General features: G+C 43.0%; 59 protein-coding genes and 1 riboswitch (2 of these 60 only partly in view). Of the genes, 30 read left to right on the top strand and 29 right to left on the bottom strand.

Annotated features, from left to right (window positions below; genetic code table 11):
* The 3 genes from APB76_RS07315 to APB76_RS07320 form a co-directional block, all read left to right on the top strand.
* Positions 1-1155, top strand: partial view of an anthrax toxin-like adenylyl cyclase domain-containing protein gene (locus APB76_RS07315; protein WP_049844867.1) — the 3' portion only. Its footprint begins 9 nt before the window's first position; the window shows 1155 of its 1164 coding nt (coding positions 10-1164); its start codon lies beyond the left edge, outside the window; its stop codon occupies positions 1153-1155.
* Positions 1156-1314: 159 nt separating this feature from the next.
* A complete protein-coding gene (locus APB76_RS23380) occupies positions 1315-1440 on the top strand; it encodes a hypothetical protein (RefSeq protein WP_268808182.1) in 126 nt (41 codons plus the stop codon).
* A gap of 42 nt (positions 1441-1482) precedes the next feature.
* Positions 1483-2406: a LysR family transcriptional regulator gene (locus APB76_RS07320; RefSeq protein ID WP_054962074.1), complete on the top strand. Its 924-nt coding sequence runs from the start codon at positions 1483-1485 to the stop codon at positions 2404-2406.
* A 53-nt stretch (positions 2407-2459) separates the two neighbouring features.
* On the opposite strand, the gene APB76_RS07325 is transcribed toward APB76_RS07320, so the two are convergent.
* Positions 2460-2774 (bottom strand): hypothetical protein, encoded by a 315-nt coding sequence (locus tag APB76_RS07325; RefSeq protein WP_054962075.1) that lies wholly within the window; start codon positions 2772-2774, stop codon positions 2460-2462.
* Between the two features lie 505 nt (positions 2775-3279).
* On the opposite strand from APB76_RS07325, the gene APB76_RS07330 reads away from it, so the two are divergent.
* Both APB76_RS07330 and APB76_RS07335 read left to right on the top strand, forming a co-directional pair.
* Positions 3280-4257 (top strand): DUF1852 domain-containing protein, encoded by a 978-nt coding sequence (locus APB76_RS07330; RefSeq protein WP_054962076.1) that lies wholly within the window; start codon positions 3280-3282, stop codon positions 4255-4257.
* 23 nt (positions 4258-4280) lie between these two features.
* Positions 4281-5309 carry a methionine synthase gene (locus APB76_RS07335; protein WP_054962077.1) on the top strand — a complete coding sequence of 343 codons (1029 nt, stop codon included), beginning with the start codon at positions 4281-4283 and terminating at the stop codon, positions 5307-5309.
* A gap of 82 nt (positions 5310-5391) precedes the next feature.
* On the opposite strand, the gene APB76_RS07340 is transcribed toward APB76_RS07335, so the two are convergent.
* Both APB76_RS07340 and pyrC read right to left on the bottom strand, forming a co-directional pair.
* Entirely contained in the window at positions 5392-6555 is a 1164-nt protein-coding gene (locus tag APB76_RS07340; protein ID WP_054962078.1) for a GGDEF domain-containing protein, read from the bottom strand.
* A gap of 118 nt (positions 6556-6673) precedes the next feature.
* Positions 6674-7702, bottom strand: coding sequence for a dihydroorotase (gene pyrC / locus APB76_RS07345; RefSeq protein WP_054962079.1), 1029 nt, complete (start codon positions 7700-7702; stop codon positions 6674-6676).
* Between the two features lie 240 nt (positions 7703-7942).
* Between pyrC and APB76_RS07350 the strand changes: the two genes are divergently transcribed.
* On the top strand, positions 7943-9760 hold the full coding sequence (locus APB76_RS07350) for a hybrid-cluster NAD(P)-dependent oxidoreductase (RefSeq protein WP_054962080.1): 1818 nt from the start codon (positions 7943-7945) through the stop codon (positions 9758-9760).
* Positions 9761-9805: 45 nt separating this feature from the next.
* On the opposite strand, the gene APB76_RS07355 is transcribed toward APB76_RS07350, so the two are convergent.
* Entirely contained in the window at positions 9806-10717 is a 912-nt protein-coding gene (locus APB76_RS07355; RefSeq protein WP_054962081.1) for a sensor domain-containing diguanylate cyclase, read from the bottom strand.
* 134 nt (positions 10718-10851) lie between these two features.
* Entirely contained in the window at positions 10852-11751 is a 900-nt protein-coding gene (locus tag APB76_RS07360; RefSeq protein WP_054962082.1) for a DMT family transporter, read from the bottom strand.
* 99 nt (positions 11752-11850) lie between these two features.
* On the opposite strand from APB76_RS07360, the gene APB76_RS07365 reads away from it, so the two are divergent.
* On the top strand, positions 11851-12639 hold the full coding sequence (locus APB76_RS07365) for an AraC family transcriptional regulator (protein WP_054962083.1): 789 nt from the start codon (positions 11851-11853) through the stop codon (positions 12637-12639).
* Here APB76_RS07365 and APB76_RS07370 read toward each other — a convergent pair.
* Both APB76_RS07370 and APB76_RS07375 read right to left on the bottom strand, forming a co-directional pair.
* The gene (locus APB76_RS07370) at positions 12631-13554 is read right to left on the bottom strand and encodes a M14 family metallopeptidase (RefSeq protein ID WP_054962084.1); all 924 of its coding nucleotides are present in this window, start codon (positions 13552-13554) and stop codon (positions 12631-12633) included. The two genes, APB76_RS07365 and APB76_RS07370, sit on opposite strands and share 9 nt — an antisense overlap.
* A gap of 144 nt (positions 13555-13698) precedes the next feature.
* Complete coding sequence (locus APB76_RS07375; RefSeq protein WP_054962085.1) at positions 13699-14346, bottom strand: DsbA family oxidoreductase; 648 nt, start codon at positions 14344-14346, stop codon at positions 13699-13701.
* A 277-nt stretch (positions 14347-14623) separates the two neighbouring features.
* Here APB76_RS07375 and APB76_RS07380 point away from each other — a divergent pair, with 277 nt between their 5' ends.
* Positions 14624-15976 (top strand): alpha-amylase family protein, encoded by a 1353-nt coding sequence (locus APB76_RS07380; protein WP_054962086.1) that lies wholly within the window; start codon positions 14624-14626, stop codon positions 15974-15976.
* Positions 15977-16027: 51 nt separating this feature from the next.
* Here APB76_RS07380 and APB76_RS07385 read toward each other — a convergent pair whose 3' ends face one another.
* Positions 16028-17896: a methyl-accepting chemotaxis protein gene (locus tag APB76_RS07385; RefSeq protein WP_049844880.1), complete on the bottom strand. Its 1869-nt coding sequence runs from the start codon at positions 17894-17896 to the stop codon at positions 16028-16030.
* 94 nt (positions 17897-17990) lie between these two features.
* A complete protein-coding gene (locus APB76_RS07390) occupies positions 17991-18593 on the bottom strand; it encodes a hypothetical protein (protein WP_049844881.1) in 603 nt (200 codons plus the stop codon).
* 188 nt (positions 18594-18781) lie between these two features.
* Between APB76_RS07390 and APB76_RS07395 the strand changes: the two genes are divergently transcribed.
* On the top strand, positions 18782-19882 hold the full coding sequence (locus APB76_RS07395; protein ID WP_054962087.1) for a 1-acyl-sn-glycerol-3-phosphate acyltransferase: 1101 nt from the start codon (positions 18782-18784) through the stop codon (positions 19880-19882).
* 45 nt (positions 19883-19927) lie between these two features.
* Here APB76_RS07395 and nadE read toward each other — a convergent pair whose 3' ends face one another.
* Entirely contained in the window at positions 19928-20755 is an 828-nt protein-coding gene (gene nadE, locus APB76_RS07400) for an ammonia-dependent NAD(+) synthetase (RefSeq protein ID WP_054962088.1), read from the bottom strand.
* 188 nt (positions 20756-20943) lie between these two features.
* Between nadE and APB76_RS07405 the strand changes: the two genes are divergently transcribed.
* Positions 20944-21456: a nicotinate-nicotinamide nucleotide adenylyltransferase gene (locus APB76_RS07405; protein WP_054962089.1), complete on the top strand. Its 513-nt coding sequence runs from the start codon at positions 20944-20946 to the stop codon at positions 21454-21456.
* Positions 21457-21515: 59 nt separating this feature from the next.
* Positions 21516-21980 (top strand): hypothetical protein, encoded by a 465-nt coding sequence (locus APB76_RS07410; RefSeq protein ID WP_049844885.1) that lies wholly within the window; start codon positions 21516-21518, stop codon positions 21978-21980.
* A 36-nt stretch (positions 21981-22016) separates the two neighbouring features.
* Here the strand turns inward: APB76_RS07410 and APB76_RS07415 are convergent, their stop codons facing one another.
* Entirely contained in the window at positions 22017-23870 is a 1854-nt protein-coding gene (locus tag APB76_RS07415) for a putative bifunctional diguanylate cyclase/phosphodiesterase (protein ID WP_054962090.1), read from the bottom strand.
* 123 nt (positions 23871-23993) lie between these two features.
* A complete protein-coding gene (locus APB76_RS07420; RefSeq protein WP_049844887.1) occupies positions 23994-24875 on the bottom strand; it encodes a LysR family transcriptional regulator in 882 nt (293 codons plus the stop codon).
* 109 nt (positions 24876-24984) lie between these two features.
* Here APB76_RS07420 and APB76_RS07425 point away from each other — a divergent pair, with 109 nt between their 5' ends.
* The 3 genes from APB76_RS07425 to APB76_RS23085 all read left to right on the top strand — a co-directional run bounded on the left by APB76_RS07425 (position 24985) and on the right by APB76_RS23085 (position 26783).
* The gene (locus APB76_RS07425; protein ID WP_054962091.1) at positions 24985-26163 is read left to right on the top strand and encodes a multidrug effflux MFS transporter; all 1179 of its coding nucleotides are present in this window, start codon (positions 24985-24987) and stop codon (positions 26161-26163) included.
* 51 nt (positions 26164-26214) lie between these two features.
* The gene (locus APB76_RS07430; protein ID WP_049844889.1) at positions 26215-26565 is read left to right on the top strand and encodes a hypothetical protein; all 351 of its coding nucleotides are present in this window, start codon (positions 26215-26217) and stop codon (positions 26563-26565) included.
* An 80-nt stretch (positions 26566-26645) separates the two neighbouring features.
* A complete protein-coding gene (locus tag APB76_RS23085) occupies positions 26646-26783 on the top strand; it encodes a hypothetical protein (RefSeq protein WP_167350313.1) in 138 nt (45 codons plus the stop codon).
* A gap of 105 nt (positions 26784-26888) precedes the next feature.
* Here the strand turns inward: APB76_RS23085 and APB76_RS07435 are convergent, their stop codons facing one another.
* The 11 genes from APB76_RS07435 to norR all read right to left on the bottom strand — a co-directional run bounded on the left by APB76_RS07435 (position 26889) and on the right by norR (position 37318).
* Entirely contained in the window at positions 26889-27488 is a 600-nt protein-coding gene (locus tag APB76_RS07435) for a glutaredoxin domain-containing protein (RefSeq protein WP_049844890.1), read from the bottom strand.
* A gap of 39 nt (positions 27489-27527) precedes the next feature.
* A complete protein-coding gene (locus tag APB76_RS07440) occupies positions 27528-28430 on the bottom strand; it encodes a DMT family transporter (protein WP_054962092.1) in 903 nt (300 codons plus the stop codon).
* Between the two features lie 162 nt (positions 28431-28592).
* Positions 28593-29840 carry a hypothetical protein gene (locus APB76_RS07445; RefSeq protein ID WP_054962093.1) on the bottom strand — a complete coding sequence of 416 codons (1248 nt, stop codon included), beginning with the start codon at positions 29838-29840 and terminating at the stop codon, positions 28593-28595.
* 173 nt (positions 29841-30013) lie between these two features.
* Positions 30014-30826 carry a lipase family protein gene (locus APB76_RS07450; protein ID WP_082880283.1) on the bottom strand — a complete coding sequence of 271 codons (813 nt, stop codon included), beginning with the start codon at positions 30824-30826 and terminating at the stop codon, positions 30014-30016.
* A 61-nt stretch (positions 30827-30887) separates the two neighbouring features.
* A complete protein-coding gene (locus APB76_RS07455; protein ID WP_054962095.1) occupies positions 30888-31172 on the bottom strand; it encodes a hypothetical protein in 285 nt (94 codons plus the stop codon).
* Positions 31173-31187: 15 nt separating this feature from the next.
* Entirely contained in the window at positions 31188-31847 is a 660-nt protein-coding gene (locus APB76_RS07460; RefSeq protein WP_054962096.1) for a hypothetical protein, read from the bottom strand.
* Positions 31848-32012: 165 nt separating this feature from the next.
* Positions 32013-32927: a DMT family transporter gene (locus APB76_RS07465; protein WP_054962097.1), complete on the bottom strand. Its 915-nt coding sequence runs from the start codon at positions 32925-32927 to the stop codon at positions 32013-32015.
* A gap of 208 nt (positions 32928-33135) precedes the next feature.
* Positions 33136-34473: an MATE family efflux transporter gene (locus APB76_RS07470; RefSeq protein WP_049844893.1), complete on the bottom strand. Its 1338-nt coding sequence runs from the start codon at positions 34471-34473 to the stop codon at positions 33136-33138.
* Positions 34474-34653: 180 nt separating this feature from the next.
* Positions 34654-35268 carry an HAD family hydrolase gene (locus tag APB76_RS07475; RefSeq protein ID WP_054962098.1) on the bottom strand — a complete coding sequence of 205 codons (615 nt, stop codon included), beginning with the start codon at positions 35266-35268 and terminating at the stop codon, positions 34654-34656.
* Between the two features lie 15 nt (positions 35269-35283).
* Complete coding sequence (locus APB76_RS07480; protein ID WP_049844895.1) at positions 35284-35643, bottom strand: glutaredoxin family protein; 360 nt, start codon at positions 35641-35643, stop codon at positions 35284-35286.
* Between the two features lie 88 nt (positions 35644-35731).
* Positions 35732-37318, bottom strand: a complete 1587-nt coding sequence (gene norR, locus APB76_RS07485) for a nitric oxide reductase transcriptional regulator NorR (RefSeq protein WP_054962099.1) — start codon at positions 37316-37318, stop codon at positions 35732-35734.
* Positions 37319-37569: 251 nt separating this feature from the next.
* Here norR and hmpA point away from each other — a divergent pair, with 251 nt between their 5' ends.
* Positions 37570-38745, top strand: a complete 1176-nt coding sequence (gene hmpA, locus APB76_RS07490) for an NO-inducible flavohemoprotein (protein WP_049844897.1) — start codon at positions 37570-37572, stop codon at positions 38743-38745.
* 71 nt (positions 38746-38816) lie between these two features.
* Here the strand turns inward: hmpA and APB76_RS07495 are convergent, their stop codons facing one another.
* The 3 genes from APB76_RS07495 to APB76_RS07505 all read right to left on the bottom strand — a co-directional run bounded on the left by APB76_RS07495 (position 38817) and on the right by APB76_RS07505 (position 40165).
* Positions 38817-39356, bottom strand: a complete 540-nt coding sequence (locus APB76_RS07495; RefSeq protein WP_049844898.1) for a hypothetical protein — start codon at positions 39354-39356, stop codon at positions 38817-38819.
* Entirely contained in the window at positions 39349-39888 is a 540-nt protein-coding gene (locus APB76_RS07500) for a YaeQ family protein (protein ID WP_054962100.1), read from the bottom strand. Before APB76_RS07500 ends, APB76_RS07495 begins: the two co-directional genes overlap by 8 nt.
* Positions 39889-39955: 67 nt before the next feature.
* Positions 39956-40165, bottom strand: coding sequence for a cold-shock protein (locus tag APB76_RS07505; RefSeq protein WP_017034739.1), 210 nt, complete (start codon positions 40163-40165; stop codon positions 39956-39958).
* A 354-nt stretch (positions 40166-40519) separates the two neighbouring features.
* Between APB76_RS07505 and APB76_RS07510 the strand changes: the two genes are divergently transcribed.
* Positions 40520-40732, top strand: coding sequence for an alternative ribosome-rescue factor A (locus APB76_RS07510; RefSeq protein ID WP_049844900.1), 213 nt, complete (start codon positions 40520-40522; stop codon positions 40730-40732).
* 43 nt (positions 40733-40775) lie between these two features.
* Here the strand turns inward: APB76_RS07510 and APB76_RS07515 are convergent, their stop codons facing one another.
* Positions 40776-41939, bottom strand: a complete 1164-nt coding sequence (locus APB76_RS07515; RefSeq protein ID WP_049844901.1) for a threonine/serine exporter family protein — start codon at positions 41937-41939, stop codon at positions 40776-40778.
* Between the two features lie 471 nt (positions 41940-42410).
* Here APB76_RS07515 and APB76_RS07520 point away from each other — a divergent pair, with 471 nt between their 5' ends.
* Positions 42411-42776, top strand: coding sequence for a hypothetical protein (locus APB76_RS07520; protein WP_049844902.1), 366 nt, complete (start codon positions 42411-42413; stop codon positions 42774-42776).
* Between the two features lie 194 nt (positions 42777-42970).
* Positions 42971-44137, top strand: coding sequence for a D-alanyl-D-alanine carboxypeptidase family protein (locus APB76_RS07525; RefSeq protein WP_054962101.1), 1167 nt, complete (start codon positions 42971-42973; stop codon positions 44135-44137).
* 57 nt (positions 44138-44194) lie between these two features.
* Here the strand turns inward: APB76_RS07525 and gbpA are convergent, their stop codons facing one another.
* Positions 44195-45652 carry an N-acetylglucosamine-binding protein GbpA gene (gbpA, locus tag APB76_RS07530; protein ID WP_054962102.1) on the bottom strand — a complete coding sequence of 486 codons (1458 nt, stop codon included), beginning with the start codon at positions 45650-45652 and terminating at the stop codon, positions 44195-44197.
* 72 nt (positions 45653-45724) lie between these two features.
* Positions 45725-45812, bottom strand: a riboswitch (cyclic di-GMP riboswitch).
* A gap of 372 nt (positions 45813-46184) precedes the next feature.
* Here gbpA and APB76_RS07535 point away from each other — a divergent pair.
* The 5 genes from APB76_RS07535 (at position 46185) to APB76_RS07555 (ending at position 51626) form a co-directional block, all read left to right on the top strand.
* Positions 46185-46538, top strand: a complete 354-nt coding sequence (locus APB76_RS07535; RefSeq protein ID WP_049844905.1) for a helix-turn-helix domain-containing protein — start codon at positions 46185-46187, stop codon at positions 46536-46538.
* 95 nt (positions 46539-46633) lie between these two features.
* Positions 46634-47305: a DUF3313 domain-containing protein gene (locus APB76_RS07540; protein WP_054962103.1), complete on the top strand. Its 672-nt coding sequence runs from the start codon at positions 46634-46636 to the stop codon at positions 47303-47305.
* A 12-nt stretch (positions 47306-47317) separates the two neighbouring features.
* Positions 47318-47533 (top strand): DUF3820 family protein, encoded by a 216-nt coding sequence (locus tag APB76_RS07545; protein WP_049844907.1) that lies wholly within the window; start codon positions 47318-47320, stop codon positions 47531-47533.
* Between the two features lie 452 nt (positions 47534-47985).
* On the top strand, positions 47986-49965 hold the full coding sequence (locus tag APB76_RS07550; protein WP_054962222.1) for a starch-binding protein: 1980 nt from the start codon (positions 47986-47988) through the stop codon (positions 49963-49965).
* Between the two features lie 335 nt (positions 49966-50300).
* The gene (locus tag APB76_RS07555) at positions 50301-51626 is read left to right on the top strand and encodes an MATE family efflux transporter (RefSeq protein WP_054962104.1); all 1326 of its coding nucleotides are present in this window, start codon (positions 50301-50303) and stop codon (positions 51624-51626) included.
* A gap of 6 nt (positions 51627-51632) precedes the next feature.
* Here APB76_RS07555 and APB76_RS07560 read toward each other — a convergent pair whose 3' ends face one another.
* Positions 51633-52475, bottom strand: coding sequence for a helix-turn-helix domain-containing protein (locus tag APB76_RS07560; protein ID WP_054962105.1), 843 nt, complete (start codon positions 52473-52475; stop codon positions 51633-51635).
* Positions 52476-52779: 304 nt separating this feature from the next.
* On the opposite strand from APB76_RS07560, the gene bla reads away from it, so the two are divergent.
* The 7 genes from bla to APB76_RS07590 form a co-directional block, all read left to right on the top strand.
* Entirely contained in the window at positions 52780-53649 is an 870-nt protein-coding gene (gene bla / locus APB76_RS07565; protein ID WP_167350314.1) for a class A beta-lactamase, read from the top strand.
* A 249-nt stretch (positions 53650-53898) separates the two neighbouring features.
* A complete protein-coding gene (locus APB76_RS07570) occupies positions 53899-55143 on the top strand; it encodes a hypothetical protein (RefSeq protein ID WP_054962107.1) in 1245 nt (414 codons plus the stop codon).
* Positions 55144-55536, top strand: a complete 393-nt coding sequence (locus APB76_RS07575) for a hypothetical protein (protein WP_237767888.1) — start codon at positions 55144-55146, stop codon at positions 55534-55536. It begins immediately after the preceding gene.
* A 382-nt stretch (positions 55537-55918) separates the two neighbouring features.
* Positions 55919-56062 (top strand): hypothetical protein, encoded by a 144-nt coding sequence (locus APB76_RS22925; RefSeq protein ID WP_157633189.1) that lies wholly within the window; start codon positions 55919-55921, stop codon positions 56060-56062.
* A 61-nt stretch (positions 56063-56123) separates the two neighbouring features.
* The gene (locus APB76_RS07580; protein WP_237767895.1) at positions 56124-56420 is read left to right on the top strand and encodes a hypothetical protein; all 297 of its coding nucleotides are present in this window, start codon (positions 56124-56126) and stop codon (positions 56418-56420) included.
* 144 nt (positions 56421-56564) lie between these two features.
* Positions 56565-56933, top strand: coding sequence for a hypothetical protein (locus tag APB76_RS07585; RefSeq protein WP_054962109.1), 369 nt, complete (start codon positions 56565-56567; stop codon positions 56931-56933).
* A gap of 456 nt (positions 56934-57389) precedes the next feature.
* Positions 57390-57671, top strand: the start of a protein-coding gene (locus APB76_RS07590) for an MBL fold metallo-hydrolase (protein WP_193395076.1). It continues 549 nt past the right edge of the window; the window shows 282 of its 831 coding nt (coding positions 1-282); its start codon is at positions 57390-57392; the stop codon falls past the right edge of the window.

Raw genomic sequence — 57671 nt, forward strand, 5'->3', positions numbered from 1 at the left:
GGAAATGCCGCGGTTACTGAATCAGGGATACCTCTCGCACATGGCGCAGTGTTCAGCCAAGTTGCTCGTAATCAGAACACTATTATTATTTCAAGGTCGGTAGGTAAATACGCGACGCAATTGATAGAGCAAAGCTATGCGACTAAGGGTTTTCACGTTAAAACCAAATCATGCAACTGGGGGCCAATGGCTGGTTTTGTTTTGGCGGATCCTCGTTTTTCCAAAAATGGTGCCGCTCCAGACAAAGTGAGAAGCCAGCTTAAAAGTATCAACAGTGCAATGAATGACGGTGCTACTTTAGCTGGGCTTTATATTACTGAAGCTAGACGAACTGCGTTACCAGCCCTATTCCTTGGTGATGGTACGACGACATATGTAGAGCGATATATTTCAGATAATGAGCGCCTCATTACCACTTCTAAAGGGAATTTGACTCTAGAATTTGTTTTAAAGAAACAGCTTCCTCACCGAGTGCCTGGTGCTGGCGCAGTTCGCGTTTGGGCGGTGTGCTATAGACATCGACATCACCATCCTGATGAAAAGTTTCTTGGGCCGAGAGTGAGTACGAGTTTCGGTAAGCTTTATCAAGTTATGGGTTTGACCGACCCAAGAGGAGATAAGGCGACAAAGGCGACTTATCGAGGTGTCATGACTGGTGATTATGATTTGTGGGGATGCTTTCCTCTGAAATCTCTCTATGAACCGCAAGGCCAAGATCGACGTAAGGTTCTTAACTCGAACTCACAGCTGTTTGACTACGATACATTTGGTCAGCATGAAAACCGTCATACAGGGAACATGACTCAGCGTATACAAACCATTCGCAATAAGCTTAATACAGGATTCAAAGGGGCTGGTTATCAAGGTGGGAATATGGTTCATCATAGTGATGAAGCAGGCCGACCCATGGTAGATAATTTAGAGGTTGATGCGGTCGCATTCTTTCCAAGTGGAGAGATCATGTACTTCGCTTCAGTCGCGGAATATAACGATTTTATTGCTATTACCAGAGCGCTTGGTTATCAACCCATCATCAATGCGTGGTGGCATGTGTATCGTGAAGCCGATCAAGCACGTATGAGCAATATTCTTGCAACCCGACATGCTCATGTTGGTATCTTGAATAGTATTAAGGCCCGAGGTGCTTTGGGCTGAGTCACAGCCCAAATCTTTCTAGTCAGAGAATGTTGAGATTTGGCTTTGGTTGATTTAGGCTCTCTTAAAACCGCTAGATCTGTTATCAGTGCATCATGAATTGATGTTAGAAAGCCGCAAATAGCGGCTTTTTTGTTGCATATAGTAAAAGGATTCTCCATGTTTATTTTGTATCGTTTGCTTAAATTAGCAATTATCTGTGCGGTATTTTTTACCATCTACGACTTTATTGCATTTGGTGAGATTACATGGCTTGAGCGACTACTTAGCTCGTTGAACGTCTAGGGTTAGTATTACAGTATTCGCAATGATGAAAAAGGTAAGCTAATGGATTTAGCAAGCAGACTGACGATGCTGTTAGAGATTTCAAGAACAGGTTCATTTGCTAAAGCGGCAGACAAACTTAATATTGATCGCTCAGTGCTTTCTAAGCAAATCAAGCAGCTTGAAGAACATTTGGGTGTTAAGCTGATAAACCGTACTACGCGGTCAATGTCTCTCACACGTGTTGGGAAAAGAGTCGTTGAACAAGCCGAAAAGGTTACCCAAGTACTTGAAGATACCGTAAGCATCGCCGATTCGTATCATAGCGAGCCAACCGGGCATCTGCGGGTTTCTAGTGCCACTATGTTTGGCCGTATTTACTTGCAAGCGGCTATTGAAAGGTTTTTAAAGAAGTTTCCCAAAGCTTCGGTCGAGCTCCTACTCAATGACGAAAGAGTTGATGTTATTAGCGAAGGCTTCGACATCGTATTTCGTATCGGCCCTATGAGAGACTCGTCGATGATTGCTAAACCTCTGGCTGAAAATAAAATGGCCTTGGTGGCATCAAGAGAATTTATAGAACGTCACGGTATGCCAAGTACTCCGGACGAGCTAGTCGCGTTGCCGAGTGTCATTTACGCAAACCGAAGTATTGTTACTGACAAGATTCAATTTGTCGATCGCGAGTCTGGGCAGTCGACAATATACCCCATCAAATCAAACTATCGCGTGAATGAGGCAGAACTGATAGTAGAAAGCGTTAGGGCTTCAATTGGCTATGGTCACATTGCCCAGTTTATGATCTCAAAAAACATAGAAGAAATGGGCTTGGTGCAGCTATTACCCGATTATACGATTCCGTCATTTGGTGACATTTACGCTATGTATACGCATCGCAAGCAGTCGGTACTTGTTACTTCATTTATTGAAATAGTTCGAGATGTGATTGGTACTCCCCCAGTATGGGAAGGGAATTTTAAATCTTAAATAAGCAAAAGCCCGATGTACACTCGGGCTTTTTGACATCCATGTATTTCTGTTTAGAACGATGTTAAGTAACGTTGTTCACGCACTGCGACACCATTCTCATCTTCGATTTCGAATGTGAACGAGCGACCGTGGTCGAGTAAGTTTGCTGCCATGAAGGTTCCTTTTTCACCTGTGGTGAAGTATTGGGTACCGTTGCCTTTCACTTTCACTTTTACATCGCTAACAGGTTCGCCATTTTCAAGTACAGTCACAATTGCTTGATTATCGATTGTTTTAATTCTAATTGATTGCTCTTTCGCTGGCATTGCCGATGCCATTGTAGAAGTTAGTGCCGCAATAAGTAGAGTCGCGATAGTTGTTTTCATAATCTGATTCCTTTGAATGCTTTTATCTTAAGAGCAGTTGCTCTTGGTGTGGGAAAGATTATGTGACATTTCTCAAGTGTGATAAATATCACATTGTGCATTTCACTGTTGCAAAAATATCTATAATAAATAGATTGCCTGAATGTATGGGACTTTATGTTGGATGAGGTTTATCGGTAAGTGCCCAAACTAAGAGCGAGTCAAGTAGATAATATTGTGTCCCACTGTATCGTTTCGTTGCAGCTTCCCTTGATGAAAACACCTCATTGAAAGTCATTATGAATATCCTTCATGCTGCACGTGAAGTAATACCATTGTTATTCAACTGCGAATCAACGTTATAAAGAAATCTACTCTTATATCTAGCCAGAATTAGTCCCTCTCGACTAGAGCTGCTTAAGATCCAAACAAACGGCGTACAAAACTGACTAGAAAAATCAAAAACAAAATGGAAAGAGTAGGAACTAAACCAGCTTTCATCTAAGGAAATAGGATACACAACGTTATGAGCAAAGACTTCACATTTAGCATCAAGAGCCTCAGTCTTGATGAGAACTACAGTCCGTCAGACAGTACTCGTATTACGACTAACTTCGCTAATCTGGCAAGAGGCGAGAGTCGACAAGAGAATCTGCGCAATGCACTCAACATGATTAATAATAACTTCAATGCTTTGGCACATTGGGATAACCCTAACGGGGAGCGTTACTCTGTTGAGCTTGAAATCGTTTCGGTTGATATGGACATTGAAGCGGGTGCTGAAAGCTTTCCTTCGATTGAAGTGCTGAAGACGTACATCGTTGACCATAAAACAAATGAGCGTATTGAAGGTATTGTCGGCAATAACTTTTCTTCTTACGTACGCGACTACGACTTTAGCGTTTTGCTCCTTGACCACAACAAAGACAAGCCTAAATTCACAATTCCAGATAACTTTGGCGACCTGCATGGCAAACTATTTAAGCACTTCGTTCGTTCTTCAACCTACAAGCGGAACTTTAAAAAGCTGCCCGTAATTTGCTTAAGTGTTTCAGATAACAAGACTTACCATCGAACTGAAAATCAACACCCTGTACTTGGCTATGAATATCAGCCTAATGAGTCTTCTCTAACAGAACAGTATTTTCAGAAAATGGGGCTACAAGTTCGTTACTTTATGCCGCCAAATAGCGTTGCACCGTTTGCATTCTATTTCTTTGGTGATCTGCTAAACGACTACACTAATTTAGAATTGATCAGCACGATCAGTACCATGGAAACATTCCAGAAAATCTATCGTCCAGAGATCTACAACGCGAATGCAGTAGCGGGTAAATCTTACCAACCGAGTTTAAAAAACAGTGACCATTCTTTAACACAAATTGTGTATGACCGCGAAGAACGTAGTCGATTGGCAGTGGAACAAGGGAAGTTTGCACAAAAGCACTTCATCAAGCCTTACCAAACAGTGCTAGATCAATGGTCTGCTAGTTACGCTTATTAATAATAATGAGAACAAATAAAAGCATGAAAACACTATTACCGACTTCTACGGCAGGAAGCCTGCCAAAACCTTCTTGGTTAGCGCAGCCAGAAACGCTTTGGTCACCTTGGAAGCTGCAAGGTGAAGAACTAACAGATGGCAAACAAGATGCACTTCGTTTGTCTTTGCAAGAACAGCAACATGCGGGCGTGGATATTGTGAGCGATGGTGAGCAAACTCGTCAGCACTTTGTCACAACTTTCATAGAGCACCTCAGTGGCGTTGATTTCGAAAGCCGTCAAACTGTTAAAATTCGTGACCGTTATGAAGCAAGTGTCCCGACAGTCGTAGGGCCTGTTAGCCGTCAAAGGCCTGTATTTGTTGAAGATGCTAAGTTTTTGCGTCAGCAGACAGACAAGCCGATCAAATGGGCGTTGCCTGGTCCAATGACAATGATTGATACGCTTTATGACGACCATTATAAGAGCCGTGAAAAGCTCGCGTGGGAATTTGCCAAAATACTCAACCAAGAAGCAAAAGAGTTAGAGGCTGCTGGTGTAGATATCATCCAGTTTGATGAACCCGCTTTTAATGTCTTTTTTGATGAAGTCAATGACTGGGGAATTGCTTGCTTAGAAAGAGCTATTGAGGGACTAAATTGTGAAACGGCTGTCCATATTTGTTACGGCTACGGTATTAAAGCCAATACAGATTGGAAGAAGACGCTGGGCACCGAGTGGCGACAATATGAAGAAGTCTTTCCAAAGCTGCGTAACTCTAACATTGATATCATTTCGCTGGAGTGCCATAACTCTCGCGTGCCGATTGAACTGCTTGAGCTCATTCGCGGCAAAAAAGTGATGGTTGGTGCGATAGACGTCGCTACAGATTGCATTGAAACGGCTGAAGAAGTTGCTAACACCCTACGAGAGGCACTTAAGTATGTTGATGCGGACAAACTTTACCCTTGTACCAACTGTGGTATGGCTCCTTTATCTCGTGAAATTGCTCGTGGTAAATTGAGTGCTCTACAGGCGGGTGCAGAGCTTGTAAGGAGAGAGCTTACAGCGTAGTACACGGAGTAATCACTGAATCAATGCCCAGTGCCGTTAATGCTCCTTTCTGGGCATTGACGATATTTGGGTACTCTATACGTTAAGTGTACTGACTCACGACAACTCGATTTCTTCCTTGGTTTTTTGCATCGTACAGGGCTTTATCGGCGCGTTCTATCAATACTTCCCAGTGTTCCCCTTCTTGTAGTTCACTGACCCCAAAACTCGCGGTGCAGAATTCTCTGTTACTTGGCAGCATAGTGGTACGTCCTATAACACTGCGTAGCTTTTCAGCAACAATTTGGGCTTGCTTTAGACTAGTTTCTGGAAGAATGATCAAAAACTCTTCCCCTCCGTATCGAAAAGAAAAATCGTTTTTCCGCGTTTCAATGCGTAGAATTCTTCCAATTGTTTTTAGTACATGGTCTCCTGCCTGATGTCCGTACATGTCATTGATCTTTTTGAATTTATCGATATCAATTAGGAGTACTGAGAGAGGATGTTCAAAGCGCTGCGCTCGGGCGACCTCTTTAGGGGCGAATTCTTCGAGTGCTCGCCGATTGTAAAGGCGAGTTAGCTCGTCCTTAAGTGAGGAGTCATAGATGGTGGCGACAAGTCGCCCGGTTAGCATCCAGGTTATGGCAAAACCTATAAAGATGATCATCGTCATTATAGTGATAAAAGCGAGCTGTTGGATCCAATTTGCTACCATGAAATCGTCTATTCGGTCTGCAAAAGGGAGCATGATTAGACGAAATACACCGTAAAGGGCATAGATACTCATCCCTAGAGTCAACAACCACTTAGATGGTGCTATATCTTCTCTAGAACCTTTCTGGTTAGCGTAGATAGCCAAAAAACTTAGGCCGGAGGTGTAAGAGGCCATAATTGCAATTCGAGCGTCAGTCGATGAAGAAAAATGGGTTAAGTAAGTCAGTAAGATGACAATAAGTGGAAGAGAATAGTAGCCGCAATTCGCTAATGATACCGAGTACCCCCTCAGCAAGCATATGCCGTGCAGAATGAGTATAAAACTCAGGGCAACGATTGAGTTAGCGAGTACTTTAGATACCCACAAAGAAACATTGTTACCAAAGCTCATCAACATAAACCCTAAACCAAGTAGAAGTAAGGCAAAGGCGATTAAATTGATACCGTTAAATCTGGGCTGAAGAGTTTGAATCAAAGAGAGGCCGATGCAATACGTCAACGAAAGAAGTACGCATACAACGGATAGCGTTGGTATATCTAACTCAATAAGCATAATGACCCCAGAAAAGCACTACATTGAGTTTAGGTTATATTGACAAAATGCTAAATAAAAACCCCGGTAACTAATAGTTGGTTACTGGGGTTTCTAGTTTGTTGTTAAGGATTAGTGGTTACTTAACTGTCCACTTGATTTCTTCACCTGCGCGGATTGGTACAACTACATCACCACCAAATGGCATGGTTTCCGCTACAGACCAAGCCTCTTTAGTCAGTGTTACTTTGTCTTGGTTGCGTGGAACGCCATAAAAATCAGGGCCATTATGGCTTGCAAAGGCCTCTAGGTTTTCTAGCCTACCTTCTTGCTCGAATACCTCCGCGTATAGCTCAAGTGCAGCGTGCGCAGTGTAAGAGCCTGCACAGCCACAGGCCGCCTCTTTCATGCCTTTGGCGTGTGGCGCAGAGTCTGTACCTAAGAAGAATTTTTTGCTGCCACTGGTTGCCGCTTCAATAAGTGCTTGCTGGTGGGTATTGCGCTTAAGAATCGGTAGGCAGTAAAAGTGGGGTTTAATGCCGCCAACTAACATATGGTTGCGGTTGTAGAGTAAGTGGTGCGCAGTGATGGTTGCTGCAACATTATCGTTAGCATTTTTTACAAAGTTTGCTGCGTCTGCTGTTGTGATGTGCTCAAGAACAATCTTTAAGTTCGGGAAGTCATTTACAATTGGAGCGAGAACCGTGTCGAGGAATTCTTTCTCACGGTCAAATATATCCACATCGTGGTGAGTCACTTCACCGTGAACAAGGAGTAACATCCCTACTTCTTGCATAGTTTCTAGAACGTGATAGATGTTTTTTGCTGATGTCACACCAGAGTCAGAGTTGGTTGTTGCGCCGGCAGGGTATAACTTTGCAGCGACTACAGCACCTGATTCTTTTGCCTTTCGGATCTCTTCTGATGTTGTGTTGTCGGTTAGATAAAGCGCCATTAATGGCTCGAATTGCTCACTTGGCTTCTCTGCCATGATACGTTCACGGTAAGCCAAAGCCATTTCGGTATTGGTAACAGGTGGGACAGTGTTTGGCATGATTAGCGCGCGCCCGTTGTAGCGGCTAATATCTCGCACGGTATCCTTTAGCACCTCACCATCGCGTAGATGAACATGCCAGTCGTCAGGACGTGTGATCGTAAGTGTTGTCATTATTGCTCCCACCATTTTAAAGAGTTGTCTGATTGGAGCCCAAACGGCGCGAAAACTGTGAAGGCAAACGCTTACGCTTAGGCGACAGGATGATAGAGCAAACTGCCGTGCATTTCATCTTCTTTTTTGTATGTCGCATTATTTGACCAATATCTGTTGGTAAACACTGCAGTGAATCGTTAGCTCCTACAGACTAATGGAGTATAATGTCCATACAATAATTCTAGCTTAGGATAAGCAATGTCAGCTCCAACTCTTTCTCAAATCAATGTCTATCCGGTTAAATCGGTCGGTGGAATTTCCCTTTCAACCGCGTGGGTTGAAAAACAAGGTCTTATGTTTGACCGTCGCTTTATGCTTGCACTGTCTGGTGGCTCAATGGTAACGGCGCGAAAATATCCGCAAATGGTCACGGTACGTTCTAGCTTAACGCCGGATGGGGTGATTTTCACGGCGCAGGGTCATTCCGCGCTGAGGGTTTGCTATACAGATTTTAAGATGCAAGAAGCGCCAGCTCAGGTCTGGAAGGATAATTTTGTTGCTTATACCACAACAGACGAAGCTGATGACTGGTTTAGTCGAGTATTGGGACAACGCGTCGAGTTGTTGTTTAGCGGTGAGCAGTCTAACCGCGTGCGTGAAAAGCTTGGTCACAATGTTAGTTTTGCTGACGGTTACCCTGTTCTGGTGATTAGTGAAGCATCGTTAGCTGAGCTAAATCACCGTAGCCCTGAAACTCACTCTATGGATCAGTTTCGAACTAACCTTGTTGTTGCAGGCACAGAAGCCTTTGGCGAAGATGGTTGGAAGCGCATTCGCATTGGTGAGGTTGAATTTGAAGCGGTGAAACCTTGTGAGCGTTGCATCTTAACAACCGTAGACGTCGAGAAAGGTGAGTTTCGAGCCAGTAAAGAGCCGCTCAACACACTTTCTCAGTTTCGTGCAAACGAGGGCGGTGGAGTTTTCTTTGGACAGAACTTAGTTGCCAAGAATGAAGGTATGATTCATCAAGGTGACGTGGTTGAAGTCTTAGAATATAAGGAGAAAGAGCTTTATCCTGATAACTCGCCAAAACAGCTTCTGATGACGTGTGTTGAGCGAGAAGAAATTGCTCGTGATTTTGTTACCTTTTGGCTTGAGCCTCAACATGGTGAACTACCTGTCTACCAGCCAGGGCAGCATCTACCTATTTCGATTGTTATTGATGGCGAAAGCGTTGCGCGTCGATATACGTTATCCTCAAGCCCTTCTCGACCGGGGCGACTTGCTATATCAGTGAAACGTATTGATGGCGGGCGCATATCAAACTGGCTCAGCGACAATCTTAATATTGGTGATACGCTGACTTGCGAGCAACCCGATGGTAGTTTCCACTTGGGTCAAAAGCATGGTCAACCGCTTTTACTTCTTTCAGCTGGTAGTGGCGTCACACCGATGTTGTCTATGCTGCGCTATCTGTCTGACCATAATCAAGTGAATGATGTGGTGTTCTATCATCAATGCAGCAATGTTGAAGACATTCCATGTAAGGAAGAGCTTGATGATTTGCGTCGCAAGCATGAAGGTTTAACCGTTCTTTTTTCTTTATCTCAAGCTCCGACGGATTGGTTTGGACTAAAAGGACGTTTAACTTTAGCGCACCTTAAGCAAGTTAAAGATATCGGACAGAGACAAGTGTTTGTCTGTGGCCCTGATGGTTTTATGCAAAAAGCCAAGAACCTACTACTTAAAAAAGGACTACCAGAGGAAAATTATCACCAAGAAGCATTTGGGGTGGCGCAAACCTCTCAGCAGCCGTTCGCTGAGCTGACGTTGAGTGTTAATGGGCATGTGTTTACTGGCAATAATCAGAAAACCTTGCTTGAACAAGCAGAAGAGGCGGGTGCTCCAATCGCAAATAGCTGTCGAGCAGGTTTATGTGGCGCATGCAAGGTGACGCTAGAGTCTGGAAAAGTACACCAGCCCGACGTCCCTGCTATACAAGATCACGAACGGAACATGGGTGTTGTACTTGCTTGTTGCTGTGTACCTGAAACTGATATCGAAGTGGTCAGTTAAGTTCCTATTTAATAAAGTCAGCCTCTGATAAAGGGGCTGACTTTATTACTCAATAACGCTTTGATTTCTCCCTAAGTGTTTAGCCTTATATAGCGCATCATCGGCCCTACGGTATAGATCTAGAAATTCACTGTCATTGGGAGAGAGTTGTGTAACGCCACAGCTTAGAGAGAAGGGGGACTCTAAGACATTTAGTTCTGATTCAAGAAATTGATTGCGTAGCCGCTCTGCAACTTCATGTGCCTCTTTTCCTGTTGTATTGTTAAGTACTATCAAAAACTCTTCACCTCCAACCCGACCACAATGATCGCTTTTACGTAAGTTGTTGTGGATGATATTGGCAAGTTCGACGATCACGTTATCGCCAAAATCATGGCCGAATGAATCGTTGACGCGTTTGAAGTGATCAATATCGATGATGATACATGAGAGAGGGGAGTCATGCTGTGTCGATTTTTGATAAGAAGATTCAAAGTATTGCCAGATTTTACGACGATTGTAGAGTTTTGTTAGTTCATCCGTATAGGCTTGCTCTGTAAGTTTTTCCCTTAGTTCGACGATATCGGTGATATCGGTAGCAACACCAATTAGACCAATAACTTGCTTGGTCTTAGAATGTATGATTGGCTGCTTGATGGCACGGTAAACACGAACCTTTCCATCCGTTACAGCTAAAGCTCGTTCTTCATTAACTACCTTCTGGCCAGAGTTAAACACCATCTCATCGGTTTTTAGAATGTCGGCCAGCATATGTGGCTCAAAAAAAGCGTAATCCGTTTTACCTTTAAGATCTTTTAACGTGGTGTTAAACAGCTCCAAGGTAAGTTGGTTGGCATAAAGGTATTCACCTTGGCGATTCTTTACAAAAACGTAAGAGCCAATCTCACTCAGAACTATCTCATGCAATGTAAAATGGTCGTGATTATATATCTCTTCAATATGCTCCAATTCGATCATTTGACCTCCACTTGGAATGGGGTCTAGCCAATTTTTGACGCGGATGTATTGCTGATTCTTATAATTACCTGAAATTGTGAAGTGAGATATGCAAATCAGGTTATTCAACCATATACCTATTTAAGCGAAAGATCCTATGTCTGCTTAACATTTTCTAACGTATTTTTCCCTGCTCGTTTGAACTTAAGTTGTGACAATATGACGCCAGATACTACCAATAGCCCCCCCATTAGATGGTAATCATGGATTGTTTCACCAAGCATAGTGGTCGCCAAACTAATAGCGACGATAGGCATTAAGTTCATAAACATTGCACTAGAATCAGCACCAATAAGATCAATCGCCTTTACCCACATCCAAGGAGCAATCAGTGAGGCAGTAAGACCAGCGTATGCGATTAGAGGCAATGCTTGCTGACTCGGGATGAGATTATCACTGGTCAGCCATAGCGGAACCAGCATAATCACGGCGAGAATGCCCTGCATGTAAACCATAGTCCAATTTGACAGCGGCATTTTCCAGCGCTTAAGTAATACACAGTAAGTGGCATAAGAAACGGAAGCAATCAGCATGATCCCGTCACCTTGAGTGATGTCCTGATTTAAAAAGAATCCGACATCTCCCTTGCCTAACATAAAAGACAACCCGGCCAAGGCGACCACCCCCCCTACAATACTCAGCGGTGAGATGGGTTTAGACAAAATTGGAACGCTGATAAAAATCGCTATCAGAGGCACCAGCGAAGTAATAAGTGCCATATTTGAGGCGGTGGTGGTTAAACCAGCGTAGTAGCCTAGAGATTGGTTTAATACCATGCCTAGCATAGCCAGGAATGTGAGTTTGGTAAGGTAAGGACGAATTACTGCCCAACGCGCGAACACTTTAGGTAAACAAAAAGGTGTCAAGACGGCAATGGCGACAAACCAGCGATAGAAGCTCATGGCACTGGGTTCAATCACACTTGCCGCCATTTTATTCACGATGGCGTTGCCACCCCATATAAATACGGTAAATAGAGGAAGTAAGTAAACCATGTGAACACCATCGCATTATTATCAGTAGAAGATAGTCTGACAGGTCGATATAATTATATATATCCTTAAAAAGACATTGTGAGTCACAGGAAGACAAGTTTGAGAAAATCGGCAAAACACCTTCACCCTTCATTATCAATCGACAAAGCGCCATCAGATGTGTTTATGAATTTTGAGGCTTTTCTATCCAACACTGAAACTCGAATGCACAGCCATCCATGGGGACAAGTGCAGCTGATCAGTGGAGGGATCTTAGAAATGGAAGCAGAAGATACGCGATTTCTTGCACCCCCTCATTTAGCCATTTGGGTTCCTGCTGGTATCAGGCATACCAGTTTCAATAGAAAGCCACTTTCATACTGTTCCCTCAATATTGCTCAAGCTTATACTGAGAATTTTCCAGATTGTACGAGTCTAATTAAGGTGACGCCTATTGTGTCGGCGATTATTGACGATTTTCGCCAGCGCAGTATTAATGTTGCAGAGTCAGAGCAAGATAGGCGATTGGTGCAGGTGTTACTGGATCAACTAGCCACAAGAGATACTCAGCATCATTTCCTTCCTTCAACCGACAATAAATATTTAGTAAAAATCTTAGCGGCGGTAGAAGAAAACCCGATTGACAATACTAGCCTATCGATATGGGCTGAACGCGTGCACACCACAGAACGCACCTTAGCTAGGCATTGTCAGGCTGAACTAGGGATGAGCTTTACCGAGTGGCGTTTAAGAGTACGCTATCTCTATTCAATGGAGTTGCTGAGAAAAGGGCACTCGGTAAAAGAGGTGGCACTCACTCTTGGTTACAACCAAGCAAGCCCGTTTATTGCGATGTTCAAGAAATACTCTGGGCAAACCCCAGAGCAGTATAAGGGGCGGTTACTTTAGTTGAGTCAAAACATAATCAAGTCCACCCACAATTGCGGCGACTTGAGCGTCATTACACTCTTCGTCAGTCACTTTCGGGCTATCTGGGTAAACTTCCGTCGTTGTGCCATAGGTGCATGTCGTTACACCGCCACATAGGCCGAGCTTAACCATTGGGTAGTTAATCACGCCGTGCTGAACCACAGATGAACCAATAATCTCCCCTTTATCGTCAGCTGGAGCGATGTGAGTCACTTTACTGACTGACTCAATCACCGCAGCTTGAAACTCTGGCTGAGGGTTCTCAGTGTCACCCACAGTGTAAAAACCATCCGGAATCATACCTTCGATGTATTCGATACCATCACGAGCGGCTAGGGCAGGGCGAAACTCGGTTTCGTCACTGTCTGTGGTTTCATGTAGGTCAATGTGAACCAGTACATCTTGGCCCAATGAGGCAACGAGCTTCATGAGGTTTGCAGATTCTTCTGCAGGAGAGTCTTTATAGAACGAGCGGTTTGGATCAAGCGCCAATGGGTTCCAACGGTTGATCACTTCATAGCCCCATGGGCTTACACAAGGAGCAATCACAATGTTGAAATGTTCGCTGTACTTTTCCATTTCGTTGGCTGCAAACTTTAAAGCGCCGTGAACTCCACTGGTTTCATAGCCGTGAACGCCACCCGTGATTAAAACCACAGGCTTATGCTCTTGCCAGTTATTTGATTTAATGCAGAAAAGCGGGAAACGCTCTGTGTCATAGGAAAGCGCGCCATATTGCTCTACATTAAACTGTTCTGCAAGCGCCTGAATTTTTGGCACAACTTCTTTTTGGTACTCACGTTTAATCGTGGCTTGCTTACGCCAAGCAACTCGCTCTGTATCGCCCCATTTCTGACCTGGGGTTCCGATTGGATAAATGTAAGAACTGCGCATTACCTTGCCTTTATCGTTGTGTATGTAGAAAACGTCAAACAGCATAGTGTGCCTGTTTGGGTCAGGCAAATATTACCCAACAGATTAGCAAAGATTGACGCTTTTCTGACATCCTCGTCTCTGGCGGTCATGCCTGCTGAAAACTTAGTCTTCTAATTGGGTTATTTGGCGGATTGCAGAAATTAAGAGTTCGGTTGTTTGTGCACCAGAAATTAGGTGTTTTCTGTTAATGATGATGGCTGGCACCGCGTTAATTCCCGCCTCAAGCCATTGTTGTTCAGTAGAGGCGACGGCCTCCGCCCAGCTTTCGTCTCCAATAACATTGCTTGCTACTGCTTCATCGAGTTCTAATGCTTTTGCGCAATCGAGCAAAGTATTAGGGTCGCTGATGTCTTTTCCATCGGTAAAGTAGGCTTTGAATAGAGCTAACTCTAAATCAAATTGCTTGTTTTCACTTTGCGCCCACATTAAAAGCTGGTGAGCTTTACGGGTGTTGTAGATCCGAGTGTCATCCTTGAAGTTAAATATAAAGCCAACTTCAGTGCCGAGGTTAGTCAGAGTCTCGCGGGCTGAGATGCTTGTTTCTGGCGTAGTGCCATATTTTTCTGCTAAATGTTCACGCAGATTTTGACCATCGCCCCCCATTGCAGGGTTAAGCTCGAAAGGATGCCATTGAATGTCCGCCTCGACTTTATCTGCGAGTGATGTCAGGGCAAGCTCTAAACGCTTGTAACCAATAATGCACCAAGGACAAACTACATCAGAAACAATATCAATTTTAATTTTCTTCATACGCTAATCCTTGAACATCATAGAACAGAGTATAGCGGTGTCATTGTTGAGTTTTTACTAAACACCTCACTATTTCGAGAATCTACGCCTAAAACCTACTACGGCAAAAAACAATAAAAAGGGGGAGAGCCTGACGTGATTGCTTTGCTAGGATAAGAAACAGTGATCACTATAGGCTTTCTAGTAGCTTAGTTTTGCGTTGGTTGAATATTAGTCAAGCTGACATAGGCCATTTGGGTAGCGTCGTAGTGATATGGATCTTGTAAAGGAAATCGTGATGAACAATTCTCACGCGACAGACGTTATTCTGCATGCGTTTGATTGGCCATATGAAATGGTTGAGCAACGAGCGCGTCAGATACATCAAGCGGGCTATAAATACGTACTTGTTTCACCACCAATGAAATCATTAAAAAGGGAAGCAGGGACCAAATGGTGGCAACGCTATCAACCGCAAGATTATCGGGTCATCGATAATCAGCTGGGTAATACAGAATCATTTGTCAGTATGCTTGAGGCGTTATCGTCTTATGGTGTTGGTGTTTATGCTGATGTGGTGTTTAACCATATGGCAAATGAATCGTCTATGAGAAAGGATCTTCAGTATCCAAATAGTTCTGATATGCAGGATTACCAGAACGGCGCTGAGTATTATGAGCAGCAGCGCTTGTTTGGGGATCTGAATGAACCGCTTTTTGATCATCAAGACTTTGTAGAAGCATTTGGGATCGAAGATTGGGAAGATCGCTGGCAAGTGCAAAATGGTCGAATTACCGGTGGCCCTACTGACCCTGGTTTACCAACACTCAGGGTTTGTCCCCATGTCGTGCACCAACAGCAGAGCTACTTAAAAGCACTAAAAGCAGTTGGCGTTAAAGGGTTTCGTATTGATGCAGCAAAGCACATGACTTTGGAGCATTTGAAACAGGTATGGACGGACGAAATCTGCCAAGATATTCATATTTTTGGTGAGATCATTACTAGTGGTGGTGCTACCCAGCCAGAATATGAACTGTTTTTGCAGCCTTACTTAGCAGAGACCCGATTGGGGGCATATGACTTCCCGTTATTTCAGACCATGCACGATGCGCTACAAGTTGAGGGCAGTCTAAAAAGCCTTGTTGACCCTTACTGCTTTGGCCAGGCGCTATCTGAATCGCGGGCGATTACGTTTGCTATCACTCATGACATTCCTAACAATGACGTTTTTGCTAGCTTAGTGATGAGTGAAACGCAGGAATGGCTAGGTTATTGTTATTTGCTTGGTCGAGATGGCGGTGTACCACTTATCTACACTGACTTAGACACTAGCGGTATCGTTAATGATGAGAAGCAACCTCGTTGGTTAACTGCATGGAAAGATGAGAAAATGATCGCAGCGATTGATTTCCACAATCGAATGCATGGATCTCAGATGAAGATTATTGAAGCTTCTGACGATCTCCTGGTATTTAGCCGCGGAAATGAAGGTTTAGTGATCATCAATAAATCTAAACGCTCTCAAACGATAGAGTTTAAGGCGAGTTGCGAATGGGTGGATCTTCTAACACTTGAGAGTTTTGAACCGAAGCAAGGCCAATGTAAAACAACTGTAGAGTCAAATACGGCAATGATGTTGGTTGCCATTTGAGGCAAAAAAGCGCACAAGCTAAGCCGTGCGCCTTTTGCTATCTAATCTTGATTAAACAGTAAACTTATTCAAGATAGAGTCTTGCTCTCGAATATTTTCTGTTTGCGCTTGCATAGCTATATTGGCGTTTTCAGCCGCGTCTGCCACTTGAGTGGAGAGGTCTTTGATCTTCACTGTATTGCCGTTGATTTCCTCGGCGACTAAGCTTTGCTCTTCTGCGGCAGAAGCGATTTGAATATTCATATCACTGATTTGTTGAATCGCATCGCGAATACTTTCCAATGCCACGTTAGCTTCTTGAGCGCGCTCTACAGCAGTCGTCGCGGTACTCTTACTCATATTCATTGCGTTCGATACTGAACTCGCGCCTGCTTGCAGTTGCTCAATCATATTGCGTATTTCAGTTGTTGACTCCTGAGTGCGCTGCGCTAAGGTTCTAACCTCGTCTGCAACTACCGCGAATCCTCGACCAGACTCACCAGCACGGGCGGCCTCAATCGCTGCGTTAAGGGCGAGTAGGTTGGTTTGGTCTGCGATGTCGTTTATCACCTTCAAGATGGTTTCAATATTATCTGTCGCTGATTCTAAGACTTTTACTTCTTCGACTGCTTCGTCGATTTTTTGCGATAAATTGTCGATAGCATGAGTCGTTTCACTGACGACTGCCGTACCTGTACTGGTGGCTTCATCTGCTTCACGGGCGGCGGCGGCGGCACCTTGAGCGTTATTGGCAACATCACCTGAAGTAGTCGCCATTTCGTGCATTGCCGTTGCGAGCTGTTCGAGTTCATGAAGTTGGTCTTGCATGGCTGATGCAGACTCTTGTAGCCCCATAGAGGTCATTTCTGAGCCGCGTAAAATCTCTTCACCAATTGCTTTTGATTGAGTAATGAGCTGCTGAAGTGTTCCGGTAAACTCGTTAAACCCAGACGCCAGTGTTGAGAACTCTTGGTCAGTATTAGTATCGAGTCGCTTGGTTAAATCCCCTTGACCTGTCGCAACATCTTGAATGGCATCGCCGAGCGTGTCGAGTGGGCGCATAAGAGTTTTAATCAGCACTAGTAAAATAACGATACTGATGACCAAGGCAATTATGGTGTAAATGATAGAGCTGTTACGGAGATCTGCTAAAGATTGATACGCCACTTCTTCATCAAGGACGACCCCAATATACCAGTCTTCTCCGGGTACTTTTGAAAAATCGAGCGTGTAAGCTTTACCATCGATCATTGCTTGTTGTGGGTCATCTTGGATCGGCGCGTTGCCCAGATAGTCGGACATAGGCTTGCCATTAAACTCGGTGGTAGGGTGGGCAATGGTTGTACCATCGCCGGCGACAATAAACACATAGCCAGCATCGAACAACTGCACCTTATTTACCACTTCAGCAAGTGCTGCAAGGCTCACATCGTAAAAAATGGCCCCTATGAATTGGCCGTTTTCACGTACGGGCGTTGCAATCGAAACAAGAATTTCTCCGGTTGCCGAGTCCGCGTAGGGAGCTGTAATAACGAGTTTCCCCGAGTTCTTAGCATCAATGTACCAAGGGCGCACTCTTGGATCCCAAGTCGGCCCTGGATTCCACGAAGGATCATTGTTGATGTTGGAACCATCTTTCTCAAAGCCCAAACCTGCTAGTAGAAAGGTGTCTTTAACAATAGGGCGAGTGATAACAGATGAGACTGCGTCAGGAGATAAATCCACTTCGAGCATACTTGTAGCGTACTCTGCGATGGCTTTGCGTCCATAAATTTCAGCGGCGGTAGTATTTCGGACACCGTCTACAATCTCGGTTACACTCGAGGTAACTTGCGTCTTAATTTCGCTTTTGACGGTATGGTATTGCTGCAGAGTTAAAAGGGTGACAGTCGCTAAAAGCAAGACAGACGAAGCGGCCACAATCTTATGGCTGAATTTCATTTCACGATCCTCATCTATAAATAAAGCAAATACTTATAGATCTATAGTTATGAAATGGGTATTCAGCCAGTAAAAACTAGAACTTTTATATCAATTAGCGACCTAGGACTGTTTGCTCAAGGTTAGTGAATAATGTGTCGTCACCATTAAATAGCGAATCTACGACAACAGGACGCTTTTTACCCGACTGCAGTTGCTTGTTGGCTTCTCTTACAAGTAGCACCAACTTTAGTTCATTGGATAAGCTAGACGACTGCTCTACCTGCCATTGATTAACTTGCTGAGTGTATTTCGTTGTTTTCAATTCGGGCTTGAGCGCGGTGAGTTCTGTTTGTACCACTTTAAGCAAGTCGATCTGCTCTTCACGTTTAGGTTTGAGTTCATCTAAACGATTGAGCAAGGCCGTTAGCAACGCATTTGCGTTAATGTAGCCCGCTTGCTTAGGAAAACGTCCAGCGACGCGTGAGGAAACAGCCACAATATTTGTGATCGTATTTGGTGTATAGCTCAGTGAAGTTAGTGTCTCGCAAGGAAGCCAGAAAGACTGCCCTGGCTCAAGCGTATATTCTATCTTTCCAAGCTTGACTAACACCAAACCTTGCTTAACGCTGATAAGTTGATGTTTTAGCGACTTCTTACGTGGAGTACAGACAAGAAATTCGTTAAGTTCAGACTGGAAAGAAATAGCGTAGTGCATGAGGTTCATCTCTAATTTCGGGCCGCTAAGATTAACGTTTATTGGAAAAAAAGCCAACTTTGTGCAGGAGATGACGCAAATTCCGATAAATGAGCTGGTCTGACCTTCACGAATCTGAGAGAACTATAGCTGCCAAGAACGGTTTCTATGCGTAGAATAGTCCAGCTTTTTACCTAATGTATAAAATAATGACGACAAACACCGACCCATTTATTGAAATTCGTCCTTACAGTGATGACGAAATTCCAGCGGCAATTGACCGCTTAGTCAACGATGAAGAATTCATCAGTGCGATTTTGCAGCACCGCTTTTCAAACCACGCAGGTTGGTTTAAGACGCTCATGTCGCCTTTAGTTAAGATCTACTTAAAGATGAAATGGTCAAAGCTGAATTCCGTTGAAACTATTCAGTTAGAAGTGAAGAAGTATCTTGATCAGACTCTTAAGTCGACAACCCAAGGCGTGACGTACAGTGGTTTGGACAAGCTCGATCCCGAGCAAGCTTACCTGTTCGTTTCCAATCACCGTGATATTGCAATGGATCCAGCACTGGTTAACTACGGCCTGTACCAAAGTGGGCACAAAACTGTTCGTATTGCGATTGGCGACAACTTACTAAAGAAGCCTTGTGCAACAGAGTTGATGAAGCTTAATAAGAGTTTCATTGTGAAACGTTCGGCGAAAGGGCCGCGTGAAATGATGAAAACACTAGGTACTTTGTCTGGTTATATCAAGCATTCTCTCGAAACAGGTCACTCTATTTGGATAGCGCAAAAAGAGGGCCGCGCGAAAGATGGTAATGACTTTACCGATCCAGCCATTTTAAAGATGTTCCATGTCGAAGGACGCAAGCAAAAGCTCTCATTCCCTGAATACATCAAGTCATTAAAAATTGTTCCTGTCGCGATTTCATACGAGAACGATCCATGTGACATCGCTAAAGCGCTTGAGTTGCATGCCAAAGACTCGGTCGGTAGCTACGAGAAAGGGGAGTTTGAAGATATCGAGAGTATCATTCAAGGTATTGTCGGTGATAAAGGTCATGTACATGTTGGTTTTGGTGATGTAATTGAACAAGATTTTGAAACACCAGAAGCACTTGCCGAAGAAATTGATCGTCAGGTGCACGCGAATTACAAACTGTTCCCAATCAATGAGCTTGCTGCAGGTAATGAAGACGTGAACGATGATGTGAAAGCGACAATGGCTGAAAAGCTCAACTTATTACCACAAGGTGCGCAGCCATTCTTAGTGGCAAGTTACGCTAATCCGGTAAAAAATCGCCCGTAGAAACAGGAAATAGCCTCTCGATTGAGAGGCTATTTTGTTTGTGTGCTAGTCGTAAATTGTTGGAATTGGCTGGCGTTTGTGCTGGGTCACCTTATAAATATGAATTAAGCGCTCTGTCACTTCTTCAGAAACAGGCTTACCTTCTAAGAAGTCATCTATTTGCTCATAGGTTAGATTAAGCGCGTCTTCGTCGGCTTTTTGTGGGGCTAACTCTTCTAAGTCTGCTGTAGGAACCTTTTTAACCAATAATTCAGGTGCGCCTAGTGTCGCGCCTACTTCGCGTACTTGACGTTTGCTTAGACCAAATAGAGGGGCAAGGTCACAAGCGCCATCACCAAACTTGGTGTAGAAGCCAGTTATGTTTTCTGCAGAGTGATCAGTACCAATCACTAACCCGCCAACATAGCCAGCGATCTCATATTGGGCAACCATACGAGCGCGTGCTTTCACGTTACCTTTCACAAAATCGACTTTAGCGTTGTCTTGTGGGAGTAGGCCAGTATTTTCTAATGCTGTGTGGCTTGCCGCGTGTAGGCCGTCGACGCCCGCCTTTATATTGACAGAAACAGATTGCGATGGCTGGATGAACTGAAGGGCAAGTTGTGCTTCGTCTTCGTCTTTTTGTTCACCATACGGTAGTCGAACTGCAATGAACTGGTAGCCACTATTTGATTCTTCATTTAATTGATCAACAGCAAGTTGCGCTAAGCGACCACAGGTTGTTGAATCAACACCACCACTAATACCAAGCACTAAAGATTTGCATCCTGCTTCTTGAAGTTTTCGCTTAATAAAGTCGACACGACGGGTAATCTCAAAGTGAGGGTCGATCGACGGCAGAACGCGCATTTCATCGCGAATCAACTGTTCCATTATGTTTCCTTCCTGCAAGCAATGTAGTTTAAAATTGGGCAATAAAAATTGGTAGCCTTAACAGGTCAACCTCAGCAAGACATATTTATGCTGAAGTGAACGTGTTAAAGTCACAGACCTATATCATACCGCAATCAAGGAATTAGAAAACTGTGATCACAGTTTTCAATACAGAGTGAATGAATAAAATGAGCAAAATTGCTGTATTTGGAAGCGCTTTTAACCCACCAAGCCTAGGCCACAAAAGTGTGATTGAATCTTTAGCCCATTTTGATCGGGTATTGCTGTTACCAAGTATTGCTCATGCTTGGGGTAAGAAAATGCTCGATTACGCTGAGCGATGTGAGTTAGTCGATGCCTTTATTGAAGACTTGGACGTGAGCAATATTGAGCGTTCAACTATCGAGGAATCTCTTTATTCACCAGAGAACAGCGTAACAACCTTTGCGGTGCTTGAGGCAGTAGAAGCTCAGTACCCTGATAGTGAACTGACGTTTGTGCTGGGGCCAGATAACTTGTTTAGCTTTGCCAAATTTTATAAAGCAGACGAGATCGTTAATCGTTGGTCTATAATTTGCTGCCCTGAAAAGGTTCAAGTGAGAAGCACTGATATTCGTAGAGGGCTTGAGCAGAAAAAGGACGTGTCACATCTTGTTACTACAAAAGTTTTACGTAAATTGCTCGAAAAGGAGTATTATTAAATAGGACTTTGTACTATATATTTGAGGCGTGAATGTTAAAGTGTGGAATGATATGTGTAATGTTATCGTTCTCTCCATTTTCTACGGCGTGTGTGTTGTACCAAGGAGACGGAGCTTCACATTCTCTGCTACTTGCTGGTGCTAACCATCCTTGCGTCTCGGCTTTTGACTTTGATATAGAAACTGATACGTCAAATGAAGTCTTCATGGACCTTACCCTTGCAGAGCAAAGCGATGATCACTCCTCATATTGGTCAGACTGGCTGATTAGCAATGACACAACCCCTCTTATTTCAACCAATAGTGCATCGTCTAAACACTTTGGTGTTGGAGTCTGGGTACCGAATGAGTTGGAAGAACACCTCGCAGACATGAGTGCAGAAAACTGGATCAAAAGTCATGGACTACAGCTTAGCTTGGGCTTTGGTGATTTAGACGCAGGAACGCCACGTATGCGACTCGATTACCGATGGCACGAGCAGTATGACGGTGATTTTATGATGCAGGTGGAGGTGCCATTCTAGTCGGCTAGCTCTTCCTCCATAATTAGTTTTTCACGCTTATCCATTAGAGACTTGCTGTTGCTGTGTAATGCGTTCGAAACTTTGTTGAACGATATTTTGTGGCGTGTCAGGTTTTGAAAAATAGTATCCTTGGATCTGGGTACAGTCCATATCATAGAGCTTTTCAAGAGCGTCTTGATCTTCAACACCTTCTGCAACTAATGATACGTTCAATTGTTTGGCAAGTTGAACAATTAGCCACACAACACGTTCCGCCGTCTCATTGGTGAGCATATTTCGAATAAAGGTGGCGTCTATTTTGATGCAATCGATCGGATAACTATGGATGTAGTTAAGACTCGAATACCCGGTACCGAAGTCATCCAACGCCACTTTAAATCCGAGGAAACGCAGTTTGCAGAGTATTTTTTTCATTTCTTCTGTTTGAGAGAGAAGAACAGTTTCTGTAAGCTCGATAGTAAACTCATCGGGCTTAAAGCCAAAACGCTTAATGGTATCTAGAAGGTGCTGTAAGTAACGGCTTGAATTCTGCAGTTCATGAGCTGAGCAATTGAGGCTCAGTTGTACATCATGTCCTAAGCCTTTTTCTAATGCTAGTTTAGCTTTACAAGCCAATTCAACGATATGCTCTCCTAATTCAACGATTAAGCCAGATTGTTCAGCGGCTTCAATAAACTCTAGCGGAGAGATAGTACCCAGTGCATGGCTTTGCCAACGAGCTAGGACTTCAAAGTAGTTCCATTGATTGCTATTTCGTTCAACAATCGGCTGAACTGCAACGTACAATTCACTGTCGCTGACGCTTTCTTTGGCAAGTTCCGTCCGCAGTGCATCAATGATAAGTGCTCGTCGGTAATATTGTGCACTTAAGTGAGTATCGTAGCACTGAACTTGCAAGTGACGAGATTGCTTGCAGTCTTTAAGTGCTAGGCTTGCGTTTAAAATAATTTGGTCAGCCGATAGACTTTGATTATTATTTTTCGCTAAGCCAATACTTGTGGTGAATTTAATTTTATGTACAGGATCTTGATATCCTTTTTCTAGATTCTTAATAATGGCGTGGCAGATTTTAAACGGGTCACCCGATTGAGTAATAAAGGCGAACTCATCCCCTGCAATTCTAAATGCAAACTGTTCGTCTTCTATTGTACTTTTGATCGTATTGGCAACAAACTTGATGATCTGATCACCAATATAGTTGCCATATAGATCATTGATTGATTTAAAGTTATCGATATCCAAATAGGCGAGGGTAAAAGGAATGTTTTGCGTTTCACTTAACCTTTCTAACCTATCTGACAAATAGCTTCGATTCAGTAGCCCTGTGAGGTTGTCATGGGAGACTTCATAGCTTAATTGGTCAACGAGTGTTTCAGAGCGAGCCGTTAACCATTTTGATTTAAGGTTGTGAGTGACAATATTGGCAAACAGCTTATGACTATAAATAAGGTCTTGCTTCTCCTCAGACTTAATCGCGCCTGTGTAAGCAGAGAGAAGAATACCCAGTACCTCGCCGTTATGGGTTTTCAATGGTATGGCTAAGTAAGACTCAATATTGTGTTCAGTAATATATTGTTCATTAGGATGTAGGCGCTGAGCGTTGGACGCACAGATGATGTAGTCTTGATTAGACTTAACTACGAAAGTACAGGTACTGTGAGTGAGAGGCGCAAGATAATCGTTTCGTTGCAATTTAGCGCCACTCGAAGATGCCAACAGGGTTGATCTATTGGTAAATTGATCGAGTTCAATAATGCACGTACAAAACGAGTCAGAGTAATACTGAAGTTCCAACGTAGCTTTGTTCAGTAGATCTAGCCCATCCAAGCTCAGAGTTTCGTTAATCGTCTCGATGCTTAACGAGTTCTGTACTGACGTTGTCCTAACCATAACGGCAACTCACTGTTATTGTGATTTGTATCACTTAATTGTTGGTCTAGTTACTAATTAAATATGGTACGAGTCGCATATTAATGCAAATGACAAATATGACTTTCTGTTTGGAAAATGGTGCTATTGTTGATTGGAAAGGCGTTCTTTCAAGTAGTCTAGAAATAATTGAGTACGAGTATGCTGATAGTCAAGTTTTGGGTAGTAGGCGTAAACTGTTGCTTCGTCAGCAGTTATATCGGGTAAGATACGTTGTAAAGCGCCAAGCTTAAGATCCTCTTTGATCATCACGTCATTAGTCAACAGTAATCCCATGCCACTTTTGGCTGCGTAAAAAAGTGCTTCTGGATTGGATGTGGCAAAATTGCCATTGAGCACAATCTTTTGCCCATTGGTCAAGCAAATCTCACGTTGAGTTCTCTCGCCCCAAACTAACATATTGTGCTGAGTAAGATCGCGATAGTCTTGCGGTTCACCAAATTGCTTTATGTAGCCTGGTGAGGCATAGAATCCGGCTCGATGCTCAAAAAGTGGAGTGGCTTTGAAACTGAGTGAGTTTAGTTGCTCAATCTCTCGGCTGATAAACAGATCCAAACTCAGTGTCGGTAATTGACCGGGAGTGGTTGTGATAAGTTGAATGCGGATGTCGGGATACATCTGCAAAAAATCATTTAGGTATTGAACCAAGAATTTAGATCCAACCGCAAGTGTCGCGCCAATCTTTAGCAATCCTGCTGGTGTCTGAGATACTGATCGGGTTTCATCAACAATCGACTGCCAACCATCAAGTTGAACTTTGGCGCGTTCATAGAACAGCGCACCCGCTTCAGTTTGTGTCACGGAACGAGTGGTTCGTTTTAGCAACTGAACACCGATGCGTTCTTCTAGCCAATGAATACGTTTACTGATGGCAGAGCTGGTGGTATTAAGAGTTCTTGCTGCACCATTAAAACTGCCTTCATCAACAACACGAATATAACTTTGAACACTCTGAATCCAATCCATCATACCACCTTATTATTTCTTATCTGGAACTAATTACTTTCCATAGCGGTATATTATCATTAGTTAGTGGATAATTTAAACTGGCATCACTGTTGAATGAGGAGATGCTATGAAGAAAACACCCATTTTGTTAGCGATGATGATCATTGCTACTGGTCAGGTTGGGGTCAGCATCTATCTTCCTTCGCTGCCATTGATCAGCAATAGCCTTAATGTTGGCCAAGCTGATGTACAACTCCTTGTCACTGTTTTTCTTGTTGCGTTTGGCCTATCTCAGCTATTTTACGGTCCTTTATCTGATTCAATTGGTCGACGCCCAGTTTTTATACTTGGTCAGGGGATTTACTTGGCTGCGACAGTTTTGTGTATCGCGTTTGCTGACAACTTAACTATCTTGATATTAGGCCGTTTTTTACAAGGTTTAGGCGCTGGCAGCGCGTCTGTCTTAGGCCGAAGTGTCTTGCGTGACAGTTATGAAGGCGCACAGCTCACTAAAGCGTTATCCTACATTTCAATTACCGCTTCCATCATGCCAATCATCGCGCCTGTTATGGGAGGCTGGATCGCCTTTTATCTAGGGTGGGAAGCTGTGTTTATGTTTGTTTTGCTCTACTTGATAGCGATCTTTACCCTTGGTTATTTTGTTCTTCCTGAAACCATGACTTATGGCAAGACACGCTTCAACTTATTGAGTGTTATTAAGAACTACGGAACACTGGTGAAGAACAAGCAGGTAATTTCAAGTGCGAGCTATAACTGGGTTACTTATCTCACTTGTGTTGTATCCTTGTCTGTTATGCCATTCATCTTGCAGCATCAATTAGGCTTGACGGCAGCTGAGTACGGTTCAGTGATGATCATCCCATCTGGTGGGTTAATGATGGGCAGCTTACTGCTTAATGTAGTCAACCGTTATCTTAATACCAAGCAAATACTTGGGCTGGCAATTTCAACCATGATGATCGCTGGACTGTGGTTGCTAGTGACTGAAGTGACCTTGTTTAACCTAGTGTGGGCATTTACCCTGTTGACAATTGCCCAAGGTTTGGCAACACCAATTTCAATTAGCATGTTGCTCGAACCACATAAAAGGCAGGCAGGTTCAGTGTCTGCGTTGTCAGGAGCGGTGCAAATGTGTTTATCGGGGGTGCTAGGAGGTTATCTCGTTGAGAACTGGGTCAATAGTCAAATGAGTATGGGAGTGTTCTATTTAATTTCGGCGACTACGATGGGCTTGGTGTTGTTGTTCTCGAAAAAGATGCTTGTCGCACAGCAAAAGTTTGCTTGATAGCGCTATGGGTATACAATGCCCGAAAATTTCTATTTTGAGATGAAATCAATGGAACTAAAAGATTTTGAAACACTGGTAAAGTTACTATGTGAAAAAGAAAACTTGCCACAAGCCTTGGAAGTTTTGAAAGCAAGTGAAGATCAAGAGATCGCTGAGGCAGCACTGTCATTGACAGGTCAGTTTGCTCTGGCTGAAGTCGACGAAGCAAAGCGTATTTATCACATCACTGTACAGACCAATGAACAAGGCGAAGAGCAAGAATTTGTCGAGCACGTCATGGATGAAGGTGATGATGTGATTCGTTTTGTTGCTTGGTTCTTTGATGTGATGTTTGATGTTAAGCGTAAAGACACTTACCAAGTGGCAGGAAAAACCTATCAACAACCAAAACGCGGTTAATGGTTGAAAATAATGTGATTTAGATCTTGTTTTTATTTTATTTGTGATTAAAATCACATTTAGACTTTAAGGAGATAATCATGAATCACGAATTAGGCAACGCATATCTAGGTCAGATGATCGCAAAGCAAGCCATGCAAGATGCACTTTATGGTAAGCCTAAAGCGAAAAAGAGCACCTTCATCAAGCGTATGATGAAAAAAGTGACCAGCGCGTAAGTGCAAGAGAATTTTCGTTGAGCCATGCAGGTTGCTTGTTTTGGCTCTTCAAAACAAAGCCCCGCTTTATCAAAAGCGGGGCTTTGTTATTTTTGTAGCTCTAACCTAAAGAGAAACCACGTTATCAGGCACAGTGGTTAGTCCTCTCTCTTCAACCCAAGCGGTTAAGTTATCCGCACCACCAATGTAATGACCATCTAACCAGATTTGTGGCACGGTCACAGGTGTTTTTTCTCCAATGTGCGCTTTTACTTCAGGAATCATTCGGTAGAGTGCAGCGCTGTCTTTTACTACGTCATAGTATTGGTAATCGATTCCCGCTTCATCCAAGGTTTTCTTCGCTTTGACGCAGTAGGGGCAGGTTGCCTTACCGTAAACGATATTACCTTTGAGTGTGTCGTGTTTTGTCCACTCTTGAATCACCGATTGTACTAACACACCACGGTTGAGTGCTTCTCCTTGGCTAACTACTTTTCCTTCGACCATAAGAATAGGTGCGTGCCATGCTCCTACTTTTAGCGGTTCCCACCAATGAGAGAGCCAATCTTTCACTTCAAGTTCTACCGGTATACCAGCAAGCTCATTTTCAAAGGTATCTTTAAGTATATCTTTGGTCAGAGTACATTCCCCGCAAGGGATATTGACCTTAAATGGTCCCCAACTGCCAGCCCAGCGATAAAGTGTTAATTTGATTGGTTGTGTCATAGAGATCTCTCCGTAAAAGCTATGACTTATTAGAACGAGTTAACTCGAAAATTCTTTCAGTGCTTTCGGCTTTTTTGCTTCCCAACGGGTAATAAAGGCTACTGACGCTATGATAATTGCTGCACCAAGCCATAGCCTACCCGGTGGAACCCAACCAAAAAACATCCATCCAGCGAGTACATTAAGCGGAAGTTTAGCGTGATCAAAGGGTTGAACAAATGAGGCGTCGGCGACGGAATATGCTTTAACAATAGCCCACTGGGCAAGCGCTGTCATCGTGCCCGCAGCAATCAAGATTAACCACAACGTGCCACCGCTTGGAATCTGCCAGTCTGGAATCGCCAGTAAAACATTAAATGGAGTGATCAATATCAGCAGATACACCACCATAGTTGAAGGTGAATCCTGAGAGGAAAGCTTCTTCACCATGAGAGCATAACAAGCCCAAAAGAACGCCGCCCCTACTGGAAGTAGTGTCGCCCAGCTAAAGTCATCAGCCCACGGCTCAAGAATTATCATTGCGCCAATAAAGCCGGTGATGGTTGCTCCCCAACGAGCTAAGCCAACTCTTTCTTTGAGAAACAAACCAGATCCAATGGTGGCAAACAGAGGAGAGGTCATAAGCAGCGCGATGCCTTGCCAAATAGGAACGGGATAAGCCAGCGCCCATAGCCAGAGCTGAATACCAATCACCGCTAAAAAAACGCGTAAGATGTGCATACCCAGATTCTGCGTACGTAATGACTGTTTGATCCCAAGTGTTTTCAAGTAGGGAAGAATTACCACAAGCGCAATTGCATATTGAATAAGAGCAACAGTGGTCGATGAAAGACCGTAATTGATACTCGCCATTTGAGCTAAGCTGTTTACGATGGCAAAAGCTAGTCCTGCGCTTAGCATCCAGCTAGCGCCTTGAAGTGGATGGTGGTTTTGGGTGCTCATTATATAGGTGTCTGAAAAATAGATAAGCTGAATCATACGATGTAATTTAGCTCAGGTCACTCGACGAATTTGCTCTTGCTAGACAAATCCGCCGCGAGAACTACAAGTATCTAGCTTTCCATATTAGCTTTTGATGATAACCTGTGCTCTTTAGTCTCGACCTTATATACTCGCAATGACACGCTTTTGAGATGGTGGAAAGTAAGAAATAGAGTCGATAAGAATATCAATGAGTACGTCGTAATTGTCACCGTAAATGGCCTTCCAATCTTGTAGGTTATTGTCTAGGTGGCTAAATACAGAGTACCAGTCGCCATAAGATTTTATGGTTAACATCGTTTTGAACTGTTGATCTGCAATTGGGTCTTCTTTTTTGCGAAATATGGCTCCTAGTTTTTTGAAGCCATCTCGTCTTAAGACAAGTTTTCCTTGTTTAATTTTCACAACAACTGGGAACAACATGCTTTCTGAATCACAAGTAAGGTGTTTCATAAACTCGATCTTGTCTTCTCTATTTCCTTTTACAATCGTGTATGATTCGTGGGAGAAACTTCTTTCTTTAGCTTTGAGAATGATTTTTCCTTCTATTTTAACAGCACCGCTGATCCAAAGTGTATCCGCTTTTATTTCAACAGATGGAGTCACGCTCAGTGGAACTTTACAAACTTCTAAAATGGCATCATGAGCAAAGTCATCTAGAATGACATCTAACTCTTTATTGACTTTATCGCTTAGGAGAGCATTAAAAATCTCTTTTACATTGCTACTGACTTGATTTATTTTTCTATCAACAAAGACCGTTTCTTGAGGGTTTACTAAGGCTGCTTTACCCCTTTCGATATCATCGGCAAATACGTATCCTCTAACTTTTTCACCAAGAAAATTTGATTTTACAATATAAAAATCCTGACCAGAGTCCATGCCAATAACTTTTAGTTTTTCTGTAATCTTGGGGTTGGTAGAAGACATGAAAACGTCATTTTTCAGTGTGTCGTCACCATTTCGATAAGACGTTACTTTCTCCAAGTTTGGCCTTTTGTATATTACAATCTCTGTTCTTGGGAATAGATATTCTCCATTGAATAAAGAAGAGCTACTTAGTGACTCTTGGAGTACAAAACCGACTTTCCCTAAGTTGGTTTGTACTTTTAAATAGCATTTTGGAATAGGAGGGCGATGGGCTCTTTTATGGTGATTGATTGTTTGCTTTCTGATTGTTTTTACCATTGTTCCTGAAGGCAAATATGAGGAAACATTCGCATTCCCTTTGTCTAAAGAAAGCATAAAAGTACCTTTGTCGATGACATGTATTTGATTTGATGCTTTAAAATTGTCACATTCTTTTGCCTGTACGCCACCAACAAAAATAACAATTAATAGAATAAGGTGGTTTCTAAACTTAAAATCCATTTTGTCTATACCCTCAGATTGTGTTCTAGTTGTTTACTAAACTGACAAAAGAAATAGGAAAGTAACCGCTTAGTATAGTCACCAATTACTATTATTTTTCTGTGCTGTGATTGGTTTTCTGAGCCACAATCAGCTAGCTATTTAATTGATAAGTGCATCTATTTAATATTAGGTTACTCAAGATCCCATTTTTCAATAGCTTCTAGATATCTCCCCATATCATGATCCTCTACCCCGTCAATTCCTTTTTCTCGCAACGCGCTAAGAGCACCATCAAAATAGTCCACGAACCTAAACCAGAATCCAGGGTCTTGATGAATCAGTTTTTCTTCTGATATATACAAATAGCTACCTACGTGACTATATCCCATTAGTCTAGCGGGAACTCTAGTAACGATGTCATTGTTGTTGTGAAATCTGAAGAAGCGATTTTTGCACTCTACATTGAAAAATTGAGAGGTCACCCTAGTCAGCGCTCTTGGTTGACCAAAAGTGTATACACTTGTGAATGGCTTATCTTCATGAATGTACTTAGCTGCGGCGATGGTCGCCATCGCTCCCCCTAAACTATGCCCAGCAAAAAAAAGTGGTCTCTTTTTTTCTTTTTGTAGAGCTTTACATTTTGAATCTAGCTTGGGCCAGACATCTTCAACGGATTGATAGAAGCCCCTGTGAAACTCACCAAAAAGCTCATTGGTAGAAAAGGCGTTGATGTTGTCCAACCAATCTGCGACTTCATTTGTACCCCTAAAGGTTATGCACAAATATTCGTCATGTTCTATTAATGCGGCCTGAGCACTATTATTATCGACGCCAAAAACCGAAATAAACCTATCATCATCGTTCTTAATTGACGTGAGAATCATATCTTCATCGGGCATTTGATTATTGCTAGAAGTTTTCTTATAGACTTCCTTGGCGAGTCTCGCCATCCAATATGCGTTACCTTGGTCTAAGATTGTTTTATAGGGTGATACAGTATTCATAATAGCTTCCATACTCGTTGATATGTTGAACCACATATTTTGACGCGACCATAAATATCTATTACGCGAATTTTGTTATTAGCGTTAAGATAACTCCACCAAATTCTTCGGCATTATTTACAATCTTCGAAACCTTGAGATTTCTATCTTCAGAAGACTTTACAATTTTCATTAGATCGTTGAGTTTTTGTACATCTTCTGAGGTGGGAAACAGTTCTAGAACCTCCTCGTCCGTCATGTGCGTAATAGACGATATTCGTGATGCAAGTTTCTTATCCGTCGTGGCTGCTGCGGCATCAAGAATGCTATCTAATTCATTGTCATCATTTTCCCAATTCAACGGCATATATGTTCTCCTTTGTTAAAGTGACTCACGCAATCCTTCCATTTTCTCAAGGTATTCTTTTGCTTCTTCTGTCTTTTTATTTAACTTGTTTGTTTTCCCTAATAATGATTCTACCGCTTCATCTGTTTTATCGATGAGATTTGTCATTTCGCTTTGTTCAAAACCAACGAAGTTAAGGTATCGCTCCCTATTTTCATCAATTTTAGATGCTGACGTTAAAAAGCTAGTTAGGCTGTGGTTGATTGCTCGTGCTTGAGCAAACTCAAATCTAATTTTTTCCTCGATTAACCTTTCTAAGTCATCAAGTGGTTTGATTAACTTTTTGCGTTTCTGGTTGATTTTCTGTTGTAACTTGGGGCCATATTTAACTAGGAACGCTACTCTCTGATGTTTGCTATTTTCTTCAACGATGGTGTTCCAGTCTTTTGCTACTTTATTGTTGGAAAAGACTTGTTCGGCGAACTCTGGAATCCATTCTTTCGCGATGAATTCATCTACTTGTGCACGCTTTTGCTCAAAAAAACGCTTTAGGAGGGTGACGTTTGACTGTTCTAGTACTTGAATTCTTTTTCCAAGTTCTAGGGATAACTCTGGTGCTTCTTGTGGTATTGAAGAGCAACCTACGAGTGTCGAAATGGAAAGAAGTATTGAAATCGAGTGCGAGATAAATTTCATTACATTCCTTGATGAATTGATTGTTCGTATGAATATTAATCTAATTATAAAATCACCGAACGTATGCGACTGTGGTCACATGTGTGCTATTGATAAAGGTGTTTTTAGTTGCATTGCGTTACCTGCACGACTGATATAGACAGATACTGTGATGTGTAAGGCCAACTACTTCCTATTCAAGGTATAGACAGAGGTAACCACAAGGATGAGGCCAAGTGCATGCCAGATTGTAAAGGTCTCATCGAGAACTACCACGGCGATACCTGCGGTGATCGCGGGGCCAACATTGCTGGTTAAGCTAAGTGTGGTAGGTGTCAGCCTTGCCATTGCAGCGGCGACTAAGTAGGAAGGCAGAACCGTGCAAAATATTCCAAGTAGCACACCCGTTGTGATCAGTTCTCTGCTCCAGTCTGAAATGGTGGAACCACTCAAAGCTAAATGGACCATGATCGCCATCCCAGCACTGCCCATTCCAATACTAGTGAATAGTGAGCTGCCCAGATGACCAATCAGTGGTTTACTCCATACTAAGTAAAACGCAAACACCAGCGCAGAAGCGACTGCGAGTAAGCTACCAAGCAGCACGGATTTACCCAATGTGTTGAAGTCATGTACAACAATAAAGCCTATCCCTAAGTAGCCGATACAGGCTGAGAGGATCACTGTTCGACTTGGTCTCTGCTGATACAAAGCCCAACTGATTAGAACAACAAAGGTAGGGAACAAGAAGATCAGCAACCGCTCTAGTTGGGCAGTAATAAACTGGAGGGCGGCAATATCGAGAAAGCTCGCCAAGTAGTAGCCGATCACTCCAATCGCTGCGGCCTTTAGGCCATACTTTTTTACTCTATTTCTGTTTTCTTTGTGTCTGCACAAGTAGAGAAACATCAAAAAATAGAGTGGTAAAGAGCTAAATGCGCGCAAAGTCATGATTGAAGTGGCATCACCACCATATTGGTATGCGACTTTTACCAAGATAGGTTTTATAGAAAAGAGAACGCAACCCGCTAGGGCAAGCAAAATTCCAACTTGAGATAGTGATGCAGTTTCTGAGGGGGTGACTTGGGTTTCTTCAGTCATGTTTCTCGTATCCTTTCTTTAAGAGGGGGGGGGGGCTACGAGAAAGGAGGTGCGCTGGCTACGATTCTCGCAGCCAGACAGGGATTTACCTACCAGCTACAGGCATTAACGAGGAGGAGCCAAAGGTAGGTAAATGCAAATTTCATAATTATTCCTATGTGGTGATTTTTTAGACTATCGACATATGCCAGAGATTGCAATCAACAAATTACGCAGATTGCAGTTTGTGTTCGATTTGGCCCAGTGCTCTTTGGTACATGCTCCAAGCGCAAATACCCGCTAAGATATTGCCACCGAATGCCCCCCAGAATAGACCTTGGATACCACCAAGCTCAGCGCCTAACCATAGACAAGGTAAGTAAAACGCGAATAAACGTAACGCCGAGATGGTTAACGCTGTGTATGACTTACCTAGCGCATTCGATATCGAAACCATCAACATACAAACTCCTAGTGGACCAAGACTGAAAGGGACAATCGCTAGGTGGTAATTTAAAATGGTTTCAACTTCTGATTCGCTTGTCATAAGTACAGCGAGCCCATTTGAAGTGAGTAACGCGATAGTCGCAATAAGGACCTGAAAGCCAAGGACAAATTTACAAGCGATCACAACGAGCCTACGAATATCCACTAGATTGTTCGCTCCTAGCAGTTTACCAACCATAGGGGGCATTGACATGGTCAGTGCGAGAACCGAGACAATCGCGAAAAACTCAAAGCGAGATCCTAGTGCCCAAGCCGCAACGGCAGCAGTACCATAACTTGCTAAAAGTTTGGTGGCTAGCATTGATGACAAAGGTGGAAGTAATTGGCTGATCATTGCCGGCCCCATGATATTGCCTATAGAGCGAACACTACTAATGACGTGCAAATCGCTCCAGTCAAAACTCATCCAGTGTTTACGGGTGACTTTAGGTGCAACAATCAGGATACCGATACCAAAGGCAAGAATGGTTGCTATAGCCGCGCCATTGATTCCCATATCGAGTGTAAAGATAAAAATTGGATCCAGAACTAAGTTAAGTAGACTGGTTACCATCATCATAGTGCCCGGAAGCATGGTGTTACCATTTGCTCGACATACACTGTAGAAGAAATAAAGTACCGCACCGACCCAAGCGCTAACCAACCAATAAATCCAGTAGCTATCGATAATAGGAAGTACGCTTTCTGGTGCACTGAGCAACGATAGAATGGGCTCACGCACAAGATAGATAAGAACAGAAAACAGTGCGACACCAATACTCCCCATAGCAATAACAAGACCGCCAAGCTGTTTTGCATATCTCTGTTGATTTGCTCCAATCGCTTTGGCAATGACAGCAGTCGTCGCAATCCCTAGACCAACTTGAATACCGATAATTACCATTTGAATGGGTAGTGTAAAACCTTGGGCGGCTAGGGGAAGAATGCCTAGTTGGCCGATAAACGCACTATCTACAAGCTGAAAGCTCATAATAGACAAAACGCCAAATACCATCGGCCAAGTCATTTTAAATAGCTGTTGCCCAAGTGGAAGTGCTGTTTCTTGTGTAGTTGTCGTCATAGTATATTGTCGCTGGGGTCATTCAGACCAGTTATCGATTCTATAGGTTGCATAACAGCAACGTGTTCCCCTATACATCGTTACGCATCGGCGGTATTTCAAGTCTGAGTGAAAATTAATAGTGAATGGGAAAATAGGGTAAGCCACTCAAACGCTGAGCATATGCCTAATTTCTGAGCGTCATTGTGTAAGAGAAAGAGCTAAAACCTGCTCTAAGTCATCTAACTGCTCTACGACTAAAGATGCGTAAGTATCGAATTCACTCGGTTTGCCATGCGTGATTAAACAAGATGGCATATCTGCATTGAAAGCAGCCTGCAAATCGTATAGATGATCACCGACATAAAGGATTTGATGTCGTTCTAGGTTCCATTCATGCGTGAGTGAGACTAAAGAGTCGGGAGCTGGCTTAGGAGGAAAGTGCTCTCGAGTAATAACACGCCGAATACGTAGTTCATTGTGTAGTATTTTTTGTGCAGCCGCTTGGGCACAATTTCGGGTAATGATAGCGGTGAGCAACTGATTTGAATGAATAAAGCTAATAAGTGATTGGCACCCGGGCATGGGATACGATGAATTTGCGTCGTCTAACTCATGCTGAAGAATCAGTGCGTTTGCTTGTTGAGAAGTTTGTTCGCACTCGATTTGGTCAACAAAAGAGAGCAAATCTTTGTCTAGCGGGCAGCCGACTTGCTTTCTTAACCAGCGGAAGTCCATATCAGAGCTAACCAGAGTATTATCCAAATCAAAAACAATCGCTTTGATATGGCAAATATTCAAAGGTATATATGACATAGACGTTCCTTTTGCTTATGCGAACTCTTGCTCCAAGTACGCAACAATATCAGATGATTCATACATCCACTGTACGGCACCATCTTTTTCGATTCTTAGGCATGGTACCTTCACTTTACCGCCGCCTTCATGTAACTCTGCGCGGTGCGTCTTATCATTCTTTGCATCGCGAAGATCAAAATTGACTGATTGGCGCTTCATCGCACGACGTACTTTTACACAGAAAGGGCAAGCTTCGAACTGATACAGTGCCAGTGACTGTGCTTTTGCATCAACTTGTTGTTGAGCATCGCTAGAGCGTTTAACGCCCCTAGGTGAAAATACAAAGTTGAGCAGTAGGATAACGCGTCCTAAAAACCAGCGGATAAACTTCATAACAATCCTATTTATATAATTCTATGTTCAGATGACATTTACGTTACGCATTGTAACCGAGATGTGAACAATCTTAAATCTCAAAAGCTCAGCTAATCCTTAGCTGGTGTTTTTTGGTCACCTCGATGCCCAGACGTTTAGCGAGACGTGTTAGGTTGGCACGATCCGTTTTCAATGAACGAGCCGCTTTGGCCCAGTTAAACTCGGCGTCCGTCAAGGCTGATATGATTATTTTTCGTTGGTATTCCTCCGTAGCTTCACGTAGTCCTACAGAGGTGCCTAGTTCAGTTTGGGCACTTGGCGAGTCTTGGAGCGTATCGTTGTTACTCACAATTGACTGCAACTCACCAATATCTTCGACAGAGACGGTAATCAGCTTGCCATTTTTGCCACGGGCGCGAGCTTTCAGTGCTGCGCGGTTAATAACATGCTCTAATTCACGTACATTGCCCGGCCAGTTGTATCGAGAGAGAACAAACTGGGCATCTTTACCCAGCTTGATTTGTACGATGCCGAGTTTACGTCTTGCCTGCTCTAGGAAATAACCAGCAAGAAGTACGATGTCCCCGTTTCGTTCGCGTAGTGAAGGGACCGTAATTGGATAAACACTCAAACGGTGATAGAGGTCTGAACGAAAATGTCCTTGTGAGACTTCTTCTTTTAAATCTCGATTGGTAGCAGCTAATACGCGTACATCGATCGTTTCAACTTTATCTTGCCCTACAGGTTGAATTTCGTTGTTTTGCAATGCACGCAGAATTTTACTTTGCGCAGCGAGGGGAAGTTCACCTATCTCATCTAAGAACAGTGTTCCACCATCGGCTAAGGCAAATTTACCCATACGGGATTTATCTGCGCCAGTGAATGCCCCTTTAACGTGCCCGAACAATTCGCTTTCCACTAAATTCTCTGGAATGGCGGCGCAGTTAACATATACCAAAGGCTGTTTTTTTCGAGGTGATAGGTGATGCAGGCTACGAGCGACAAGTTCTTTGCCCACACCAGTCTCACCGTGGATCAAGATATTAAAGTTAGAAGGAGCAACCACTTCTATATCGGCTTTCAGAGCTTGCATTGCAGAACTACCACCGATGATTTCACCGCCGTCTCGATCCCACGCATCTTCATTCAATTCTTCAAAGCGCTGCTGAGTTTGTTTCGCCTGCTGCTCTAGCTGACTTACCGTTAAAGCAACTTTCAATGTAGATGCCGCGATTGCCGAGAGTGCATCTAGGCTGCGAGTTGGAAATTGCTCAAATACACCAGGGGTTAAGCTATCGAGCGTAAGAACGCCTAGCAGTTTATCGGCATAAAATAAGGGAAGCCCCATGCACGAATGCATAGGTAAATCACCATCGTAATCAAGTAATAAATTGTCAAATGGATCGGGTAAATGACTATCGGCATCGAACCTGACCGCGGTTTTTGACCCACAGATACGGGCAAACCGTGGATGCTCGTCTATCTTAAAACGACGGCCAAGTGTATCTCGGGTTAAGCCTTGAATCGCCAATGGGACTAATGTCTCTCCCTGTAGTGACAGTAGGGCAACACTATCACATTGAATCGATTTACGAATCGCATCTAGTAGGTTGTTGAATCGATCTTGGTCATTGTCGCCACGTGCGAGTCCAATCGTCATATCAATAAGGGTGGAGATCGAGATATCTTGCATAAAATTACCAACAGCAGCCAGAGGCAGAGCCTAAGAAAAATGGAATGTCGCTAAATTAATCACACTGTGTGCGGCAATGCAACATATATAAGTCAATATGACATATATGAAGAGTGTCTTAATGACTTGATGAAAGTGAAAAATGGTTGAAAAACTAGCAATTTAAGGTGTTATTCAGTTGGCACATTTCGTGCTTTTAACGGATATAAAAACAAAGATAACTAATGATAACTACTGAGGAGAAAGTCTCAATGCTTAACAATCAACATATCGAAGTCGTAAAGAGCACCATCCCACTACTAGAGTCAGCTGGCCCAGCATTGACGCAGCACTTCTATCAAAGAATGTTTAGCCACAATCCAGAGCTAAAAGACATCTTTAATATGACGCATCAGAAAACGGGTCGCCAAGGTGTTGCTCTTTTTGAAGCGGTTGCGGCTTACGCAAAAAATATTGAAAACTTGGAGGTGCTGACGTCAGCCGTTGAGCGTATTGCTCACAAACATACTAGCTTTAATATTCAAGCAGAGCACTACCAAGTTGTTGGTCATCACCTAATTGAAACACTAAGAGAGTTGGCGACAGAAGCCTTTACTCCAGAGGTGGAAGAAGCATGGACCGCCGCTTACCTGTTCCTTGCTCAAGTATTCATTGATCGTGAAGGAGAGCTGTACCTTCAACGTAAACAAGCGGTTGGTGGATGGCAGAATGCGCGTAACTTTGTCGTTAAGGAAAAAAAACCGGAATCAGAGCTAGTGACAAGTTTTATTTTGGCGCCGGAAGATGGGGGTGAGGTGTTAGATTACCAACCCGGTCAATATATTGGTATTGAGTTAAAACCAAGTCAGGGTGAATACAATGAGATTCGACAATACTCTTTGTCACAAAAACCAAATGGTAAAGATTATCGTATTTCGGTTAAGCGTGAAGTGGGTGAGCACATTGGCTTGGTATCTAACTTCTTACATGATGAAGTAAACGAGGGAGATAAGGTTAGCCTATACGCACCTGCGGGTGACTTCTACTATCAAGAAAAGCAGAAGCCAGTCGTGCTCATTTCAGCGGGAGTAGGGGCAACGCCAATTCAATCTATGATGCAAACCCTAGCCTCACAGGGTAAGAAAGATGTGAGCGTTCTCTATGCTTGTAACGACCAAAATCAACATACCTTCAAGGAAGAAACAACGCAGCTTGTACAGCAGAACAGCTGGAAGCGTTTTACTTGGTACTTAAACCAAGCGAGTGCTGACTTCTCGGGTGAGCTTGATCTGAATTTAGTAGCAAAAGAACTGCCGCTTGGTAGTGCAGATTTCTATTTATGCGGCCCGGTGGGCTTTATGGAGTCTGTTGTACGTCAGCTTGAGGCACTTGGTGTTGGGCGTGACCGAATTCACTACGAAGTATTTGGTCCACACACCTACCTCTAAATTTCTAAATCACATATGGCCCTCCTTGAGGGCCATTTTGTTTATCAGTTATTGCTGCGAGTAAGCCCTACTTAACTAAAAAGTCTTTTCAACCAAGTAAATGGGTTTACTGAGCCAGTTGTTTCTATGGGTGAGCGTTCTAACCCTAAATAGTAGCTTTGTAAATACTCAGTTCTTAGGGATTGAATATCATACTTATTAATTGAAGATACAAGCTCGGCTGTGTTGAGTGCGTGATCGTTGGCAAGGCTAAAATCAAGTTTCAAATAACCTTGTAGATAAAGCCACAAATGCGTCGAAAGGACCAACTGATCCACTCCTTGTTCTTCAAACTTGGAAGTGTACTCTGTACCCAAGTTATCATTGAATGCTTGATACATAGCTTGTATCGAATCAGCATTCGACTCCACATAGCTGCTCGCTTCTATGTGAGCTTTGGTTAGAATGCCAAGAAGGTGGTGAACCTCTGGGCTATCTGGTTTGTTGCGTTGCGCTTTTTCAAATATGGGTGAGTGAATCTGACATAACAGCAGCCACGCCTTGGTTTGATGTTTCACTGACGGCAGCGTGTCAGCACCAATGACTTTAAGCTGCTGGTGTAAATCAGTCATTAGACTGTAAGCTCTCTAGAGAAATTTCAAATGAGCCTTTGTCTGAATCAACGAATAAGCTATCTCCGGTGACCATCACAGACAGATCCATACTGCGCTCAATCACTTCTGAGAGTGCTTCAATGCTATCCCAATCAAATCGGTAAATGCTCGCATCGTATTGGTGAGCTTTATTCTTTGTCTGCTCCCACCAAACGTCTGATTTACTGTTGAACGAGAATACGTCGACCTTTTTAGCCAAGCGGCATGCTTTTTTAATGCGATCTAACGATGGTTCTCCAATATCAACCCAAAGTTGAATTTGGTCATCAAGAGACTTTACCCATAGATCGGGTTCTTCTGTAGTCGATAAGCCTTTAGTAAGTGCTAAATCAGGTTGCCATTTAACACAAAAAGCCAGTATGCGTGCCATCATACGAGGCACAGTTTCAGACGGATGCTGCGCGACGGTGAGCTGTGTTGAGTCATACAGATCGCGGTTGGTATCAGAAAGAGAAATTCGGAACTTATAGATAGTCGGTTTAAGAGCCATGAGCCTTACTTACATAAAAAAATAGCCAGCGTAATGCTGGCTATTGTAAAACTTTAGTACTAAAGAATTAAAGTACTTTGATGTTCTCAGCTTGTGGGCCTTTTTGACCTGTAGTAACTACAAACTCAACTTTTTGACCTTCAACAAGAGTTTTGAAACCGTCGCCAGTGATTGCAGAGAAGTGTGCGAAAACGTCTGGGCCGTTTTCTTGCTGGATGAAACCAAAACCTTTAGTTTCGTTGAACCATTTAACTGTACCAGTAACAGTGTTAGACATAATATATACCCTTGATAAATCTTGTAAAAGCCATACGGCACCGATAGCGTGGAAAAGGAGATTGCTATTGCGTACGACGTTACGGCAGATACTCAAGTAATCTAACGAAACGGCGAAATTAGACAAGAACCGTTTTCTAGCTGCGATCTAGTGTAAAGCGAAGTGCAACTAAGTCAATAAAAATAAGGAGCTATGTACAGTTAAATATTGTGTTTTCACTAGAAATTTGCGCTAGGTATAGTTTCGAAAATATTACTGATTGGCGTATAAATAGTGTAACATTCGTTTGGCTAGTGGATCGTACGGTTTTAGTACGTATTGGCTAGTATTTGATCATTAATTTTTGGAGGCTGTATGGCTAAGAAAAAACGCACAGCCGATATCGATGAGGTTTGCCTCATTAGTGATGTCGAGTTGGGAAGAGGCCAGGTAAAAGACAACGCATTAAAAGCGATGGTAACAAGTAAGCTTTACCGGGCGAAAGTTGAAAAAGCGAAAAAAGGTAAAGGCAGTTATCAACGTAACATGAAGCACAAGGGCAAAGAGCCCTATTCAAAAGCCGCTTAGTCAGCGGAATTTGAATAGGGCTTTTTCTTGTTTGATTGTTCGACTATCTCTCAATCTTAGGAGAGTAAATAGAGTAGGCGGTGATTTGGCCTGCGACGATCGCCGAGAACATGAATAGAGCCGAGAGGCCAATACTAGGGATGGGTAGTACAGATTGTTCGAATACCGACTGGCTGGCACTGACGAGCACTCGACTCCCAGGGACAAGAATAATGATCCCTTGCACAATATAGATAGAACCCGTTAAATCCATCTTTTTCGCGACCCAGGTGCCATATAGGGTTATTAGAACTGTGGTGATCCAAGTTCCGACCACCCATCCACTTTCAAAACCTAAATAGAATGGCCCCCACATACCCAGTGCAGCGACTGGTAATCCAAGCAAGATGTCTGTTGGACGGGCATTAAAAATTATTCCCAATGATATAGATATGAGGAAAAGGCCAAACACATGGAGCCCAAACGGTACTTCATTTGTGTATTCTAATGATTCCGCTTGCCCCCAAATCGCTTCACCAATACTGAGCCCCATCACTATGCCAACAAACAGCTTTATCAGCGTTAGTGCGCTTTGACCCAACAAACTGGTCCCTGACACTAAGTCATTAAATGCGAGACACTCTAATGAGTTAGCGATAGAAAGTCCGGGAACAAAGAGAACAATCGCAGCTATACATAAAGCCCATACTGGTACTGCCGCACCAGTGCTTGCAAACCAAGCAACTAGCATTCCAGTCACAAGTGCGGCGATAAACTCAACCGCAATAGAGCGACGAGCTTTACAAACCTGCTGAGCGCCCCAAACCATAAACCCTAACAATGCAGAAAACAGAACAGCATCCAAAGTACTGCCCACAAGCATAAGATATGCGGGTGGAATCCCCATATTTGCTAAAGCGATCACCCATTTCGGATAGCCCACGGGCTCGGGTACAGGTTCACTGCTGGGTTGATTAATTCGAATAATCGTATTTGCGAGCAAACTCAAATTAATTGAAGCGGGCTGGTGTCGTTTCATCACAACTGCATTGTTGTCATCAGGAAACTGATAGTTAACCGTAGTGGGAGTCGCTTGGATCATGACATCCACACCGTGTTTACGCGCGTAGAACTGAGTGTATTTTTCTAGCTTATAAGGGGCGCAGCCGCTGCGGTGAAGAGTATCGCCGATCTCTACAATCTTCTTAATTCGGTACTGGGAAGGCATGGCATGTGATACATAATAATTTGTGACGCAAAGGTATCAGAGCGCCTTCTTGGAGACGAGTCACAAAGTAGGGAACAGTGGCTAAGCTCACACAAAATTACTGACTTTTCGCTCGATTATGCATTGATTTTCGGAAACTAAGTTTTTAATCAGTTAAATGCTGAAAATTGGCGACACATTTAGTGCCTTATTTCACATATATTGAATTATTTTAAAGTGTAACAAATGTTATTTAAATGTAATAAGTAAAACGACACCTTTCGAGTTAATGCTTTAACTCCTGACCAGCAAAGAGTTCTTTTAAAATAATTATTTAACAATGAATTAACATTGGTTGTTCATATGAATTCTGTGTAATAAATCGATTCAAATATCGCTTGAATTTCGCTCTAAATGGGCGAAAATATACGCAAAATGAGTTTGCAGAAATGAAAGGATGCTTTTTCTAGTTTTTAAAAGCGAGGCGAAAAAATGAAACTATTTATTCTATTTATGGTGTCTATTACTGCAGGTGTAGCGTCGGCAGAACATCTTCATTCATTCTTGCTTGGCCTGTATATCTCAACAATGGCTGTAGGTAGTTGCTACTGGTTTGCATTCCGAAGCAGCCGCTTTCCTCAATTGGCTCTACTACTACTTATCTGTGGTCTGTTCTCGAAAATTGCTATTACTGTCGCAGGTGTATCGTGGGGCATGTCACAAGAGTTAATTAGCTCACCGTTCGTGTTTGCGCTGTCGTACTTGTTCTTCTCTATCGTCGCAACCTATGCTTGGTTTGTTCACAGAGAAAGGTTAATGGCCAAGCAGCAAGCTCAACAAGAGCTTAAAGCGGCGTAGTAAAAACTCAGCTAAAGATTTCATAAACCAGCGTGCTAGGCGCTGGTTTTTTGTGCCTATATATTGCGTATATTAAGATATTTACAAAAATCCTTACTCAATAGTAACGATTGATGTCAAAGCTGCTGATTCTATTGCAAGCTTGTCTATACTGAGGTCGTAACTAAACCATTCAAAGTGAGACGTCGCATATCATGACAACGCGTTTTCTAACAAACACAGCGGTTCTTTCGACACTTTCTCTTTCATTTGCTGCGTTTGCAGCGCCAACCATAATTCCTGATCCACCAACATTGGGTTCCAAAGGGTATATCCTGATTGATTACCATACTGGTGATGTGTTGGTAGAGAAAAACGCCGACAAAAAGTTAAACCCAGCAAGCTTAACCAAATTGATGACAGCCTACGTGGCAGGGCAAGAAGTTAAGAGTGGTAATATTGCTTTAGATGACAAAGTTCGTATCAGTCGTAAGGCGTGGGCGAAGAATTTCCCTGACTCTTCAAAAATGTTTATTGAAGTAGGTACAGATGTGTCATTGATCGATCTGTATCGTGGCTTGATTGTTCAATCTGGTAACGACGCCAGTGTGGCGATTGCTGAACATGTTGCAGGCAGCGAAGGCGCTTTTGTTGGCCTAATGAATAGTTGGTCGCAAAAGCTTGGTCTTGAAAACACCGGTTATACAAATCCACATGGCTTAGATAGTGATGGTCTGTACTCAACACCTCATGACATTGCTCTACTAAGCCAGGCAATCATCCGCGATTTGCCCGAGATCTACTCGCTATATAGTGAAACCTCTTATACCTATAATGGCATTACGCAATACAATCGTAATGGTTTGCTAAGAGATAGAAGCATGAACGTCGATGGCATGAAAACAGGTTATACAAGTGGGGCTGGTTATAGCTTGGCAACATCGGCAACCAATGGTGACATGCGTTTGATTTCGGTTGTTATGGGTTCAAATAGCACAAAAAGTCGAGAATCCGAAAGTAAACAGCTACTGAGTTATGGTTTTAGATTTTTCGACACGGTTTCGCCATCAAAAGTAACCGAAACATTGGCTGAAGCAAAAGTTTGGATGGGCAGTGCAGAGCTTGTGCCTGTCGGTGTTTCTGAGCAGGTTCTGATTACACTACCTAAAGGTGACGCAAAAAAACTTAAAGCGGAGATTGAGTACAACGAAGAACTCATTGCACCAATTAATCAAGGGGATGCCGTTGGTCAGGTTATCTACAGTGTAGACGGAGAAGAGGTGGCAAGTGCCACACTGATTGCCCAACAAGACGTTGAAGAAGGCAGTTTGTTCAAGAAATTGCTCGATTGGTTTAAGCGCTTAATCTCAAGTTGGTTCTAAATCAACTTAAACTAAGAAGAGGATGCACTAGGCATCCTCTTTTCGTTTATAGGTTAACTAAAGCTTACTCCAAGCCGATGGCCAATGAGAGCCGACCCCCGGTTCATACTGAGTGGCTGATGGGGACCACTGAATACAGTAACCAGAGTAAGGGAACTCTTTACACTGATAAACTGCGCCATCACTTGCAAGTACCTTTGTACCCGAAGTGTAGCTTTCTAAACCTTCAGGGAAGACAAAATCATAGTCGCCCGGTGGTGGTGTTTGATCTTCAACAAGATGGAAATCCAACGTATTTTGATCAAGCACTTTACCTTGTTCATCTTTCGTTACCACGACTAGCATATGGTGACCCGGTTCGGATTTAGACAAGGTCATCGTGGTGTTTTCAACATCTCCGTCTTTTAGCGACTCTGAATAAGAAGCTAAAGGCTCGCGGTGGTGGTTGTAGACAGTTAACTCAGCCGTTAAGTCGCCTGTCACAGTCAATGTTAGGTCCAGTTCTGTCGGTGAATCGCCAATCACGTATTCTGACTGTAAACCTGCGATATCTAAATCGTAATCAGGCTCGGGTGTTTCAAATTTATAGCCAATTTCAACGCTGTTTAGTCCTGAACCTGCTTTTAAGTAGACTGGGTTGGTTCCATAAACAGGTGTAAATTCACCTTGATCGTTTAACTGGCCTGAACGAATTTGGCTCTGCTCTTGGTTGATTTTACTGGCTAGTGCATAAGACCAGTTGTTCGCTTTACCTTGCTCTGCGTTTTGAATGACAAGCTCAGTGCGGTACGAAGGATTTTCACCATTGTTATCAAATACACGGGTATAAACCGAATCACCAACATTCAAATCTAACGCTGGATTAATCTGACCACCTTGGCTCCAATCAGGAATCACTGGGCCATCACCATCAAACTTCACATCAATTACGTTGTAGAAAGATGCCGCAGTATCACCCACATCCCACACCGCAAGGACAACTTGGTAACCCTCTCGTTCTGGAACATTACACAGGTGGCTCACACGTTTTGGTGGCTGAACCATGCCGCCATCTACAACACAGAAAGGCGTGAGATCAAATGAACTGCGTGCAAGAGGTAGGTTAGGATTCCAATCTGGTTTGGTAATGTAGTATTTCCAGTCTTTAGTCACGTGATTAGCGGTGAATGTCCATTCGAAGTACTGCGAACCAGATTTGATGGGGCGCTTAACCCAACGATTGGTTGTTTGTTCATCTAGCGCTGCAGCTAGTGACGTTTCAGCACTGGCTATTTTGCCATCTTTTGGCCCTGCTTGAGGGAAGCCATCAGGCCCTTCAACACTTTGTGGTTCATATTGGATCGCGCCACAGTTAGTGTTTTTTTCGTTGGTATCACTTGCTGGGAACTTACATAGAGCAGCACGACCTTCAGCAACACCATTTTCGTACGCCGAGACGTATCCATGGCCATAGCTGGCGCCGCTTGCACTAAGTAGTGCGATAGCAATGAGAGACTTGTTTGGGAGTTTGTTCATCATTTGTCCTTATCTAATGGATAACAAAAAAGATGACACTCCGGCACGCGAAACATTTAGCAAAACTTGCTAAATGGCAACCCCGCTATCATAGACATTATGTATCGACAGACCGGTGGCTTTGCGTCCTAACCTTTCGGATAGTTTGCCTGAAGTGCAGCTTATAACTGTTCCAATGATTATTAAGTAATAAGTTACCGAATGCTGTATAAGCAGGCGAAATGTAGCCAATGATAAATAGAAAAGCTAAGTCCATTCTAAAAATGTGGAATGATAATCTCGAACTGAATTGGTTGTAGAAAATTAACTTGCTATTTACATAGTTATCTACCCATTAACTCATTGAATAGCAATGGTTATTGCCTTTATATGATGGGTTTTGTGAATGATTCAAGAGGGGGGGGAAGGCACACTAAAACTGGCGAGACTGACTTTAAGCAGACAAAGCCTTGACTTTGACTTACCAAGCTCTGACAAGCTTATGTAGCAAAACGACGACAATCCATCCCAAAATGCTACACAAGGAATCATAATGGATTTTACCGACAAAGATAGAGAAGCTCTCTACCAAATCTGGATGTCAAAGAAATCAAAAATGCGTCTAACACAGATGGAATTTGCCAAAAAACTTGGAATGAACCAACTGAGTTTTTCTCGTGTTTTAAGAGGCGAAACACCGATCACCATGTCGTTTGTAAGCCACTTCTGTCGTTTACTTCATCTAGAACCTAAAAATGTGGTTCCAAGCCTAAAAGAGACCAATGAAAATGGACCAAAGGTGGTCTACCTGCAAAGCCGCATGAGTGTCGATGGTGAAATTCAAAACGCTTATATTGAAGGAAATCAAGTGATTGTCGAGTATGCGCATACCGTACATACGCCTTGAGATAAATATAATAAATTTGAATAGGATACAGGTAGACATCTGAACCTCATATGGTATAGCATTCTGGTTGATATTATAAAACCAGAGTGCGTTACATGAACTTTTTCAAGGCTTTGCTCCTTATTACTGTGAGTGTGTTGGTTGTCGGTTGCGCAAGTGGCCCCGTTCAACAAGCTACCAAGTTTACCAGTTATGAAGATTTCCGACCTGGCCCAGAGGGTGGTGTTGATCTTGTTTGGGCTCGTATTGGGTTAAGAGACGCGCACAGGCTGCAAGCAAAGCTAGGTGAGTATGACTCTGTTGTTATCGATCAGGTGTTCGTGGTTGCCGAGGAAAGTTCGTTAGCTCAGGAGGAGGTTCAAGAGCTTACCGATTTTATGATTGCCCGCCTTGAAGAGAAAGTTTCTGTTCATAGAAAGATCGTGCAAAAGCCTACGGCTCAAACCCTTCGCCTGAGTATTGCTCTAAGTAATGTGGAAACCCCTAACCCTGTACTTGCAGTAACCAGCAGTGTCTTACCATTCGGTTTGGCTATTTCAACCATCTCCAAGGTAACGACCGGTGAGCATACTAACGTTGGCAGCGCCAGCGTCGAATTGCTTGTCAGTGACGCACAAGATGGCACACCTTTGTTTGCGGCAATTGACCGAGAGGCAGGAAACAAAGATTTCTCTACTATGATTGATTCGCTTGATGATGCCAAAGATGCAATCAACTATTGGGTCGACCGATTAGGTGTTACTCTACAGGGCTGGGAAAAACCATAGAATGAAGTCACCATGCTTGAAAAAGAAAACCTAATTAAACTCGCGCGAATGCAAATGCCTTTTGGTAAGTACGCTGGTCGAGTGCTCATCGACCTTCCCGAAGAGTACTTACTTTGGTTTGACAAGAAAGGCTTTCCAAGTGGGGAGCTAGGCGATTTACTTAAGTTATGCTTGGCACTAAAAATCGAAGGGCTTGATAGCGTGGTTAAGCCTTTAAAGCGAATGTGACTCGCCACAGTAACATCAGTCTGTCACACGATATTAGGTATTTTCATGCAAAAGCGTCAGCCTGTCAGCCTGTCAGGCTGACTCTTTCTTCCTTCCTTCCTTTCTTTCTTGACGCTGCTTTCCCTTTACTGTCTGTTCGTGTTTAACGTTCTAATTAGACGCTGTCTTGCTCATTATTTCGCCACATTAAGTGAGCCAGATCTAAGAGAGCTCTCAATTACCCACACCATTAGTGATTAGCATTAAAGATATAATCAAGACAAATGCATGTTGGTTAAAAATTGTGCAGCATTAAGATGGCTGTTGAATAAGGAGGCATCTCCTCTGTGCCCGACGTTCCTTACACCTGCAACGCTAACAAACAAAGCGCACACCAACCCCCGATTGAGTGGCCATATTACAAAGTGCAGCGTGTTCAACAGCCTGTGTCTAACTTTATGAATGAGAGATCTATGAAAAGAACAACGTTAATTGCACTCGCTGTGAGCTCTGGTCTTGCTCTCAGCCCTGTCGCACAAGCTGCCACCCCAAAAACCGCTTTTGTACACCTATTCGAATGGGGATGGGAAGATATTGCTACTGAATGTGAAACTTTTCTCGGGCCAAAAGGCTTCGCTGCAGTACAAGTTTCGCCACCGAATAAAACCATCTCTGGCAACCAGTGGTGGACACGCTATCAACCTGTCAGTTATGCGTTTGAAAGCCGAAGTGGTGATAGAGCCCAGTTTCAAAGCATGGTTCAACGATGTAAAGAAGCCGGTGTTGACATCTATCTTGATGCTGTAATCAACCACATGGCGGCGTGGAACCGTTCGTTTCCTGAAGTGCCTTATGGCAGTAATGACTTCCATACGTGTACCAGCAAAGATATTGATTATGGAAACCGCTGGCAGGTGCAAAACTGTGACCTAGTCGGGCTCAATGATCTAAAAACTGAGTCTGAGTATGTGCGCCAAAAGATCGCTGACTACATGAATGATGCGATCAGCATGGGGGTCGCTGGTTTCCGTATTGATGCAGCAAAACATATCCCCGCTGGCGATATTGAGGCGATCAAAAATAAACTTAACGGTAATCCCTACATCTTCCAAGAAGTCATTGGGGCTTACTCAGAGCCTGTCAAACCCTCCGAATACAAGCATATCGGTGATGTCACTGAGTTTGATTATGCTCGACGTGTGGGACCTGCATTTAGAAACAGTGACATTGCGAGCCTTCGCAACATCGGACACGAGCTTGAGCTTTCGAGTAGCGATGCAGTGACGTTCGTGACCAATCACGATGAAGAGAGACACAACCCCAATGGACCAATCTGGCATGGAGTCTCAGGTAATGGCTATAATCTAGCAAACATCTTTACCCTAGCGTACCCATATGGTTATCCAAAAATCATGTCGGGTTATTTCTTTGGTGGTGACTTCGATGCAGGCCCACCGAGCAACGGTGTTCATACAGGTGATGCCTGTGTTTTTGACGGCGGAAGCTGGGTATGTGAGCACAAATGGCGTGGAATTGCCAACATGGTCTCATTCAGAAACCATACGGCCGCAGAATGGAAAGTTACCGATTGGTGGCAAAACGGTAACGACCAAATCGCCTTCGGGCGCGGTGGTCTAGGTTATGTGGTGATCAACAAGCGCTATGGTAGTGATCTATCTCAACGTTTGTACACTGGCATGCCAGATAATGTCTACTGCAACATCATTGAGGCAAACTATGATGAGCAGACAGGGCAGTGTATTGGTGCTCCTGGATCACAAGGCCCATCGACGATCACAGTCAGCGGTGGCTACGCGGATTTCTCTGTTGCCGGTGATCATGCCGCTGCCATTCATGTTGGCGCTGTAGTGGGTGACGCATGTACAGACTGTGGGCCAGATCCAAAACCAGCGACAGAGCAAGAGATCTGTTTTGATAATCAGCAGAACTTCAGTTCTCCAACCCTGTACTATTGGAACGTAGCTAGTGAATCGAATATCGGTAATGCCACTTGGCCGGGTGTCCAAATGCAGCCTAAGAACGGCGTTTACTGCCATGACTTCGGTAGTAAGATAAGTAGCGCCCAAGTTATCTTTAGTGACAATGGTACTAACCAGACAGCTGACCTTACCGCATCTCAAGGTGCGTTCTGTTACCTTTCTGGTGTTTGGGCTCCGCTCAGCCAGTGTAATAATGAAGGTAACGAAGTATGGTATTTCCGAGGTACACCTAACCAATGGGGTCTCACTCAGCTAAGCTATGACGCTGCAACCAAAAAGTACTTTTCGATCCAGTCATTTAATGGAGAAGAGAGCCCTGCACGCTTTAAGATTGATAGTGGTAGTTGGACAGATGCTTATCCAAGCTCAGACTATGTAGTCAGTGACTACAAGACCTATCGGGTGTCTTTTGACAGCGACAGTAAAACTATAACAGTTGTCGAGCAGAACTAACTCACTATAAGGCTTCTATCTACCATCTGATGGAAGCCTTTGCTCCATTCCATTTTTGAGCGCTTGAACATTCATATCTTATTGACAGCAATTTGGGTTAGATTTGGTCATGTATACAACATTACTTCAATCTGACTACTGATCTTGTAGGTTAGTTACTCCCGTATAGAACCACTACTCGTGCCAACCAGTTAAGACATACTGTTGGTAGGTATACGTTTCACATCGTACAAAAACTAAAGATAAGCCGATTTTTGATAAATTATAGCTCTGCTAGTCATGCCCATCGGAAGGTAAAGTGTCTGTCTAATTCATTACCGATGAGAGAGTGCTACATGGACTTTGGACATGACCCGATAAAACGCTTATTTTTTAAATTATATTGGCCAACATTAACCGGAATGCTCACAATGGCGGCTTACCAACTAGCTGATGGCATTATTGTGGGTTACGGCGTTGGCACTATGGCGTTAGCGGGCATAAGTATGAGCTTCCCACTTTTGTTCGTTGCAATCTCGCTTGCTATGTTAATTGGCATTGGAAGTAGTATGGTTGTCGCGATAAAGCTAGGAGAAAACCAACCCACAGCCGCCAATCGAATTTTCCACTATAGTTGTAGCTTTTCTGTATTGATCTCTGTCTTTTTAGCTTGTGTATTACTGGCGTTTATCGACTCATGGGTTAGCCTACTTGGGGCCAGTGCTGATATCCAACCTTACCTAAAAGAATACTTAATGTACTGGGCGATATTTTTGCCTACGCTTTTCTTAAGATTTAGCTTTGGCTTCTTTGCCAATAACGACAAGTCCCCCCATGTTTCACGCAATGCAAATATTTTATCGAGTATTTTGAACGTCTTGCTCGATCTGTTTTTCATCCTCGTTTTAGAGTGGGGAATAAAAGGTGCTGCTATTGCAACGGGCATTTCTCAAACTGTTGCGGTCATATACATGGGGTACCATTTCTATCTTGGTGAAAAACACCTTTCGTTTGAAAATTATGTGTTTAGGGTACGAGATCGCGAACAAAAGCGAATTATAGGGTTAGGTTTTCCTATTTTTATCTCGGAAATTTCTGGTGCTTTGGCTTTTGCATTACTTAACAAAACAGTAATCGATCAAGGTGGAAGTGAGGCAGGCCCAGCTTTGGCGGTAATTAACTTCACGCTATTCCTCGTAATGAAGTTCCTTATTGGTGCTGCTTTCTCTGCGCAACCGGTATTTGGTTTCAACCACGGGGCCAAAAAACCGCAACGAATCGAAGAGCTGCTAAATTTTTCATTGAAATTCGTTTTTGTGATAGGCGTGGTGGCTTACACCTTCATTTATCTGTTCGCCGGCCAAATTGTCACTCTATTCAATGTTGTGAACCCTGAGGAGGTAGAGTTTGCGACTGAAGCGTTGTTATTATTCTATCCTGCTACGGCCTTTATGGGCGCAAACTTGATACTCGGAGCCTACTTTCAATCGGTAGAACAAGTGAAAACTGCAACTAGCTTAGCGCTAATGCGAGGCATTGTGTTAGTTACCTTTTTCTTAATGGTATTGCCAAAGTTTTTAGGAATAATGGGAATATGGTTAGCGATGCCATTGGCTGAGTTAGTGGCATTTTTGATCTCACTCCCTTTCATTGAATCTAAGAAGAAAGAACTGTACGTGTAGCTCAAGTTAGTCAGCTAGTGGTTTGCTTTGTTTGCTGCTGGCTGTCTTCGCTTGTTTCTTTCTCCATTGAGCTGGGGTCTGCCCTGTCACTTTTTTAAATTGGCGAATGAAGTGGGTAATGTCTTTCCAATCTAACTCACTGGCGATTTCTTGAACCGAAAGAGTACTGTGGGACAATCGGTAAGAGGCTTTCTTTATTCTAGCCTGACAGATCCACTCGCCAACAGTGAAACCGGTTTCCTTTTTAACTATGGTCGCGACATGGGAGGGGACGCGGTGAACCGCAGTTGCGACTTCTTTCAGTGAAATGGCAAAATTGCTATTTTGATTAATGAACCTTAATGCTTCTGAGGCTATTTTACTAATTGGGTTATGGTATTGCTCTAAATTCATACCTCGGTACATATCACCGAACAATATTGAGAGATAAGAGCGCAATAATGGTGTTGATTCAACACCTGATTGATTACTTTCGTTGCTCAAAGCTTCGAGAATCTGAACCAACCAAGAAAGTCGACCTGCATCAATGGGCACTGTAGGCAGTGCGCCATCTGACACTCGCTGAAAAGGTTGCATCAATAGACTGTCTTCATTGATGCCCAAACAGCCAATACAAAAAGACACTAAGTACATATCAACATGTTCAGCTCTTAGAGCTTTATGCGGTACTCCGGGAGGTATTATGATAATGGCCGGCGCAACAATTCTTATGTTTTCACCATAAACCATCTCGACAGAACCTTTGGTGAGCAAGGCTAGTCGGTGTTCTGGATGATGGGCTGTGTGTCCATGCTCTTCAAATGACATGTCAACGAAGTTTTCGACTTTGACATTGTGAATGTGCTCCATCCGCAGTTCCTTCGGCCATGAATCATAATATTTGCCGATTTTACCTCAAAGCTGACTCTATTGCATTCAGTGTCAATAAACTAGGATGAGCATATTGTGAAGAGTGAATAGCCACTAGGGTGAATTCCTAATATTTTACACATGCGTTGACCGGGCCGACTGGTTCGCTTTAATAAAGGGATACCTCACTCCAATAGTTCTCGATAGATTCTCTTATGACAAATTGCGAGGTGTACACCTCCTGTATCGCAAAGACTATAATCATCCACAATAATCTCAATGAATGTTTAAAATGAATAAATTGATAAAACCGCTGTTAACGCTCTACCTACTTGTGCCTTCTTTCTCGTTTGCTGTCACCACAGATTTTGTTGCGGTCGAGAAAGCGATAGAGCGACAAGAAGAAACCCTCTCCGCTCGTATTGGTGTAGCTGTTTTGAATGTTGAAACCGGAGCACTCTGGAGTTTTAGAGGTGACGAGCGCTTTCCGTTGACGAGCACATTTAAATCAATTGCCTGTGCAAAGTTGCTCTATGATGCAGACCAGAAAACAACTGAGCTTAAAAAGACAGTGACGGTCAATAGAGAAGGCCTTGTTGCCTATTCTCCAGTCTTAGAAGCTTACATCGATAAGGAGATTACTCTGGGTGATGCTTGCCAAGCAACGATGCTGACAAGCGATAATACAGCGGCAAATATTGTTATTGCATCGGTTGGTGGTACAGACAGTATCACAAGTTTTGTAAGAGAACTCGGAGACGAGAACACTCGTTTAGACCGAGTTGAACCAGAGCTAAACGAGGCATTGCCAAACGATCCAAGGGATACGACAACACCTATTTCCATGACAAACACCTTGAATGAATTGGTATTCGGGGCGGTACTTTCCGAAAACAGCCGTGCGCAATTAATAGATTGGATGAAGAGAAATGAAGTGACAGGTAACTTATTGCGTTCGGTATTGCCTGTTGGCTGGGAAATAGCAGACCGTTCAGGTGCTGGCGGCTTCGGTGCGAGAAGTATTAATGCGGTCGTTTGGCTAGATAAAAAATCGCCGATCATTGTCAGTATCTATGTTATTCAGACTGATGCTTCTATGGATCAGCGAAATCTGGCAATAGTCGAAATCGGTAAGTCGATTTTCGACCTATTCACTGGCGGCACACAGCCATAGTTTTAGTCCTATCAATCATAAGTATGAAATTCAGAGATTGGTGATCTTTTAGACTGTAACAAACTAGATTACAGCCAAGCTAATCTGAACTACCTAGTTTAGAGCATCAGTTCTAAGCCTTCATTATGATTGTTTGGCTTGTCAAAGTGACCTTTTGGGTAGTGAAGTCATCAGAGCATATTATTGGGAATGATAAATCATTGAAAATATTGTTATCATCCTTTTTATTTATCAGTAAACCCGACTCCAATGAGATATGAATCTGCTCCTGTAGTTCCAGAAGTAAGACAAGAAACCACAAGAGAGCGTGCAGCACATCAACGCCTAGAACGCAGGACTGAATTAAAGTATTCAGAAAGTGATGAAGAACGATGGGCAGAAAACCGAAAAAGAGTCATTGCTGAACGTGAAAAAGCAGCACAGGTCTTTGAACTTGGTTGGATGCAATCGCCAGTGACACAGTCACAAGAGGCGCTGTGGGCAAGTCTGTTTACAGATGAAACCAAAGAAGATCAAAAGCAATATATTAAGCAGTGCAATGCCCATTTGAATGAGCCAGTGCGTCAGGGCGAGATTGTTTTGTTACCCACGGGAGAGCCAAAAACTTCTGATGATCAACGCTTGTTTGATGAATGGCTGGAACAAGCGAAAATTGCCAGTGCTGAGCTAGGCAAGTTAGTGGATGAAGAAGTCGCCACGCTCAATCGTCACTTTGATTTATTTTCTCATCAGTTAGATGAACGGATCCGTAATGATGGGTTGCCTTCAGATTACTATGCACAAGTGGCAACAGGGGTGGGAGCAACATCAGCGTTGGTCGAGCAGAATCTGAAAAATATTCAGAATGTGCTGTTAGAAATCAATACTCTGCATGTGAAGCATCTCGAAACCAAGCGTAAAGTGGGCTATGTCAATTTTGATCGATTTTTTGAACAGCGTGCCGCTTTGTTTAAAAAACTGGATGGTTCGTTTGCTATGTTGTCTAAACGAAGTGTTCAACTTCCGATTCACACGCAAGTCAAGCGTAATCTCAACCTCTCCTCAAGATCAATGATCCATAATGCTGATGAGATTCTCAAGAAAGGGTTTGTGAAAGACTTAGGGAAAAGGATTGCCAATATTGCGATTGGGATTTCAGCATCTAAAGGCTTGGGTTACATCGGTCTCACTGTTGGAGCGGTAAGCGGCGTCAATAACATTTATGAAGCCTGTAAGGTGGATGGCTCAGGGAATTGTGGTAAGACGACAACACGTGAAATCGGTGGTTTTATCGGTGGCGTGGCTGGTGGTATTAAAGGTGGTAGTTCTGGCGTTGGGCTTGCTGTTGGTGCGGTAATACTTATCGTTGGTACTACTGCGTCCGCTCCTGTGCTTGCTCTTGCTGCTATTGGTGGTGCGGTTGCTGGTGGTTTTGTCGGTGGTGTAGCTGGTTCTACTCTCGGCAAAGCTGGAGGTGATCTTGTTTATGACGTTTATGAATGGGTGGTGGAATAAATGTCAAATGCTGCTTGGTGGGAGTTCTTTATTATGATCCCTGCTGTTATTTTGGGGGGCTATGCTATTTTTTGGTCTGTTCCTGCGGTAGTTATGGTTTCTATAGTGTCTCTAGGGAGTCTTAAACATATTATTTTTATGGATGGACAATTAGCTAAAGATTTGAATAAGTATTATGACGAAAAAGGCTATATGCGTCCTAGATATCAATTGTCTTGGGAGATAGGGAGCCGTTGTTTTGATTATTGGGTTAAATATCCATTTATTCGTAAGAGAGTCACGTCAGAATCAAAGAAGTTTAAAGTCTTTATGTGGGTTAATGCGTTAGGTATGTGGAGTTGGGTCGGTGTTTTTTGTTTTGGTCTAATCGGAAAAGTTTTTAATGTGATTTAACTATTCTGGGTTTCGGTGAGCTGCATGAGTGGTTGAGTTACACTCGATAACTCTAACTCTCTATAACTTAAAAGTTTTAGTGCGCACTTAAACATAAACCAACCTGTTCGCTAGTGCGATCTAACTCATCGCACTAGCTCTTCACAATGACTTTGTCCTACCTGAAGTTGTTGACTATTTTCCAAATTAGACAAGCGCTGACATAGTTTTGTCCAGAACCTTCATGGCGGGCACTTCTAGCTCAGAAATGCCCCGAAACGTGTTGTGAGCTAGTGTACGAACATAGATTTTCAGTTAATTTTGACATACAAAAAAGTAATGATTGTCAAAAGGCAAGACCTGACCCCCTTATTCGGTATCAGCCGTATCAGGCATCGCTTTAGTGATTGGTGTGACCGTTTCGGCTCCTATCCTGGCGACTGCAGCAATTGGTGGGGCTGTGGCAGGTGGTCTTGTTGGTGGTGTTGCTGGTTCTACTGCTAGTAAATGGTTTGTGGATGAAATGTATGCGTGGGGTTCTGAATAGTGATTAAGGATATTGCATTTGTTTTTTTTACTATGCTGTAGTGTGGTCTGTACCTGCTGTGATGATGAATGCGGTTGTATCTTTAGGTAGCTTTAGACATATTATTTTCATGGATAAGCAGCTTGCGAAAGATCTTAGCAAATATTATGACGAAAAAGGCTATATGCGCCCTAAATATCAACTGTCTTGGGAGGTAGGACGTCGGTGCGTTGATTACTGGGTTAAATATCCATTCATTCGTCATCGAGTGACAACCAAATCTACTAAGTTCAAATTGTTTATGTGGATTAACGCATTAGGTATGTGGAGCTACATTTTCTCTTTTGGGTTGATGATACTTGGAAAATACTTTATTTAACCGCTTTACTCGTTCTCGAAGTGCCATCATGAAACTTATTCCCAGAGGGGATTCCTCCGCTTCTTTAGCAACCATTGATGTAGTTAAAAATGGGGAGCTGATGTAATTTATGAAAAGGTTGAAGACGTTTTGGATAGTAGATAAATGTTGGATTGGTTGATGGTTTTTTTCGGTGTTATTGCTATTGTCTGGTGTTTTCCATCAGTGATTGTATTGCCAGTGATCTCGTTAGGTAGTTTTAAACACATTATTTTTATAGATAAGCAGTTAGCGAAAGATTTAAATAAGTATTACGACGATAAAGGTTATATGCGACCGGAGTATCAAGCATCTTGGGATGTCGGAAGTCGGTTTACTAATTATTGCATTGCGTATCCTTTTATTCGGCATCGTGAAACAACGAATTCTAAAAAGTTTAAGGCTTTTATGTGGTGGAATGCTTTGGGGTTTTGGAGTTGGATAATGGTTTTCTTTCTGGCTATCCTCGAGAAAGGTCTAGGTATTGGACTCTGACGGAACATAACTACATTATCTGCACCTCAACCAAGCCTGTTCGCTAGTGCGATCTAACTCGTCGCACTAGCTCTTCACAATGACTTTGTCCTACCTGAAGTTGTTGATTATTTTCCAAATTAGAAAAACGCTGACATAGTCTTGTCCAGAACCTTGATGGCGGGCACTTCTAGCTCAGAAATGCCCCAAAGTTTGTTTGGATAACCCCAAAATTTCATAAGATTAATTTAGTCAACAGAGTCAATTCAAGAACTCTCATTTCTAAAAAGAGTTGTATCCCCATCCGAATGCTGTAGTTCTATCGCTAGGCCACAAAGTAAATAGAGTACCTTTTGCCTTGATTATGCAATAAATTGCAATCAAAATCGTAGATCCCTTTTGGACTGGCTGAGCGCTCAAGAAGTGTCTTGGTAAGTCAGAACTCAAACTAAGCAGTAAGTGTTTGCAGGTGATTTCGTGAAAAAAATTATATTAGGTGTCCTTTTCAGTGCATCGGTCTTTGCTTCCTCAAGCAAAGACGTTCCAACGATGGATGATAAGAACGGTTATGTAGAACCGTTTCAGATGTTTGATAGTGTTTATTATATTGGGGACAAATGGGTTTCATCATATGCAATTGATACAGATGACGGACTAGTGATAATTGATACACTTGATTTCCCTTATTCTAAGTGGATTCCTATCAATCTTGAGAAGCTAGGGTTAGAAGATGAGCCAATAACGCACATCTTGGTAACG

It is taken from the genome of Vibrio bivalvicida (assembly GCF_001399455.2).
In the GTDB taxonomy this organism is placed as follows: Bacteria; Pseudomonadota; Gammaproteobacteria; order Enterobacterales; family Vibrionaceae; genus Vibrio; species Vibrio bivalvicida.

Coding starts and splice junctions, on each gene's coding strand:
- APB76_RS07335 (WP_054962077.1), top strand. CDS start 4,281: ATGAAAACACTATTACCGACTTCTACGGCAGGAAGCCTGCCAAAACCT.
- APB76_RS07410 (WP_049844885.1), top strand. CDS start 21,516: ATGTTATCGTTCTCTCCATTTTCTACGGCGTGTGTGTTGTACCAAGGA.
- APB76_RS07370 (WP_054962084.1), bottom strand. CDS start 13,554: ATGCGCAGTTCTTACATTTATCCAATCGGAACCCCAGGTCAGAAATGG.
- APB76_RS07570 (WP_054962107.1), top strand. CDS start 53,899: ATGAGATATGAATCTGCTCCTGTAGTTCCAGAAGTAAGACAAGAAACC.
- pyrC (WP_054962079.1), bottom strand. CDS start 7,702: ATGACAACACTTACGATCACACGTCCTGACGACTGGCATGTTCATCTA.
- APB76_RS07560 (WP_054962105.1), bottom strand. CDS start 52,475: ATGGAGCACATTCACAATGTCAAAGTCGAAAACTTCGTTGACATGTCA.
- APB76_RS07430 (WP_049844889.1), top strand. CDS start 26,215: ATGGAACTAAAAGATTTTGAAACACTGGTAAAGTTACTATGTGAAAAA.
- APB76_RS07425 (WP_054962091.1), top strand. CDS start 24,985: ATGAAGAAAACACCCATTTTGTTAGCGATGATGATCATTGCTACTGGT.
- APB76_RS23380 (WP_268808182.1), top strand. CDS start 1,315: ATGTTTATTTTGTATCGTTTGCTTAAATTAGCAATTATCTGTGCGGTA.
- APB76_RS07350 (WP_054962080.1), top strand. CDS start 7,943: ATGTCAGCTCCAACTCTTTCTCAAATCAATGTCTATCCGGTTAAATCG.
- APB76_RS07395 (WP_054962087.1), top strand. CDS start 18,782: ATGACGACAAACACCGACCCATTTATTGAAATTCGTCCTTACAGTGAT.
- APB76_RS07375 (WP_054962085.1), bottom strand. CDS start 14,346: ATGAAGAAAATTAAAATTGATATTGTTTCTGATGTAGTTTGTCCTTGG.
- APB76_RS07325 (WP_054962075.1), bottom strand. CDS start 2,774: ATGAAAACAACTATCGCGACTCTACTTATTGCGGCACTAACTTCTACA.
- APB76_RS07330 (WP_054962076.1), top strand. CDS start 3,280: ATGAGCAAAGACTTCACATTTAGCATCAAGAGCCTCAGTCTTGATGAG.
- APB76_RS07420 (WP_049844887.1), bottom strand. CDS start 24,875: ATGGATTGGATTCAGAGTGTTCAAAGTTATATTCGTGTTGTTGATGAA.
- APB76_RS07475 (WP_054962098.1), bottom strand. CDS start 35,268: ATGTCATATATACCTTTGAATATTTGCCATATCAAAGCGATTGTTTTT.
- APB76_RS07380 (WP_054962086.1), top strand. CDS start 14,624: ATGAACAATTCTCACGCGACAGACGTTATTCTGCATGCGTTTGATTGG.
- gbpA (WP_054962102.1), bottom strand. CDS start 45,652: ATGAACAAACTCCCAAACAAGTCTCTCATTGCTATCGCACTACTTAGT.
- APB76_RS07440 (WP_054962092.1), bottom strand. CDS start 28,430: ATGAGCACCCAAAACCACCATCCACTTCAAGGCGCTAGCTGGATGCTA.
- APB76_RS07455 (WP_054962095.1), bottom strand. CDS start 31,172: ATGCCGTTGAATTGGGAAAATGATGACAATGAATTAGATAGCATTCTT.
- nadE (WP_054962088.1), bottom strand. CDS start 20,755: ATGGAACAGTTGATTCGCGATGAAATGCGCGTTCTGCCGTCGATCGAC.
- APB76_RS07470 (WP_049844893.1), bottom strand. CDS start 34,473: ATGACGACAACTACACAAGAAACAGCACTTCCACTTGGGCAACAGCTA.
- APB76_RS23085 (WP_167350313.1), top strand. CDS start 26,646: ATGAATCACGAATTAGGCAACGCATATCTAGGTCAGATGATCGCAAAG.
- APB76_RS07360 (WP_054962082.1), bottom strand. CDS start 11,751: ATGGTTTACTTACTTCCTCTATTTACCGTATTTATATGGGGTGGCAAC.
- APB76_RS07540 (WP_054962103.1), top strand. CDS start 46,634: ATGAACTTTTTCAAGGCTTTGCTCCTTATTACTGTGAGTGTGTTGGTT.
- APB76_RS07510 (WP_049844900.1), top strand. CDS start 40,520: ATGGCTAAGAAAAAACGCACAGCCGATATCGATGAGGTTTGCCTCATT.
- APB76_RS07465 (WP_054962097.1), bottom strand. CDS start 32,927: ATGACTGAAGAAACCCAAGTCACCCCCTCAGAAACTGCATCACTATCT.
- APB76_RS07500 (WP_054962100.1), bottom strand. CDS start 39,888: ATGGCTCTTAAACCGACTATCTATAAGTTCCGAATTTCTCTTTCTGAT.
- APB76_RS07460 (WP_054962096.1), bottom strand. CDS start 31,847: ATGAAATTTATCTCGCACTCGATTTCAATACTTCTTTCCATTTCGACA.
- APB76_RS07545 (WP_049844907.1), top strand. CDS start 47,318: ATGCTTGAAAAAGAAAACCTAATTAAACTCGCGCGAATGCAAATGCCT.
- APB76_RS07580 (WP_237767895.1), top strand. CDS start 56,124: ATGATGAATGCGGTTGTATCTTTAGGTAGCTTTAGACATATTATTTTC.
- APB76_RS07445 (WP_054962093.1), bottom strand. CDS start 29,840: ATGGATTTTAAGTTTAGAAACCACCTTATTCTATTAATTGTTATTTTT.
- APB76_RS07575 (WP_237767888.1), top strand. CDS start 55,144: ATGTCAAATGCTGCTTGGTGGGAGTTCTTTATTATGATCCCTGCTGTT.
- APB76_RS07415 (WP_054962090.1), bottom strand. CDS start 23,870: ATGGTTAGGACAACGTCAGTACAGAACTCGTTAAGCATCGAGACGATT.
- APB76_RS07520 (WP_049844902.1), top strand. CDS start 42,411: ATGAAACTATTTATTCTATTTATGGTGTCTATTACTGCAGGTGTAGCG.
- APB76_RS07435 (WP_049844890.1), bottom strand. CDS start 27,488: ATGACACAACCAATCAAATTAACACTTTATCGCTGGGCTGGCAGTTGG.
- APB76_RS07555 (WP_054962104.1), top strand. CDS start 50,301: ATGGACTTTGGACATGACCCGATAAAACGCTTATTTTTTAAATTATAT.
- APB76_RS07525 (WP_054962101.1), top strand. CDS start 42,971: ATGACAACGCGTTTTCTAACAAACACAGCGGTTCTTTCGACACTTTCT.
- APB76_RS07495 (WP_049844898.1), bottom strand. CDS start 39,356: ATGACTGATTTACACCAGCAGCTTAAAGTCATTGGTGCTGACACGCTG.
- APB76_RS07405 (WP_054962089.1), top strand. CDS start 20,944: ATGAGCAAAATTGCTGTATTTGGAAGCGCTTTTAACCCACCAAGCCTA.
- APB76_RS07355 (WP_054962081.1), bottom strand. CDS start 10,717: ATGATCGAATTGGAGCATATTGAAGAGATATATAATCACGACCATTTT.
- APB76_RS07340 (WP_054962078.1), bottom strand. CDS start 6,555: ATGCTTATTGAGTTAGATATACCAACGCTATCCGTTGTATGCGTACTT.
- APB76_RS07385 (WP_049844880.1), bottom strand. CDS start 17,896: ATGAAATTCAGCCATAAGATTGTGGCCGCTTCGTCTGTCTTGCTTTTA.
- APB76_RS07390 (WP_049844881.1), bottom strand. CDS start 18,593: ATGCACTACGCTATTTCTTTCCAGTCTGAACTTAACGAATTTCTTGTC.
- APB76_RS07585 (WP_054962109.1), top strand. CDS start 56,565: ATGTTGGATTGGTTGATGGTTTTTTTCGGTGTTATTGCTATTGTCTGG.
- APB76_RS07505 (WP_017034739.1), bottom strand. CDS start 40,165: ATGTCTAACACTGTTACTGGTACAGTTAAATGGTTCAACGAAACTAAA.
- APB76_RS07535 (WP_049844905.1), top strand. CDS start 46,185: ATGGATTTTACCGACAAAGATAGAGAAGCTCTCTACCAAATCTGGATG.
- APB76_RS07550 (WP_054962222.1), top strand. CDS start 47,986: ATGAAAAGAACAACGTTAATTGCACTCGCTGTGAGCTCTGGTCTTGCT.
- hmpA (WP_049844897.1), top strand. CDS start 37,570: ATGCTTAACAATCAACATATCGAAGTCGTAAAGAGCACCATCCCACTA.
- APB76_RS07515 (WP_049844901.1), bottom strand. CDS start 41,939: ATGCCTTCCCAGTACCGAATTAAGAAGATTGTAGAGATCGGCGATACT.
- APB76_RS07450 (WP_082880283.1), bottom strand. CDS start 30,826: ATGAATACTGTATCACCCTATAAAACAATCTTAGACCAAGGTAACGCA.
- APB76_RS07320 (WP_054962074.1), top strand. CDS start 1,483: ATGGATTTAGCAAGCAGACTGACGATGCTGTTAGAGATTTCAAGAACA.
- APB76_RS07480 (WP_049844895.1), bottom strand. CDS start 35,643: ATGAAGTTTATCCGCTGGTTTTTAGGACGCGTTATCCTACTGCTCAAC.
- norR (WP_054962099.1), bottom strand. CDS start 37,318: ATGCAAGATATCTCGATCTCCACCCTTATTGATATGACGATTGGACTC.